This is a genomic window from Enterobacter sp. SST3 (assembly GCF_000286655.1).
Classification (GTDB): Bacteria; Pseudomonadota; Gammaproteobacteria; order Enterobacterales; family Enterobacteriaceae; genus Enterobacter; species Enterobacter roggenkampii.
In genome coordinates this window covers 1-56,494 of record NZ_ALNS01000011.1, presented here as the reverse complement: position 1 = coordinate 56,494, position 56,494 = coordinate 1, and the positions used below count along the sequence as shown (strand labels likewise).

General features: G+C 54.9%; 57 protein-coding genes, 3 tRNA genes and 2 pseudogenes (1 of these 62 cut by a window edge). 33 read left to right on the top strand and 29 right to left on the bottom strand.

The annotated features are described in order from the left end of the window. The 3 genes in view from B498_RS16035 to B498_RS16040 are tightly spaced (at most 1 nt apart) and all read left to right on the top strand, a layout consistent with a single transcriptional unit that may run on beyond the window. A protein-coding gene (locus B498_RS16035) for a hypothetical protein (RefSeq protein ID WP_008500351.1) crosses the window boundary here: on the top strand, window positions 1-181 show its 3' portion. 173 nt of this gene lie to the left of the window's left edge; 181 of the gene's 354 nt are visible here — the last part of the coding sequence; its start codon lies beyond the left edge, outside the window; it ends in the stop codon at window positions 179-181. Continuing rightward, a complete protein-coding gene (locus tag B498_RS0121260; RefSeq protein ID WP_008500350.1) occupies window positions 181-600 on the top strand; it encodes a hypothetical protein in 420 nt (139 codons plus the stop codon). Before B498_RS16035 ends, B498_RS0121260 begins: the two co-directional genes overlap by 1 nt. Before the next feature lies 1 nt (window position 601). Then, window positions 602-1,603, top strand: coding sequence for a tyrosine-type recombinase/integrase (locus B498_RS16040; protein WP_032622779.1), 1,002 nt, complete (start codon window positions 602-604; stop codon window positions 1,601-1,603). Window positions 1,604-1,729: 126 nt separating this feature from the next. On the opposite strand, the gene B498_RS16045 is transcribed toward B498_RS16040, so the two are convergent. The 6 genes from B498_RS16045 to uvrY form a co-directional block, all read right to left on the bottom strand. Further along, window positions 1,730-1,816: transfer RNA gene (locus B498_RS16045), tRNA-Leu, on the bottom strand. 11 nt (window positions 1,817-1,827) lie between these two features. Further along, window positions 1,828-1,901, bottom strand: a tRNA-Cys gene (locus B498_RS16050). Window positions 1,902-1,947: 46 nt separating this feature from the next. Next, window positions 1,948-2,023: transfer RNA gene (locus B498_RS16055), tRNA-Gly, on the bottom strand. 152 nt (window positions 2,024-2,175) lie between these two features. Further along, window positions 2,176-2,724 (bottom strand): CDP-diacylglycerol--glycerol-3-phosphate 3-phosphatidyltransferase, encoded by a 549-nt coding sequence (pgsA, locus tag B498_RS16060; protein ID WP_008500348.1) that lies wholly within the window; start codon window positions 2,722-2,724, stop codon window positions 2,176-2,178. Between the two features lie 56 nt (window positions 2,725-2,780). Further along, window positions 2,781-4,613 (bottom strand): excinuclease ABC subunit UvrC, encoded by a 1,833-nt coding sequence (gene uvrC / locus B498_RS16065; RefSeq protein ID WP_008500347.1) that lies wholly within the window; start codon window positions 4,611-4,613, stop codon window positions 2,781-2,783. Continuing rightward, window positions 4,610-5,266, bottom strand: a complete 657-nt coding sequence (gene uvrY / locus B498_RS16070; protein ID WP_008500346.1) for a UvrY/SirA/GacA family response regulator transcription factor — start codon at window positions 5,264-5,266, stop codon at window positions 4,610-4,612. Before uvrY ends, uvrC begins: the two co-directional genes overlap by 4 nt. A 464-nt stretch (window positions 5,267-5,730) precedes the next feature. On the opposite strand from uvrY, the gene B498_RS16075 reads away from it, so the two are divergent. After that, a complete protein-coding gene (locus B498_RS16075) occupies window positions 5,731-5,955 on the top strand; it encodes a DUF2594 family protein (RefSeq protein ID WP_008500345.1) in 225 nt (74 codons plus the stop codon). Window positions 5,956-6,021: 66 nt separating this feature from the next. On the opposite strand, the gene sdiA is transcribed toward B498_RS16075, so the two are convergent. The 9 genes from sdiA to B498_RS16120 all read right to left on the bottom strand — a co-directional run bounded on the left by sdiA (window position 6,022) and on the right by B498_RS16120 (window position 13,947). Next, on the bottom strand, window positions 6,022-6,744 hold the full coding sequence (gene sdiA, locus B498_RS16080; protein WP_008500344.1) for a transcriptional regulator SdiA: 723 nt from the start codon (window positions 6,742-6,744) through the stop codon (window positions 6,022-6,024). A gap of 221 nt (window positions 6,745-6,965) precedes the next feature. Further along, entirely contained in the window at window positions 6,966-7,718 is a 753-nt protein-coding gene (gene tcyN, locus B498_RS16085) for an L-cystine ABC transporter ATP-binding protein TcyN (protein WP_008500343.1), read from the bottom strand. Beyond that, window positions 7,715-8,383 carry a cystine ABC transporter permease gene (gene tcyL, locus B498_RS16090; protein ID WP_008500342.1) on the bottom strand — a complete coding sequence of 223 codons (669 nt, stop codon included), beginning with the start codon at window positions 8,381-8,383 and terminating at the stop codon, window positions 7,715-7,717. The genes tcyN and tcyL overlap by 4 nt, the downstream gene beginning before the upstream one ends. Before the next feature lie 21 nt (window positions 8,384-8,404). Continuing rightward, complete coding sequence (gene dcyD, locus B498_RS16095; RefSeq protein ID WP_008500341.1) at window positions 8,405-9,391, bottom strand: D-cysteine desulfhydrase; 987 nt, start codon at window positions 9,389-9,391, stop codon at window positions 8,405-8,407. 106 nt (window positions 9,392-9,497) lie between these two features. Further along, a complete protein-coding gene (gene tcyJ / locus B498_RS16100) occupies window positions 9,498-10,298 on the bottom strand; it encodes a cystine ABC transporter substrate-binding protein (protein ID WP_008500340.1) in 801 nt (266 codons plus the stop codon). Window positions 10,299-10,384: 86 nt separating this feature from the next. Beyond that, window positions 10,385-10,936 (bottom strand): flagella biosynthesis regulatory protein FliZ, encoded by a 552-nt coding sequence (fliZ, locus tag B498_RS16105; RefSeq protein ID WP_008500339.1) that lies wholly within the window; start codon window positions 10,934-10,936, stop codon window positions 10,385-10,387. Window positions 10,937-10,990: 54 nt separating this feature from the next. Further along, on the bottom strand, window positions 10,991-11,710 hold the full coding sequence (locus tag B498_RS16110) for an RNA polymerase sigma factor FliA (protein ID WP_008500338.1): 720 nt from the start codon (window positions 11,708-11,710) through the stop codon (window positions 10,991-10,993). Window positions 11,711-11,839: 129 nt separating this feature from the next. Beyond that, window positions 11,840-13,045, bottom strand: a complete 1,206-nt coding sequence (fliB, locus tag B498_RS16115; RefSeq protein ID WP_008500337.1) for a flagellin lysine-N-methylase — start codon at window positions 13,043-13,045, stop codon at window positions 11,840-11,842. A 62-nt stretch (window positions 13,046-13,107) separates the two neighbouring features. Further along, entirely contained in the window at window positions 13,108-13,947 is an 840-nt protein-coding gene (locus B498_RS16120; protein WP_008500336.1) for a flagellin, read from the bottom strand. Window positions 13,948-14,327: 380 nt separating this feature from the next. On the opposite strand from B498_RS16120, the gene fliD reads away from it, so the two are divergent. Genes fliD through amyA form a run of 4 tightly spaced genes read left to right on the top strand, consistent with a single transcriptional unit; the run spans window position 14,328 to window position 18,096 of the window. Next, window positions 14,328-15,752 (top strand): flagellar filament capping protein FliD, encoded by a 1,425-nt coding sequence (gene fliD, locus B498_RS16125; protein WP_008500334.1) that lies wholly within the window; start codon window positions 14,328-14,330, stop codon window positions 15,750-15,752. 20 nt (window positions 15,753-15,772) lie between these two features. Continuing rightward, window positions 15,773-16,177: a flagellar export chaperone FliS gene (gene fliS, locus B498_RS16130; protein ID WP_008500333.1), complete on the top strand. Its 405-nt coding sequence runs from the start codon at window positions 15,773-15,775 to the stop codon at window positions 16,175-16,177. Between the two features lie 5 nt (window positions 16,178-16,182). Beyond that, on the top strand, window positions 16,183-16,557 hold the full coding sequence (fliT, locus tag B498_RS16135) for a flagella biosynthesis regulatory protein FliT (RefSeq protein WP_008500332.1): 375 nt from the start codon (window positions 16,183-16,185) through the stop codon (window positions 16,555-16,557). Between the two features lie 51 nt (window positions 16,558-16,608). Next, window positions 16,609-18,096, top strand: a complete 1,488-nt coding sequence (amyA, locus tag B498_RS16140; RefSeq protein WP_021241382.1) for an alpha-amylase — start codon at window positions 16,609-16,611, stop codon at window positions 18,094-18,096. 93 nt (window positions 18,097-18,189) lie between these two features. On the opposite strand, the gene yedD is transcribed toward amyA, so the two are convergent. After that, on the bottom strand, window positions 18,190-18,603 hold the full coding sequence (yedD, locus tag B498_RS16145; protein ID WP_008500330.1) for a lipoprotein YedD: 414 nt from the start codon (window positions 18,601-18,603) through the stop codon (window positions 18,190-18,192). A 74-nt stretch (window positions 18,604-18,677) separates the two neighbouring features. Next, on the bottom strand, window positions 18,678-18,992 hold the full coding sequence (gene fliE, locus B498_RS16150) for a flagellar hook-basal body complex protein FliE (protein ID WP_008500329.1): 315 nt from the start codon (window positions 18,990-18,992) through the stop codon (window positions 18,678-18,680). A 228-nt stretch (window positions 18,993-19,220) separates the two neighbouring features. Here fliE and fliF point away from each other — a divergent pair, with 228 nt between their 5' ends. The 14 genes and pseudogenes from fliF to rcsA all read left to right on the top strand — a co-directional run bounded on the left by fliF (window position 19,221) and on the right by rcsA (window position 30,755). After that, the gene (fliF, locus tag B498_RS16155; RefSeq protein ID WP_008500328.1) at window positions 19,221-20,900 is read left to right on the top strand and encodes a flagellar basal-body MS-ring/collar protein FliF; all 1,680 of its coding nucleotides are present in this window, start codon (window positions 19,221-19,223) and stop codon (window positions 20,898-20,900) included. Beyond that, complete coding sequence (gene fliG / locus B498_RS16160) at window positions 20,893-21,891, top strand: flagellar motor switch protein FliG (protein ID WP_008500327.1); 999 nt, start codon at window positions 20,893-20,895, stop codon at window positions 21,889-21,891. The genes fliF and fliG overlap by 8 nt, the downstream gene beginning before the upstream one ends. Next, window positions 21,884-22,591, top strand: coding sequence for a flagellar assembly protein FliH (gene fliH / locus B498_RS16165; RefSeq protein ID WP_008500326.1), 708 nt, complete (start codon window positions 21,884-21,886; stop codon window positions 22,589-22,591). Before fliG ends, fliH begins: the two co-directional genes overlap by 8 nt. Next, complete coding sequence (gene fliI / locus B498_RS16170) at window positions 22,591-23,961, top strand: flagellar protein export ATPase FliI (protein ID WP_008500325.1); 1,371 nt, start codon at window positions 22,591-22,593, stop codon at window positions 23,959-23,961. The genes fliH and fliI overlap by 1 nt, the downstream gene beginning before the upstream one ends. 21 nt (window positions 23,962-23,982) lie before the next feature. Further along, the gene (gene fliJ / locus B498_RS16175) at window positions 23,983-24,426 is read left to right on the top strand and encodes a flagellar export protein FliJ (RefSeq protein WP_008500323.1); all 444 of its coding nucleotides are present in this window, start codon (window positions 23,983-23,985) and stop codon (window positions 24,424-24,426) included. Continuing rightward, on the top strand, window positions 24,423-25,655 hold the full coding sequence (gene fliK / locus B498_RS16180; protein ID WP_008500322.1) for a flagellar hook length control protein FliK: 1,233 nt from the start codon (window positions 24,423-24,425) through the stop codon (window positions 25,653-25,655). The genes fliJ and fliK overlap by 4 nt, the downstream gene beginning before the upstream one ends. Window positions 25,656-25,761: 106 nt before the next feature. Then, the gene (fliL, locus tag B498_RS16185) at window positions 25,762-26,232 is read left to right on the top strand and encodes a flagellar basal body-associated protein FliL (protein WP_008500321.1); all 471 of its coding nucleotides are present in this window, start codon (window positions 25,762-25,764) and stop codon (window positions 26,230-26,232) included. A gap of 4 nt (window positions 26,233-26,236) precedes the next feature. Then, window positions 26,237-27,241 (top strand): flagellar motor switch protein FliM, encoded by a 1,005-nt coding sequence (gene fliM / locus B498_RS16190; RefSeq protein ID WP_008500320.1) that lies wholly within the window; start codon window positions 26,237-26,239, stop codon window positions 27,239-27,241. Further along, entirely contained in the window at window positions 27,238-27,651 is a 414-nt protein-coding gene (fliN, locus tag B498_RS16195; protein WP_008500318.1) for a flagellar motor switch protein FliN, read from the top strand. Before fliM ends, fliN begins: the two co-directional genes overlap by 4 nt. Window positions 27,652-27,653: 2 nt before the next feature. Next, complete coding sequence (gene fliO, locus B498_RS16200; RefSeq protein WP_008500317.1) at window positions 27,654-28,028, top strand: flagellar biosynthetic protein FliO; 375 nt, start codon at window positions 27,654-27,656, stop codon at window positions 28,026-28,028. After that, window positions 28,028-28,765, top strand: a complete 738-nt coding sequence (gene fliP / locus B498_RS16205; protein ID WP_008500316.1) for a flagellar type III secretion system pore protein FliP — start codon at window positions 28,028-28,030, stop codon at window positions 28,763-28,765. Before fliO ends, fliP begins: the two co-directional genes overlap by 1 nt. A gap of 9 nt (window positions 28,766-28,774) precedes the next feature. After that, window positions 28,775-29,044, top strand: a complete 270-nt coding sequence (gene fliQ, locus B498_RS16210; RefSeq protein ID WP_008500315.1) for a flagellar biosynthesis protein FliQ — start codon at window positions 28,775-28,777, stop codon at window positions 29,042-29,044. A gap of 7 nt (window positions 29,045-29,051) precedes the next feature. Continuing rightward, window positions 29,052-29,844: pseudogene (gene fliR, locus B498_RS16215) on the top strand (flagellar biosynthetic protein FliR); the annotation flags it as partial. A 287-nt stretch (window positions 29,845-30,131) separates the two neighbouring features. After that, entirely contained in the window at window positions 30,132-30,755 is a 624-nt protein-coding gene (gene rcsA, locus B498_RS16220; protein ID WP_008500313.1) for a transcriptional regulator RcsA, read from the top strand. Between the two features lie 107 nt (window positions 30,756-30,862). Here the strand turns inward: rcsA and dsrB are convergent, their stop codons facing one another. Beyond that, window positions 30,863-31,051: a protein DsrB gene (gene dsrB / locus B498_RS16225; RefSeq protein WP_008500312.1), complete on the bottom strand. Its 189-nt coding sequence runs from the start codon at window positions 31,049-31,051 to the stop codon at window positions 30,863-30,865. 136 nt (window positions 31,052-31,187) lie between these two features. On the opposite strand from dsrB, the gene yodD reads away from it, so the two are divergent. Beyond that, window positions 31,188-31,415, top strand: a complete 228-nt coding sequence (gene yodD / locus B498_RS16230) for a YodD family peroxide/acid resistance protein (protein WP_008500310.1) — start codon at window positions 31,188-31,190, stop codon at window positions 31,413-31,415. 301 nt (window positions 31,416-31,716) lie between these two features. Continuing rightward, a complete protein-coding gene (locus B498_RS16235; RefSeq protein WP_008500309.1) occupies window positions 31,717-32,517 on the top strand; it encodes a mannosyl-3-phosphoglycerate phosphatase-related protein in 801 nt (266 codons plus the stop codon). Here B498_RS16235 and dgcQ read toward each other — a convergent pair. The 3 genes from dgcQ to B498_RS16250 all read right to left on the bottom strand — a co-directional run bounded on the left by dgcQ (window position 32,502) and on the right by B498_RS16250 (window position 35,448). Beyond that, entirely contained in the window at window positions 32,502-34,202 is a 1,701-nt protein-coding gene (dgcQ, locus tag B498_RS16240) for a cellulose biosynthesis regulator diguanylate cyclase DgcQ (RefSeq protein ID WP_008500308.1), read from the bottom strand. The genes B498_RS16235 and dgcQ overlap by 16 nt on opposite strands. 73 nt (window positions 34,203-34,275) lie before the next feature. Next, window positions 34,276-34,458 (bottom strand): YodC family protein, encoded by a 183-nt coding sequence (locus B498_RS16245; RefSeq protein WP_008500307.1) that lies wholly within the window; start codon window positions 34,456-34,458, stop codon window positions 34,276-34,278. Between the two features lie 78 nt (window positions 34,459-34,536). Continuing rightward, window positions 34,537-35,448, bottom strand: a complete 912-nt coding sequence (locus tag B498_RS16250) for a DUF808 domain-containing protein (protein WP_008500306.1) — start codon at window positions 35,446-35,448, stop codon at window positions 34,537-34,539. 178 nt (window positions 35,449-35,626) lie between these two features. Between B498_RS16250 and yedA the strand changes: the two genes are divergently transcribed. Then, on the top strand, window positions 35,627-36,541 hold the full coding sequence (yedA, locus tag B498_RS16255) for a drug/metabolite exporter YedA (RefSeq protein ID WP_008500305.1): 915 nt from the start codon (window positions 35,627-35,629) through the stop codon (window positions 36,539-36,541). On the opposite strand, the gene B498_RS16260 is transcribed toward yedA, so the two are convergent. From B498_RS16260 to B498_RS16270, 3 genes are all read right to left on the bottom strand, one after another. Then, window positions 36,513-37,004, bottom strand: coding sequence for a very short patch repair endonuclease (locus B498_RS16260; protein WP_008500303.1), 492 nt, complete (start codon window positions 37,002-37,004; stop codon window positions 36,513-36,515). The genes yedA and B498_RS16260 overlap by 29 nt on opposite strands. After that, window positions 36,985-38,400, bottom strand: a complete 1,416-nt coding sequence (locus tag B498_RS16265; RefSeq protein WP_008500302.1) for a DNA cytosine methyltransferase — start codon at window positions 38,398-38,400, stop codon at window positions 36,985-36,987. Before B498_RS16265 ends, B498_RS16260 begins: the two co-directional genes overlap by 20 nt. A 61-nt stretch (window positions 38,401-38,461) precedes the next feature. Then, window positions 38,462-39,163 (bottom strand): phosphohydrolase, encoded by a 702-nt coding sequence (locus B498_RS16270; RefSeq protein ID WP_008500301.1) that lies wholly within the window; start codon window positions 39,161-39,163, stop codon window positions 38,462-38,464. Between the two features lie 284 nt (window positions 39,164-39,447). Here B498_RS16270 and ompC point away from each other — a divergent pair, with 284 nt between their 5' ends. Next, window positions 39,448-40,611: a porin OmpC gene (gene ompC, locus B498_RS16275; RefSeq protein ID WP_008500300.1), complete on the top strand. Its 1,164-nt coding sequence runs from the start codon at window positions 39,448-39,450 to the stop codon at window positions 40,609-40,611. Window positions 40,612-40,667: 56 nt separating this feature from the next. On the opposite strand, the gene B498_RS16280 is transcribed toward ompC, so the two are convergent. Then, entirely contained in the window at window positions 40,668-41,531 is an 864-nt protein-coding gene (locus B498_RS16280; RefSeq protein WP_008500299.1) for an N-acetylmuramic acid 6-phosphate etherase, read from the bottom strand. 165 nt (window positions 41,532-41,696) lie between these two features. Here B498_RS16280 and B498_RS16285 point away from each other — a divergent pair, with 165 nt between their 5' ends. Together B498_RS16285 and dcuR are read left to right on the top strand one after the other, a co-directional pair. Then, entirely contained in the window at window positions 41,697-43,313 is a 1,617-nt protein-coding gene (locus tag B498_RS16285; RefSeq protein WP_008500297.1) for a sensor histidine kinase, read from the top strand. Further along, the gene (gene dcuR / locus B498_RS16290) at window positions 43,310-44,029 is read left to right on the top strand and encodes a two-component system response regulator DcuR (RefSeq protein WP_008500296.1); all 720 of its coding nucleotides are present in this window, start codon (window positions 43,310-43,312) and stop codon (window positions 44,027-44,029) included. The genes B498_RS16285 and dcuR overlap by 4 nt, the downstream gene beginning before the upstream one ends. On the opposite strand, the gene B498_RS16295 is transcribed toward dcuR, so the two are convergent. Together B498_RS16295 and B498_RS16300 are read right to left on the bottom strand one after the other, a co-directional pair. Beyond that, window positions 44,010-44,972, bottom strand: coding sequence for an FAD:protein FMN transferase (locus tag B498_RS16295; protein ID WP_008500295.1), 963 nt, complete (start codon window positions 44,970-44,972; stop codon window positions 44,010-44,012). The genes dcuR and B498_RS16295 overlap by 20 nt on opposite strands. Before the next feature lie 94 nt (window positions 44,973-45,066). Further along, window positions 45,067-47,847, bottom strand: a complete 2,781-nt coding sequence (locus tag B498_RS16300; protein WP_008500294.1) for a flavocytochrome c — start codon at window positions 47,845-47,847, stop codon at window positions 45,067-45,069. A 608-nt stretch (window positions 47,848-48,455) separates the two neighbouring features. Here B498_RS16300 and B498_RS16305 point away from each other — a divergent pair. Next, complete coding sequence (locus B498_RS16305) at window positions 48,456-49,964, top strand: anion permease (RefSeq protein WP_008500292.1); 1,509 nt, start codon at window positions 48,456-48,458, stop codon at window positions 49,962-49,964. Window positions 49,965-50,016: 52 nt separating this feature from the next. Then, the gene (gene fumA / locus B498_RS16310; RefSeq protein ID WP_008500291.1) at window positions 50,017-51,666 is read left to right on the top strand and encodes a class I fumarate hydratase FumA; all 1,650 of its coding nucleotides are present in this window, start codon (window positions 50,017-50,019) and stop codon (window positions 51,664-51,666) included. Here fumA and B498_RS16315 read toward each other — a convergent pair. Next, window positions 51,655-52,548, bottom strand: coding sequence for a LysR family transcriptional regulator (locus B498_RS16315; RefSeq protein ID WP_008500290.1), 894 nt, complete (start codon window positions 52,546-52,548; stop codon window positions 51,655-51,657). The two genes, fumA and B498_RS16315, sit on opposite strands and share 12 nt — an antisense overlap. A 106-nt stretch (window positions 52,549-52,654) precedes the next feature. On the opposite strand from B498_RS16315, the gene B498_RS16320 reads away from it, so the two are divergent. From B498_RS16320 to B498_RS16330, 3 genes are all read left to right on the top strand, one after another. Then, window positions 52,655-53,953 carry a serine hydrolase domain-containing protein gene (locus tag B498_RS16320; RefSeq protein WP_008500289.1) on the top strand — a complete coding sequence of 433 codons (1,299 nt, stop codon included), beginning with the start codon at window positions 52,655-52,657 and terminating at the stop codon, window positions 53,951-53,953. Window positions 53,954-54,233: 280 nt separating this feature from the next. Then, window positions 54,234-55,547, top strand: coding sequence for an MFS transporter (locus B498_RS16325; protein WP_008500288.1), 1,314 nt, complete (start codon window positions 54,234-54,236; stop codon window positions 55,545-55,547). Further along, entirely contained in the window at window positions 55,544-56,332 is a 789-nt protein-coding gene (locus tag B498_RS16330) for a substrate-binding domain-containing protein (RefSeq protein ID WP_008500287.1), read from the top strand. The genes B498_RS16325 and B498_RS16330 overlap by 4 nt, the downstream gene beginning before the upstream one ends. On the opposite strand, the pseudogene B498_RS16335 reads toward B498_RS16330, so the two are convergent. Continuing rightward, window positions 56,307-56,494: pseudogene (locus tag B498_RS16335) on the bottom strand (LysR family transcriptional regulator); the annotation flags it as partial. The gene B498_RS16330 and the pseudogene B498_RS16335 overlap by 26 nt on opposite strands.

Below are 56,494 nucleotides of genomic sequence, written 5' to 3'. Positions count from 1 at the left end.
TGGACCAGAAGGTGCCTCCAACGAAGCATACGTCAGCTTTGTGCAAATCGAATCGTTTGAACCACAGTACTCTTTGCTAAATTATGAATACCGATTGATTTGTAAAAATTGCGGGTTTACCAGTCATTACGCGGTTTATCCAGTGTTAAACTGGATAGAGCAAGAAAAAGGAAGCTTCTGATGGCTAACAATGCAGAATCTAGCAACATCTTGAACCTCAAGGATTTTCCACGTGATAAATGGAAAAAAGGAGGCTCAGACGGCAACGATGGGGGTAATGGTATGGACGATCTGAAGAGACGCGTAGAGCGAACTGAAGAAAACATCACTCAGATAAAAATCGACCTAGCCAAGCTCAATGCGCGTGCTGAAGAATTTTCAACAAAAAGTGATGTTCTGGCACTCAAGACGGAGCTGAAAACAGAAATAGCCAGCCTACGGAACGAACAAAAAACCGAAACCGCATCTCTGAAGTCAGAATTACAAAAAGAGCTTATTTCAGTGCATAAAGAGATAGCAAATCAGACTAAATGGATTGCGGCGACCATGATTGGTACAACCGGTATCGCCTTGGCCATTGCCAAATACTTATTCAGTTAATATGACGGTTCGAAAACTTCCCTCTGGCAAATGGCTTTGCCAATGTTTCCCCTATGGGCGCGATGGAAAGCGCATTCGCAAACAGTTCGCCACCAAAGGCGAGGCGCTCTCATTTGAGCGTCGCACTATGAATAGTGCCTCAAGCCAGGCGATAGGCGACAATGCTTTAACGCTAGCGGCATTCGTTGAACGCTGGTACGAAATGCATGGCAAAACGCTCTCTTCTGGCGATGAGCGAAAAGTGAAGCTATTGGCTATCTGTGAGCGCCTCGGTAACCCTCTCGCCTCCCACTTCGATAAAAATACGTTCGCCGTATACCGCGAACGACGATTAAGCGGGGAGTGGAATCAGAAAGGCAAGAAGAAGCTAAGTGAAGCGACAGTAAATCGCGAGCAGTCATACCTGCATGCTGTATTCTCGGAAATGAAACGGCTGGGTGAGTGGGAGGGAGATAACCCGCTTTCAGGTATCAGGCAGTTTAAGGAAGGAGATCAGGAGCTGGCTTTTCTTTACGAGGGGGAGATTGCTCGTCTACTTGAAGCATGTGACCAGTCAGCAAACAAAGATTTGGGAATTATCGTGCGTATTTGCCTGGCCACAGGTGCACGCTGGAGTGAAGCGCAGGATTTAAAACAATCTCAAATTCTTCCCGGACGTCTGACCTTTACACAGACCAAAAGCAAAAAGAACCGAACAGTACCCATTTCGCCGCAGTTACAAGAAATGCTTCCCAAAAAACGCGGTTCACTCTTCTCCCCTGCATATGAGGCTTTCAAATCAGCACTTACACGGGCTGGGATAGAGCTGCCTAAAGGTCAGCGCACCCATGTGCTCAGACATACCTTTGCCAGCCACTTTATGATGCGAGGAGGAAACATTCTGGTATTACAGCAAATTCTCGGGCACAGCACGATCATGATGACTATGAGATACGCTCACTTCGCTCCAAATCATCTTGATGCAGCCGTTGCACTCAACCCCTTTGATAATCGTGCAGAGTAAATTTAAAGGTGTGCTGCCATGCTGCTGCCATTTTGCTGCCACTGCCCCAAATTGAAGACATAAAAAAACCACCTTTCGGTGGTTTATACGACACTGCTTATCATTGATTTTATTCTACTTTTCCCATGGTAGCCGGAGTGGGACTTGAACCCACACAGCGCGAACGCCGAGGGATTTTAAATCCCTTGTGTCTACCGATTCCACCATCCGGCCAGGGAAGAAAGTGGAGGCGCGTTCCGGAGTCGAACCGGACTAGACGGATTTGCAATCCGCTACATAACCGCTTTGCTAACGCGCCGTAAAACTTTTCAAACTGACACCCGCTGTTGCGCATGTCTTTAATCTGGAGCGGGAAACGAGACTCGAACTCGCGACCCCGACCTTGGCAAGGTCGTGCTCTACCAACTGAGCTATTCCCGCATGTCATCAAGTAAATGTCTAACCACTTGATTTCATTATCGTCCGGCTTGCTGTGCCGCCGTTCGATGCGTTGCATTCTACTGATATGACGTTATGAGTCAACGTTATTTTTTGCATCCCCGGATCGTTTGCTGAAAATTACGGCGAAACGATCACTGATCAAGCAAATCTCCGCGCGCAGCGTTCAAATATTGCAGCATTGACCACAGCGTCAGCACTGCCGCCACCCACAGGAGGCCAATCCCCGCCCACTCAACCCAGGCGTTCGGACGCCACAGCATCCAGACCAGCGCCGCCATCTGCGCCGTCGTTTTCACTTTACCAATCCAGGAAACCGCCACGCTGCTGCGTTTCCCCAGTTCCGCCATCCATTCGCGCAGCGCAGAGATAATAATCTCACGGCCGATCATGGTTGCCGCAGGCAGCGTCACCCACCAGGTGTGATAGTGCTCAGCCACCAGCACCATCGCAATCGCGACCATCACTTTATCCGCCACCGGATCGAGGAAGGCGCCGAAACGGGTGCTTTGATTCCAGCGGCGCGCCAGATAGCCATCAAACCAGTCTGTTACCGCTGCAATAAGGAAGATCAATGCGCAGGCAAAGGGTGCCCAGACAACCGGCAGGTAAAACGCCAGCACAAAGAACGGGATGAGTACGACACGAAAAAGAGTGAGCAACGTAGGGATGTTATATTGCATAGTGACGGTAACTATTTGTTGTCAGTAAAATTTAGCTCTATGTTGCTACAGAGCCCTCAATGTTTCAACGAGTAGTAGATCTTTTCTGCCAGCCCTTGCGAAATACCCGGCACTTTTGCAATTTCCTCCATGCTGGCGTTGAGTAATCCTTGCAATCCGCCCATATACTTCAGCAGCATCTGGCGACGTTTTGGCCCCACGCCTTCGATCGTCTCGAGTGAGCTGGTGTTTTTCACCTTCGCCCGTTTTTTGCGGTGACCGCTGATGGCGTGATCGTGCGATTCATCGCGAATATGCTGAATGACGTGCAGCGCCGGAGAGTCCGGCGGCAGGCTGAAGCCCTCACCTTCCGGCTCGAAGAACAGTGTCTCCAGACCGGCCTTACGATCGGCCCCTTTTGCGACGCCCAGCAGCAGCGGATGGTTTTTATCCCAGCTGACATCAAGCGATTCAAATACCGCTTTCGCCTGGCCGAGCTGCCCTTTCCCGCCGTCAATCAGGATCACATCGGGGATCTTGCTCTCTTCTATGGCTTTACCATAGCGACGACGCAGCACCTGATTCATCGCCGCATAGTCATCGCCCGGCGTGATGCCGGTGATGTTATAGCGGCGATACTCGGCGCGCAGCGGACCGTTAGCATCAAACACCACGCAGGACGCGACCGTCTGTTCACCCATCGTATGGCTGATGTCGAAACACTCCATCCGTTTCACTTCCGGCAGCTTCAGCAGCGCCGCCAGGGCCGTTAAACGCTGGTGCACCGTCGACTGCTGCGACAGCTTCGTGCTCAGCGCCGTTGCCGCGTTGGTCCGCGCCAGCTTCAGATAACGCGCGCGATCGCCGCGCGGTTTGGTTTGAACATTGACCCGGCGCCCCGCCAGTTCAGAGAGCGAATCGGCCAGCAGGGTTTTATCGTCAAGATTAAAATCGAGCAGGATTTCAGAAGGCAGCGTGCGCATCTGGCTGCCCTGCAGATAGAACTGGCCGACAAAGGTTTCCACCACTTCACCCAGTTCGGTACCGCCAGGCACTTTCGGGAAATAGCTGCGGCTGCCGAGCACTTTGCCCTGGCGAATAAACAGCACGTGCACGCAGGCCATTCCGGCGTCAAAGGCCACGCCGATGACATCAAGATCGTCACCGGTATTTGAGACAAACTGTTTCTCAGTCACTCTGCGCACCGCCTGGATTTGGTCGCGGATACGCGCGGCCTCTTCGAACTCGAGTGCGGCGCTGGCTTTTTCCATCCGCGCGATCAGCTGCGTTAACACCTGATCGTCCTTGCCTGCTAAGAACAGGCGCACATACTCCACCTGCTGGGCATACTCTTCTTCACTCACCAGCCCGGCCACGCACGGTCCCAGGCAGCGTCCAATCTGGTACTGCAGGCACGGGCGCGAACGGTTACGGTAAACGCTGTTTTCACACTGGCGGATCGGGAAGATTTTTTGCAGCAGCGCCAGCGTTTCTCGCACGGCATAGCCGTTGGGGAACGGCCCGAAATATTCACCCTTCGCATGTTTTGCACCACGGTGCATAGCGAGGCGCGGATGGGTGTCGCCGCTCAGAAAGATAAACGGATAGGATTTATCATCACGCAGCAGGACGTTGTAGCGCGGCTGGTAGAGCTTAATATAGTTGTGCTCAAGCAGCAGCGCTTCTGTCTCTGTATGCGTGACGGTAACATCAATATTCTGAATGAGTGAGACCAGCGCTTCGGTCTTACGGGAGGCCAGGTTACTGCGAAAATAGCTGGAGAGACGTTTTTTAAGATCTTTTGCCTTCCCCACATAGATAACCGTACCGCCAGCGTCATACATGCGATAGACGCCAGGCTGGCTGGTTACGGTTTTCAGAAATGCTTTTGAATCGAACACATCACTCACTGACTTAACAACGTCTCCGCATTACACAAACCATGTCGGATGGCCAGATGCGTCAGTTCGACGTCACCATGAATGTTCAGTTTACTGAACATCCGATAACGATAGCTGTTTACCGTTTTCGGGCTGAGATTCAGCTGTTCCGAGATCTCATTCACCTTCTGACCTTTGGTGATCATCAGCATAATCTGCAATTCACGCTCGGACAAACTGGCAAAGGGTGATTCGGTTTTCTCGGGCTCGATCTGACTCAGCGCCATCTGCTGAGCGATGTCGGACGCAATATAACGCTGTCCGGCAAACACGGAACGGATAGCATTGACGACTTCCTGCGGTGCAGCACCTTTACTCAGGTAACCCGCGGCCCCCGCCTGCATCACTTTCGCGGGCAGTGGATTTTCGGTATGCACAGTCAGCATGATGACTTTGGTGTCTACAAAGGTACGCGCGATTTTGCGTGTTGCTTCAAGACCACCGATACCGGGCATGTTCATATCCATCAGCACCACATCGGCGGAGTGGGTACGGCACCATTTTACCGCATCTTCGCCACAGCATGCCTCACCGGCAACTTTAATACCTTTAATATCTTCAAGAATGCGTCGTATCCCTGCGCGCACCAGTTCGTGGTCATCAACAAGAAGGACGTTGATCAAAGGAAATGTCTCCAGAATAGGGATAACGCTACTGTGTGATAATTTGGTTTATATTAACGGTTTTCCTGACAAGATTAAAACGTTAAAAAACCGGCTATTCGATTTTGCTCTCGTTTTTGGAAATTAGGCTGTACAGGCGGTGGAAAGAGAGCCCGTGCATTCAGGGCTCTTGCAGCTTTTTTTAACCATCTGTATTCAAAAAGTTACAAAAAACGGGCTGGCTTAACCTGCGCAAAAACAGGGTTCAACTTTTTGTAACAATAATTAACGGCAAGCGAACCCGACCTAAACAATTAATAATCATTAGCGGAATGAGTTTACCGGTACGATCTGTTTACGCAATTAAACATCAGCATAAAAGTACGAAAAACAACCGCTGCATTTTTTGCTTCAGCTTGTGGTATACTCCGCCGCCTTGACTTTCGTCGTCGCGCTTTAGCGCCGTTTAATAATGAGGAAAATAAATGAGCACACCTGAATTTGCCACTGCGGAGAATAACCAGGAACTGGCACAGGAAGTAAACTGCCTGAAAGCGCTGCTAACGCTGATGCTGCAGGCGATGGGCCAGGCTGATGCCGGTCGTGTGATCATTAAAATGGAAAAACAAATCGCGGAGATGGAAGACCAGGCTGAATCAGCGGTATTTGCTAACACCGTTAAGCAAATCAAGCAAGCGTACCGTCAGTAACAAAAAACGGCTGGATGCAGTGCATTCAGCCGTTCGCTCGTCTGTCACGCAGAACGTTTTACTGCGTCAAATCAGTCCCGTTGCCGCCGCATAGCACGCGATCTGCGTCTTGTTGGGCGCGTTGAATTTCTTCTGCATATTCTTCTGATGGAAGTTAACGGTATTCTCTGAGATCGAGAGAATGATCGCTATTTCCGCTGACGTCTTCCCTTCCGCAGTCCATTTCAGAATTTCACGCTCGCGCTTGCTGAATTTCATTTCCGGCGGCATGACCATCTCATCGTCAAAACGCATCAGCGAGGTTAAGGCCATTTGCACCAGCATTTGCAACCGCAGCTCTATTTCTTCATGGGCTAATGGCCCTTCCTGTACACGCGTACGAGACACGGACAGGAAACCAAGCGCATGATTTGGCAGCATCAGGCACTGCGTTATTCCCGAGCGTAAACCGTGATCCTGGGCGCTGTGCCATAATTCCTGCGCCTCGGCGAATAATGCATCTGTCCAGGGGAGATGGCCCTGAATGAAATTCTCCGGTTTTAAAACCGGATCAATCGCGAAATAGTTCGCGGATTGATATTGCGCCATCCACAACTTTGGGTAAGTGGTTTGCAGGGAGATTTTAGGGCGGGTAAATGGCACGGGATGGCGCACGCAGAGCGCGTAATAATCGAATTCCAGCGCCTGAGTTTGTCGCTCCAGCTCCTGATATACCTCGGCGGCACAGGTCAATTCCTGAAACCGGAGGGAGCAATCCCGTCGCCAGGTGAAAAAGTCTAAATCCTTCATACTTACTAAATGAAGCCTCTGAACAGATAATCATTATTATGGTGAATATAAGCTAACACATAAAACTTTTTTCTAGCCACAAAATATCGGCAATAGCACAATTAACTTTACTATCGATAAGGTTTATCCGATCTGGATGGAATAAAAAAACAGAAGCCCTCGCGCAGAGGGAGAATAATTTGCTCCAGAGTCAATTTCTGGAGCAAATGCGTGCAAAAATGCTACTGCATAAGGAATTTTTCAAGGAATTGACGGGTTCGCGGCTGTTGAGGGTTAGCGAACAGGCTTTTCGCTGGCCCCTGCTCCACGATCCGTCCCTGATCCATAAAGATGGCTCTGTCAGCGACATCGCGCGCAAAGCTCATTTCATGGGTCACGATCACCATCGTACGTTTCTCCTGTGCCAGCTGGCGAATGGTGTTCAGCACCTCGCCCACCAGTTCCGGATCGAGCGCAGAGGTCGGTTCATCAAACAGGATCACGTCCGGGCGCATCGCCAGCGCGCGCGCAATCGCCACGCGCTGCTGCTGCCCGCCCGACAGGCGACGCGGATAGCTGGTCTCTTTCCCCGCCAGCCCTACTTTGGCGAGCAGTTCGCGAGCCCGCGCCGTCGCTTCTTCTTTTGGCTCACCTTTAACGATCACCGGCCCTTCGATGATGTTCTCCAGCACAGTACGATGCGGGAAAAGGTTGAAGTTCTGGAAAACAAAGCCGACATGCTGGCGCAGTCGGCGAATCAACCCTTTCTGTTGGCTGATGGATTTCCCGGTATCAATCGTGATCTCCCCGACGCGGATGGTACCGCCTTCCGGCTGTTCAAGCAGGTTAATGCTGCGCAGCAGCGTCGTCTTACCCGAACCGCTCGGTCCAATAATCGCCACCACTTCGCCCTGCTCGACTTCCAGATCGATCCCGTGGAGCACCGTTTGACCGTGGAATTTTTTCACCAGGTTTTTGACGTCAATTGCACTCATTTTGGATCACGCTCCTGGCGGTTAAGCTGGTTTTCGAAATAGTTTTGCAGAGCAGACAGCACCGTCGCCATCACCCAGTAAATCAGCGAGGCGGCCAGATACATGGTAAAGACCTCAAGCGTACGGGAGGTAATGAGCTGTGCCTGACGGAAAAGCTCCGGAACCTGAATCGTTGCCGCCAGGGAGGTATCTTTCACCAGGCTGATAAAGCTGTTGCTGAGCGGCGGAAGCGCCACGCGTGCCGCCTGCGGCAGGATGGCCCGGCGCAGCGTCTGCCAGGGCGTCATCCCGATACTGGCCGCCGCTTCCCACTGCCCTTTGTCAATGGAGGAGATGGCCGCACGCAGGGTTTCGGAGGTGTACGCCGCGGTATTGAGCGACAGGCCAATCATCGCCGCCGGAATCGGATCCAGCTCGATTCCGAACTGCGGTAAGCCGTAGTAGATCATAAAGAGCTGGGCAATAAGCGGCGTGCCGCGAAACACGGAGATATAAAAGCGCGCCAGCCAGCGCACCGGCAGGACAGGCGACAAGCGCATTAAGGCCAGTATAAATCCCAGTACCAGCCCAAAGAACATCCCGCCGATACTGAGCTGCAACGTAAATACCGCACCTTTCAGCAGGTACGGCAGAGAATCAATAACCAGTTGAATACTTTCTTGCATTATTATTTTTCGACCTGATTTTTAGACATGAGGATGATAGGCAAACAGCGCAGGCGCTCCGCCGGTATGGACAAATAAAATCGGCCCTTCATCCTTAAAGCGTTTTTGCGCAATGCCGTCGATCAGTCCGGCCATCGCTTTGCCGGTATAGACCGGATCGAGCAGTATGCCCTCGAGGCGCGCCAGCAGTTTCACCGCTTCCATTCCCTCATCGTTCGGCGTGCCGTAACCCGGCGCAAAATAGTCATCCCAGAGCAGAATATCGGCCTTGGCCTTCAGCTCCAGCTGCTCTGCAACCGCCTGCTGTAGCGTAACCACTTTCGGCTTCTGATCCGCCACGCTGCGGGACACCGTCACGCCAATCAGTTCGACCTCCGGAAGCAGTTGCTCCAGCCCCACCGCCAGCCCGGCATGGGTGCCCGCACTGCCGGACGCGACCACGACGGAGGAGAGACTCACCGCACCCTCGCACTGCTGCACGATTTCCAGCGCACTTTCCACGTACCCCAGCGCGCCCAGCGCATTCGAACCGCCGACGGGGATAACGTAGGGGCGAAAACCCTGCGCTTCCAGACGCGTCGCCAGCTCATCGAGCTGGGCGGTCGGGTCGGTCAGCGCGTCAACCATCTCAACCTGCACGTTAAACAGGTCTAACAGCAGGCGGTTACCGTTGGTGAGATAGTTTTCAGCCCGCGTGCCAATCGGGTTTTCCAGCAACGCCACGCAGTGGAGCCCAAGCTTCGCCGCCACGGCCGCCGTCTGGCGAACGTGGTTGGACTGGATGGCCCCGGCAGTGATGAGCGTATCCGCACCTTCGCGCAGGGCGTCCGCCGCCAGAAACTCCAGCTTGCGCAGCTTGTTGCCCCCCATCGCCATGGGCGTCACGTCATCACGCTTAATAAAAATATCGCGCCCTAAATAATCAGAAAATCGCGGGAGATACTCCAGCGGCGTCGGCGCGCCGATGAACTCCAGGCGGGGAAAGCGCGTTAAATTCTGTAGTGACATGGATGCTCCGGTAACTCAGACAAAATGTGATATTTTTCATTATGCACGCAGACGCGTAAGAAATAAAAAAGGCGCTTTTAAAAGCGCCTTTTTTTACGTCAGAAACTTATTTCGTGACGTCTGCCCCGAACCACTTCTCGGAAAGCGCTTTCAGGCTACCGTCTTTTTGCATGTCAGCAATCGCGGAATCAATCGCTTTCACCAGGTCTTCGTTACCTTTACGAACGGCCACGCCGGATTCCTGACGAGAGAACGCATCACCCGCTACCGCCAGGGTGTTGTTGGTTTTCTTCACCAGATCCAGTGCTGCCAGGCGATCAACCAGAATGGCGTCGGTACGGCCCACGCGCAGATCCTGGTATTTCGTCGGGTCATCATCATAGGTGCGGATATCCACGCCCTGAACGTTCTGGCGCAGCCACTCTTCGTAGTTGGTTCCCAGACCGACACCGACTTTCTTCCCTTTCAGGTCCGCAGCCGTTTTGATGGTGCCTTCGTTGCCTTTCTTCACCAGCGCCTGAATACCGGACACGGTATACGGGGTGGAGAAGTCATACTTCTTCTTACGCTCGTCAGAGATGGTGACCTGGTTGATGACCACGTCAATGCGTTTCGAATCCAGCGACGCCAGCATACCGTCCCATTTGGTCGGTTTCAGGGACGCTTTCACGCCGAGGTGTTTCGCCAGCTCTTCAGCAAACTCCACTTCAAAACCGGTCAGCTTGCCGTCATCGCCCTGGAAGCTGAACGGAGGATAGGTTCCTTCCAGCCCGACCAGCAGCGTACCGTGCTCTTTTACTTTATTCAGCAGGTTTTCTGCGGCGAACGTTTTCACGCTCATGCCCGCAACCAGCGCAACGGCCATAACACCCATCAGCGCCTGACGACCCAGAAGTGCAAATTTCATAAATACCCCGATATAGTGGAATTTTTACGTAGTGTAGAGAAATCGCCTGCAACGTCAAAGGCGACTGCGCTACATCTTATTCTTTTTTAATATATATCAGAAGTTGTTCCGGCGTGGGCTTTCTGCTTTATGGCACCCGGCATTTGTACCTTATATTGTGCGTACTTGCGCAGCGCAATCCGGTAGTTGTTGGTGCTGGTCGCAGGCAGCCACGGCTCCAGGTTCTCGTCGAGATAACCGGTTTTGAGCAGATCGCGGGAAATGTTGTTCACGGTCAGATGCTGCCCGAGGCGGCGCAGGCGAACCACGTATTCGCGAACGGTGCCGTGGCTCATCTCCGTTTGTTCAAACAGGAACTGCTTGAAGCCGATAATGTCGAAGAAGTCGCTTTGCTCTTTGCAATGGAGATCGCCACAGAAACGGCAAAGCGCCACCCACTCTTTTTGCTCTTCGAGCCATGCTGCTTCGTCCATCAACGTGTCGAGGCGCGAAATCGCGATCTTATTGACGATTTCGCCGCGGCGAACCAGCGTGATACGATCGAGTAACTTGTTACAGTGGGCGCAATGCGTCTGGCTGTGTTTAAAGTCTTTCAGGTAGCGGCTTAAAGGCCGTCTTTTAGATTGCTGCACCGTCATGATAACTCCTGGTTGTCAATACGTTGTGCGGCATTTTTAAGGTGAATCAATCACCTATAACTTACCCAGCTTGGTTCGTAAGCGTTTAATGGCCTGGCTGTGCAGCTGGCTCACCCGCGACTCTCCCACCTCCAGAACAGCGCCAATCTCTTTGAGGTTAAGCTCTTCCTGGTAATAAAGGGTCAATACCAGCTGTTCGCGTTCAGGCAGAGCTTCAATAGCTTCCATGACGCGCTGGCGTAAATTCCCTTCCATTAAATGGTGTAACGGGTTTTCTTGCTGGTGCTCATCCGTCACCAGCTCGATGCTATCGCCATGCTCTTCTCGCCACTCGTCATAAGAGAAGAGTTGACTATTATTGGTATCGAGCAACATCTGACGATACTCTTCAACAGCAATGCCAAGACGATCCGCCACTTCGGTTTCCGTTGCGTTGCGTCCCAGTTCCTGTTCCAGCTGCCCCATCGCATGCGCCACTTCGCGTGCATTGCGGCGAACACTACGCGGTACCCAGTCACGGCTGCGCAGCTCGTCCAGCATCGCACCACGAATACGCTGAACTGCGTAAGTCGTAAATGCCGTTCCTTGCAGAGCGTCGTATCGGTCAACTGCATTCAATAACCCGATACCGCCCGCCTGTAGCAGATCGTCGAGTTCCACGCTCGCCGGCAAGCGCACCTGGAGGCGCAATGCTTCGTGACGCACCAGCGGGACATAACGCTGCCACAGCGAGTGTTTATCCATTACACCTTCAGCGGTATAGAGTGAATTCACGATAAACAGCCCTGCGTTAGTTGAGTTATCGGCATGATTATCCGATTCTGGAGGGCGTTCAATTGGATGAAAAAGGGGGATAAAGTGAGGTTATTCTGAGGTTGCCCACAACCGGGGCAACTTTTCTGCCTAAATTAACAGTTGCAACAATGAAAGATCGTCGCCCAGTTTGACGCTATCTATATGTTGATGAAAGAGCTTTCCCGCTTCCTGATTATGCTGGCTAAGGGAATGGAAGCTGTAAATAACATCAATGATATTATCTTGTTTAATTTTCCCCGCCACGATAGCCTGACCGGCAAGTAACGTTTTCAGGAAATAGTACTCCGCAACGATTAAATAAAGGTTATTCAACATGCTGCGGCCGTTGTTCTGCGGAAAGGCCTGCTCCCAGAGTTTGTATTTAAAAAAGTTCTTAAATAAATGGTCATTGGTCGCCAGGTAACCGCTTGCCACATCGCGCCAGACGGACTCGATGTTTTCCATGACCTTCTCTGCCGGCACGGTGTCACCCGCAGACTCAAACTGTTGATAAAGCTGGGTAAAATAACGATTTAATACCGCACCGCCGCGGGCTGTCGCTTTCTTCGTAAAATAGCTCTGGATGAGCGAAATTAGCGCGAATTTCAGGCTGTAGTTCTGATTAAACCCGCCAAGCTCCGTCTTGATTTTACCGCTCACCAGCTCGTTAACCAGCGAGAAATAGACCGTTTCGAGCGTGCCGATATTCTCTTCGAGATTATCGAGCTTTTCAGCCACCATGAGGAATTTCACCATGGCGTAAACCTGTTCTTCAACGCTAACACCTTCAACGCTGAATATATTCTGGCAGAAGAGATTGATGACCTTGGCCTTCAAATCAATCATTGGCGCGTTATTGACGTCCTGCTGGACAATAACCGATTCCATCATCGACATAGACTCCCGATCGTTCAACAGAAGTCGGGTCACTTCCGGACACGAGAGATTGAGCGATTTTTCGATTTCATTTTTATAGACCCGGTTTGTCCGCGGGAACGTCGAACAAGTTGGGCTTAAGGCCTGGACACCCATCACGCTGTGAATATTGCAGAGCTTTTCGGTATCCATAAACGGGCAATTTTTGCTTTCCGTATGGAAAATCACTTCGCCCCAGTGGCCATAGTGTTTTTTGGTGACTTTTATCGCCGTTTTCGCCGTCTGACGAATCGCGGCATTTTTACTGTTCAGATAGCGGTTAACGGAGGATTTATCAAATGCGATGGTCCAACCCTGACAACAATGTTCACGGCATTCCCCACCGACACATGAAAAATCTGCGACCAGTTTAGGCTGGGTAATAACGATCTGTTTCACAGGCGGATCCTCAAATAGCAGAGATAAAAAAACCCCGCCGAAGCGGGGTTTCGTGCGTAAAATTAACGCAGCAGAGACAGCATAGTCTGAGGAACCTGATTCGCCTGAGACAGAACTGAAGTACCGGCCTGTTGCAGGATCTGGGAACGAGACATGTTAGAAACTTCTGTTGCGTAGTCAGCATCCTGGATACGAGACTGCGCAGCAGATAAGTTATTCACTGAATTGTTCAGGTTATTAATGGTTGACTCCAGACGGTTTTGAATTGCACCCAGGTTACTACGTGCACCGTCAACTTTTTTCAGAGCATCGTCAACTGCAGTAACAAATGCTTGTGCTTTGGTATTGTCACCCAGGTCAATTGAACCGTCTGATTTCAGCGCAGTGTTCAGATCAGAAGAAGTCGCTTTGATCAGTGCATCTTTAGTAATTTTAATGGTGTCATCTGTTGTTGCACCTGCCCCCACCTGGATGGTGACATCTGCATCATTGAACAGTTTTTTACCGTTGAAGGTTGCAGAGTTAGCCAGACGATCAATTTCTTCCAAGCGCTGGGTTATTTCAGCTTCAATTGAATCAATGTCAGTGGTGTCATTCGTGCCATTCGCGGCCTGGACGCTAAGTTCACGAACACGCTGCAGGTTGGTGTTGATTTCGTTCAGATTGCCTTCAGCAGTCTGAATTAAAGAAATACCGTCGTTTGCATTACGAGATGCCTGGTTCATACCTTTAATTTGGGCATTCATACGGTTCGCGATCGCCTGGCCGGCAGCATCGTCTTTTGCGCTGTTGATACGCAGACCAGAGGACAGACGCTCGATCGCAGTACCCAGGGAAGACTGAGATTTATTCAGGTTGTTCTGAGTAGTGAGAGACAACAGATTAGTATTGATAACTGCCATAATTTTAATTCCTTCCAATTAGTTTCAAGAGTCGGTGCCTCAAGCTCTCGGCGTTGCTCACCGTCAACAAGGTTATCGACGACCTCTGGAAAGACTTTAGAATCAATTTCAAAAAAAAAACATCCATATGATTTTTATAAGAAATAAATCATACATCTCCTATATCTAACAGCTAATTGGATGTTTATTTAACCTATAACCATATCTTTTTTAGTACCACTGGCTTGACATGATTAGCTTACGCCAACGGCAATCCATTCATTTAGCACTCTTCGATGCTGCTATTCGTCGGATACTTTTTTTTATTGACCGGTAAACTTTTGTCTCAAGAGGCCGATAACTGTCGTGAACGATTTCTTCGCATTGAAAAGGATATGAATATGGCGACTATCAGTAACCTCGGCATAGGTTCTGCTGGACTTGGAGATTTATACAATCAGTTAGAAGCGGCTGAGAGAACCAAACTTACTACAATCACAACACAGCAATCGAATTATAATGCACAACTTAGCGCCTACGGAAAATTGCAGAGCGCGATGACATCTCTGCAAACAGCAACTGCAGCACTGGGTAAAACAGCGACCTGGAACTCTACTTCTGTTGGTAGCACCAATACTGCGTTTACTGCAACCACCACTTCCGAAGCATCTACCGGTGCTTTCGTTGTTAATGTTAACAAATTGGCGCGTGCACAGGCTCTTTCTACAGGATCCTATTCGACAAATACCGAGAAATTAGGCGACATAACGGGTACAACCCGTAAGGTCACCGTTACGCAACCAGGGACAAAAGATCCACTTGTAGTCGAACTTTCTGATGCAGATACCTCAATCCAGGGGATTGCAAATGCAATTAATAAAGCCAACGGTAACGTCACGGCGAGCGTGATTAAGGCGAAAGAAGGTGACTACCGCTTAATGTTGACCTCTAAGTCAACCGGCACAGATGGTGAGATGACAATTAGCGTTAACGGTGATGATAAACTGCAAGCAGCGATTGGCTATGACTCGACAAATAAAACCGGCGCCCTGGTTTTGAAAACACCAGCGCAGAATGCTGTAGTTGTAGTTAACGAAATCGAAATTGAGCGTCAGTCCAATACCATTACCGACGCTTTGCCCGGTGTCACATTCGCGCTCAAGGCAGAAAGTAAAGAAGATGAAACTCTTAATATTGACCGAGCCACTGACATCAACCAGAAAGCGATTAGCGACTGGGTTACAGCTTACAACTCACTGCAATCGACGATCACGTCACTGACAAAGTATGTCGCCGTCGACCCAGGTTCAAAATCTCAGTCTAACAGTAACGGAGCTCTTGTTGGTGATGCGAATGTACGTGGAATTCAGTCGCAACTTCGTGGACTTCTGACACAAGTTCAAAGTGGTTCCGTGCAAATCATGGCACAGTTGGGTATTACGCAGGATCCAACTAAAGCCGCAGATGGCAGCACGGGGAACCTGAAAATTGATGCCGAAAAACTTACAAAGGTTTTGACAGATAATCCTGATGCTGTGCAGCAATACTTTATCGGCGATGGAAAAATAACCGGGCTTGCTACACAGATGAGCAAAACGCTGGATGCAATGTTAAGTACAAGTATCGGAAAAGCAGGTGTTATCCAAAACGCTAAAGATGGAATCAATAAAACCCTGAAAAGCCTTGGGGAGCGATATGATTCAATGGAAGCTTCCATTGAAGCGACTATGGCACGTTATAAAGCACAGTTTACGAGCCTTGATGTAATGATGACAAAAATGACAAATACAGCCAATTATCTTACTCAGCAGTTTTCACAGCGTTAGAATGTGTTTCAGGAGTAAATATGTATAACACATCAGGTGTTCAGGCATATCAACAAGTAGGGCTTGAAAGCGCAGTAATGAATGCAAGCCCTCACGAGTTGATAGTCATGTTGTTCGATGGAGCGCTTAGCGCTCTTGTTCGGGCTCGCCTGTTTCTTGAGTCCGGACAAATCGCTCAAAAAGGCGAAACGCTTTCAAAAGCGATTGCGATTATAGATAACGGATTAAAAGCCGGTCTAAACATGGAAGTCGAAAGTGAATTACCAGGCAACCTCGCTGCTTTATATGACTATATGGTTCGACGTTTGTTATATGCAAATTTACGCAACGACATAGACGCAATTGTTGAAGTCGAGGGTTTATTAAACAACATTGCGGATGCGTGGAAGCAAATCGGCCCCAATGCGTCCTCTATTTCAGGATAATTTTGATGAATAATCCCAGCGCAGCGCTTAGCCACTGGCAGGCGTTACATGCTCAGAGCATTGCTATGCTAAATCTCGCACATTCTGGTCAATGGGATGCGCTTATCGAGCAGGAAATGCATTATGTACAACTGGTGGAGAGGATTTCTCAAACACCCATTATGTCATGCCCTCCGGCTCAGGTTGAGCAAGCGCGTGCGCTGCTGGAAATGATCCTTGAAAATGAGAATGCGCTAAAAGCGCTGCTGAAAGTCCGAATGGACGAACTGCGCAATCTGATCGATCAAACCGGCAAACAGCAATCCATCACGTCTACCTATGGAAAGCTGTCAGGGAATATTCTTTACCCAGAAAGTTTTACCCGCGACACACAACTATGATTTCTTCATCCATACTCCAGAAGTCTGCCAATGGCTTCTGGAGCAAGGATGATGAAAAACCCCACCCTGTTACAATGTTTTCACTGGTACTACCCTGCTGGCGGTGAATTGTGGCGAGAGGTCACGGCGTTAGCCCCCAATCTTAACGAAATCGGCATTAACATGATCTGGCTCCCGCCCGCCTATAAAGGCGCGTCAGGCGGGTATTCTGTCGGCTATGACTCCTATGACCTGTTCGATCTGGGCGAGTTTGACCAGAAAGGCAGTATCGCCACGAAATACGGTGACAAAGCGCAGCTGCTGGAAGCCATCGACGCCCTCAAGCGCAACGACATTGCCGTACTGCTGGACGTGGTGGTGAACCACAAAATGGGTGCCGATGAAAAAGAGCCCGTCCGCGTTCAGCGCGTGAACGAGCAGGATCGCACGCAGATCGACGATGAGGTCATCGAGTGTGAAGCCTGGACCCGCTATACCTTCCCTGCCCGCGCCGGGCAATATTCGCAGTTTATCTGGGACTACAAATGCTTCAGCGGCGTCGACCACATTGAAAACCCCGATGAAGACGGCATTTTTAAAATCGTCAACGATTACACCGGCGAAGGCTGGAACGATCAGGTTGATGATGAGATGGGTAACTTCGATTACCTGATGGGCGAAAATATCGACTTTCGCAATCACGCCGTCACCGAGGAGATCAAATACTGGGCCCGCTGGGTCATGGAACAGACGCGCTGCGACGGTTTTCGTCTGGACGCCGTCAAGCATATTCCCGCCTGGTTTTACAAAGAGTGGATTGAGCACGTCCAGGAGGTCGCCGACCAGCCGCTGTTTATCGTGGCGGAATACTGGTCTCACGAGGTGGATAAACTTCAGGCCTATATCGACCAGGTCGAAGGCAAAACCATGCTGTTTGATGCCCCCCTGCAGATGAAATTCCACGAGGCGTCACGTCAGGGCCGGGATTACGACATGAGCCAAATCTTTACCGGCACGCTGGTGGAAGCCGATCCGTTTCATGCGGTCACCCTCGTCGCGAACCATGACACCCAGCCTTTGCAGGCGCTGGAAGCCCCGGTCGAAGCCTGGTTTAAACCGCTGGCGTATGCGCTGATCCTGCTGCGGGAAAATGGCGTGCCGAGCGTCTTTTATCCTGACCTCTTTGGCGCCAGCTATGACGATACGGGTGGAGACGGTGAAACGTACCATATTGATATGCCTGTGATTGAGCAGCTCCACGAGCTGATCCTCGCGCGCCAGCGTTTTGCCCACGGCGTGCAGACGCTCTTTTTTGACCATCCTAACTGCATCGCCTTCAGCCGCAGCGGCACGGAAGACGATCCTGGCTGCGTGGTGGTCATGTCAAACGGGGACGACGGCGAGAAGGTAATTTGCCTGGGGGAAAACTACGGCAACAAAACGTGGCGTGATTTTCTCGGCAATCGCGAAGAAACGGTCACCACGGCGGCGGATGGCGAAGGGACGTTTACCTGCAAAGGCGGAAGCGTGAGCGTGTGGGTAATTGAGGATGCGTTGTAGAAACAATGCCGGGTGGCGGCTTCGCCTTACCCGGCCTACTGGAAGGCACTTTTGTAGGCCGGGTAAGCGTCAGCGCCACCCGGCAACAAACGGCTACGGTAGTTTACTCTCCAGCGGATGCTTGCTCAGGTAATCGGCACACTCAACCGTTGGGCGATCGACCTTCTGCAGCTCCAGCCCGTCGTACTCAAGCGTCGAGCCATCGCGCTCCAGCGGATAGATATCCAGCTTGCGCGTCACGTTGTAATAACTGTCTGAACGCAGCATGATTTTACCCGGCACGGCAATCACGCGCTGCCACTGACGGCAGTCCAGCGTATTGCCCTCTTCCGTCACCACCAGCGTGGCAATCGCTTCGGGGCTGACCATTTTGCTCTGCGGCCCTTTTGACTGCCAGTATCCCGCCAGATGCGCCGGGACAGGATGCTTGATCACCTCTTTATAATTATCGACCTGAACGCACCCGGTCAGTGCCAGCAGCGCGCCAGCAATTGCTATTTTTTTCATCATCTTTCCTGCATTCGAAGAAAAAAATATTGTGGCATTAAAGCGCTGTGGCTGCCAGCGAAGATCGACAGGTCTTAGACCTGCATCCCCATCACTTCCTGATAAGCCGACACCAGCTTGTTACGCACCTGGATCCCCATCTGCAGGGAAACCGAGGCTTTTTGCAAATCGGTCATCACATCATTCAGCGCCACGCCCGGCTCGCCGAGGGTGAACTTTTCTGCCTGCGTACGCGCTGCGGTCTGGGTATCACTGATACGGTCAAGCGCGGCATGCAGTTGCCCTGCAAAGCTGATGCTCGGCTGCTGATCTGCCACATTCTGATTACGGGCCGTCATCGCCGTTGCCTGCAGCTGACTGATTACCCCTTCAATGCCCTGTATAGCCATGACTCTCCCCTGGATGGTTTTTTACGCGGTCAAGACTAACAGCTTGTCAATAAGATAATGGCGGTAAATAGCATGAAAAAACCAGGTTATTTGACGCATAGAAAATCACGAATCATCAAATAATGGCAGGGCCATCAATATGGAACATTTGTCGTGTTTGCCGACCCGGGAGTCAGTTTTGTTTCTCTACACGAATAACGTAAACCACCAGGATTTAAGAGGTGCGCAATGAGTGCAACAGCATCGACAGCGCCGCAGAATAAATCACTCGAGTGGATGAACCGCCTTCGCGCGAATCCTAAAATCCCGTTGATCGTGGCAGGCGCTGCCGCAATTGCGATCCTTGTAGCGATGGTCCTGTGGGCGAAAAGCCCTGATTACCGGACGCTCTACAGTAACCTTTCCGATCAGGATGGCGGCGCCATCGTCACCCAGCTGACCCAGATGAACATCCCTTATCGCTTTGCCGATAATGGCGGTGCGCTGGAGGTCCCGGCAGATAAGGTGCACGAACTGCGTCTGCGTCTGGCCCAGCAGGGGCTGCCAAAGGGCGGCGCGGTAGGCTTTGAGCTGCTGGATCAGGAAAAATTCGGTATCAGCCAGTTCAGCGAGCAGGTGAACTACCAGCGTGCGCTGGAAGGTGAGCTGGCCCGCACCATTGAAACATTAGGCCCGGTGAAGAGCGCCCGCGTGCACCTGGCGATGCCTAAACCTTCCTTATTTGTCCGCGAACAGAAATCGCCTTCGGCTTCCGTGACCGTGAAGCTTGAGCCTGGCCGCGCGCTGGACGAAGGGCAAATCAGCGCGGTGACGCATCTCGTCTCCAGCGCCGTGGCCGGTCTGCCGCCGGGTAACGTGACGCTGGTTGACCAGAGCGGTCACCTGCTGACGCAATCCAATACCGCCGGTCGCGATCTGAATGACGCGCAGCTGAAATATGCCGCCGATGTGGAAAGCCGTCTCCAGCGCCGTATCGAAGCGATCCTGGGTCCGGTGGTGGGCAACAGCAACGTGCACGCGCAGGTCACCGCGCAGATCGACTTCTCGAATAAAGAACAAACAGAAGAGCAGTACAGCCCGAACGGCGATGCGGCGCAGGCGGTTATGCGTTCGCGCCAGATCAACACCAGCGAGCAGATTGGCGGCGCAAACCCAGGCGGCGTGCCGGGCGCGCTGTCTAACCAGCCTGCCCCGGCTAACGCGGCGCCGATCTCTACGCCGCCGGCCAATCAGCAGAATGGCCAGCAGAATAACCAGCAGACCACCTCAACGGCGACGAACAGCGGTCCACGAAACAGCAGCCGTAACGAAACCACGAACTACGAAGTGGATAGGACGATTCGCCACACTAAACTGAACGTGGGCGATATTCAGCGTCTCTCCGTTGCGGTAGTGGTGAACTACAAAACGCTGGCGGATGGCAAACCGTTGCCGTTGACCGCCGAACAGATGAAGCAGATTGAAAACCTGACCCGTGAAGCGATGGGTTACTCCGAGAAGCGCGGCGATACCCTCAACGTGGTGAACTCACCGTTCAACTCGGTGGAAGAGACCGGCGGTGAACTGCCGTTCTGGCAACAGCAGGCGTTTATCGACCAGCTGATGTCCGCTGGACGCTGGCTGCTGGTGCTGATTGTCGCGTGGCTGCTGTGGCGCAAGGGCGTTCGTCCTCAGCTCCAGCGCCGTGCTGAAGCCGAAAAAGCGGCTCGCGAGCAGATGAATGCGCGTCAGGAAACGGAAGAAGCGGTTGAAGTGCGCCTCAGCAAAGATGAACAGATGCAGCAGCGCCGCGCTAACCAGCGCATGGGTGCCGAGGTGATGAGCCAGCGCATTCGCGAAATGTCAGATAACGATCCGCGCGTCGTGGCGCTGGTCATCCGTCAGTGGATGGGTAACGAACATGAGTAATACGCTTACGGGCACCGATAAAAGCGTCATCCTGCTGATGACCATTGGCGAAGATCGCGCGGCAGAGGTGTTTAAACACCTCTCCCAGCGGGAAGTGCAAATTCTCAGTGCGGCGATGGCCAACGTGCGTCAAATCTCCAACAAGCAGCTGACCGAAGTGCTGTCGGAGTTTGAGCAGGAAGCCGAACAGTTTGCCGCGCTCAACGTCAACGCCAACGACTACCTGCGTTCCGTGCTGGTCAAGGCGCTGGGCGAAGAGCGTGCCGCCAGCCTGCTGGAAGACATTCTGGAAACGCGCGATACCGCCAGCGGTATCGAAACGCTTAACTTTATGGAACCGCAGAGTGCCGCGGACCTTATTCGCGACGAGCACCCGCAGATTATCGCCACCATCCTTGTCCACCTCAAACGTGGTCAGGCGGCCGATATTCTGGCGCTGTTCGAAGAGCGTCTGCGTCACGATGTGATGCTGCGTATCGCCACCTTCGGCGGCGTTCAGCCTGCCGCGCTGGCGGAGCTGACCGAGGTGCTGAACAACCTGCTCGACGGCCAGAACCTCAAGCGCAGCAAAATGGGCGGCGTGAGAACGGCGGCAGAAATCATCAACCTGATGAAAACGCAGCAGGAAGAGGCCGTCATTACGGCGGTTCGCGAATTCGACGGCGAGCTGGCACAGAAAATCATCGACGAGATGTTCCTGTTCGAAAACCTCGTCGAAGTGGACGACCGCAGCATCCAGCGCCTGCTCCAGGAAGTGGATTCCGAGTCGCTGCTTATCGCCCTCAAAGGCGCCGAGCAGCCGCTGCGCGAGAAGTTCCTGCGCAACATGTCTCAACGTGCGGCCGATATCCTGCGCGACGACCTTGCCAACCGCGGTCCGGTTCGTCTGTCTCAGGTGGAAAACGAACAGAAAGCCATTCTGCTTATCGTTCGTCGTCTGGCGGAAACCGGCGAGATGGTGATTGGCAGCGGAGACGACACCTATGTCTAATGAGCTGCCGTGGAAGCGCTGGACGCCGGACGATCTGGCCCCTCCCCTCTCCGAGTTCACGCCAGCCGCGATCCCGACCGAGGCGCTTGACCCGGACGTCGAGCAGCCCGAGCTGAGCGAAGAGGAGCAGCAGGCGCAAATGCTGGCTCAGCTGCAAATGCAGGCGCACGAGCAGGGCTACAATGCCGGTCTGAACGAAGGTCGGCAGAAAGGCCACGAGCTGGGGTATCAGGAAGGCCTGGCGAAAGGGTTAGAGCACGGTATCGATCAGGCGCGCCAGCAGCAGGCGCCGATCCATGCCCGCATGCAGCAGCTGGTCAGCGAGTTTCAGCACACGCTGGACGCGCTGGACAGCGTGATTGCCTCGCGACTGATGCAGATGGCGCTGGAAGCCGCGCGTCAGGTGATCGGCCAGACGCCCGTGGTGGATAACACCGCGCTAATCAAACAAATTCAGGGTCTGCTGCAGCAGGAGCCGCTGTTCAGCGGGAAGCCGCAGCTGCGCGTCCACCCGGACGACCTGCAGCGCGTGGAAGAGAGCCTGGGCGCGACGCTAAACCTGCACGGCTGGCGTCTGCGCGGCGACCCGTCGTTACATCACGGCGGCTGCAAAGTTTCTGCCGATGAAGGCGATCTGGATGCCAGCGTCGCCACCCGCTGGCAGGAACTGTGTCGCCTGGCGGCACCGGGAGTCGTCTGATGACCGCACGCCTCACCCGCTGGCTCACCACGCTCGACAACTTTGAGACGAAGATGGCGCAACTGCCCTCTGTTCGTCGTTATGGGCGGCTGACGCGCGCCACCGGTCTGGTCCTGGAGGCCACCGGCCTGCAGCTTCCGCTGGGCGCGACCTGCGTGATTGAGCGTCAGGACGGTCTTGAAACGCGTGAAGTAGAAAGCGAAGTGGTCGGGTTCAACGGCCAGCGCCTGTTCCTGATGCCGCTTGAAGAGGTGGAAGGTATTCTGCCCGGCGCGCGCGTGTATGCCAAAAACACGTCTGGCGATGGGCTGCAAAGCGGGAAACAGCTGCCGCTTGGTCCTGCCCTGCTGGGTCGCGTGCTGGACGGCAGCGGGAAGCCGCTCGACGGGCTTCCCTCCCCGGACACTACCGAAACCGGCGCATTAATTACCCAGCCGTTTAACCCCCTGCAGCGTACCCCTATCGAGCATGTGCTCGACACCGGCGTGCGACCGATTAACGCCCTGCTGACCGTGGGACGCGGGCAACGTATGGGCCTCTTCGCCGGGTCAGGCGTGGGTAAATCCGTCCTGCTTGGCATGATGGCGCGCTACACCCAGGCGGACGTTATCGTCGTGGGCCTGATCGGCGAGCGCGGTCGTGAAGTAAAAGACTTTATTGAAAACATTCTGGGCGCGGAAGGCCGTGCCCGCTCGGTGGTCATTGCCGCACCGGCGGACGTGTCGCCGTTACTGCGTATGCAGGGGGCAGCCTATGCCACCCGCATCGCCGAAGATTTTCGTGACCGCGGCAAGCACGTGCTGCTGATCATGGATTCGCTGACCCGCTACGCGATGGCGCAGCGTGAAATCGCGCTGGCTATCGGTGAGCCACCGGCGACCAAAGGCTACCCGCCTTCGGTCTTCGCCAAACTCCCTGCCCTGGTGGAACGTGCGGGGAACGGCATCAGCGGCGGCGGCTCCATCACTGCGTTCTATACGGTGCTGACCGAAGGCGATGACCAGCAGGATCCGATTGCCGACTCCGCGCGCGCGATCCTTGACGGCCATATCGTGCTGTCGCGTCGTCTGGCCGAAGCCGGACACTATCCGGCGATAGATATTGAAGCCTCTATCAGCCGCGCGATGACCGCGCTGATAACCGAGAAACACTACGCCCGCGTGCGTAACTTTAAACAACTCCTCTCCAGCTTCCAGCGCAACCGCGATCTGGTGAGCGTGGGGGCGTATGCCAAAGGCAGCGACCCGATGCTCGACAAAGCGATTACCCTGTGGCCGCAGCTGGAGGCATTTTTGCAACAAGGCATTTTTGAACGTGCCGACTGGGAAGATTCAATTCAGGCACTGGAGCTGATTTTCCCGCAGGTGTAACACAGGTGGAGGGCGAAGGTCATGGCGCAAAACAGCGCGTTATCAACGCTGAAAGATCTGGCTGAAAAAGAAGTTGATGATGCCGCATTGCAGCTTGGCGCAATGCGACGCGGGTGCCAGCAGGCTCAAGAACAGTTGAAGATGTTAATCGACTATCAGCATGAATATCGCACCAACCTCAATACCGATATGACACAGGGCATTGGAAGCCAGCGCTGGATTAACTATCAGCAGTTTATCCAGACGCTGGAGAAGGCGATAGATCAGCATCGCCAGCAGCTACACCAGTGGACCCAGAAAGTCGATACCGCGCTGAATTTCTGGCGCGAGAAGAAGCAGCGACTGCAGGCCTGGCAGACCTTACAGGACCGACAGATTGCGGCAACGACCCTGGCGGAAAACCGCCTGGATCAGAAAAAAATGGATGAGTTTGCCCAGCGCGCATCAATGAGGAAACCGGAATGATCACACTGCAACAACTGCTGATGAGCGACAGCGACCTGTCAGGCGGTACGCAGACAGGAAAAGGCACCGACGGTGCACAGGACTTTCTCGCGCTGCTCGCGGGCGCCCTGTCGGACGCGACGGGCAAGGGCAACGATGCGCCCCTGACGCTGGCTGACCTGAAAGCCGCCGGCAGCAAGCTGTCCCACGTTGCTCAGGACGCCAAAGGGGATACCACCCTGCAGGCCAAAATTGCCGACCTGCTCTCGCGTCAAACTGCGCTGAATGGCGATGAAACGTCGCCCGTTACGTCGCTTGATACGCTGGTAACCGGGCTGGTGCCGCTGTCAAAGGGTGATGCCCTGAAAACGCTTAATGCGGTCAACAACAAAGATGACGGCAAAAGCGAGCTGAGCGAAGAGGAGCTGGCCGGGTTAAGCGCGCTGATGGCCATGCTGCCGCACCAGCAGACCAGCACCTCACGTGCGGCAGGCAGTGACGGTGTGCCCGCCACCGCAACGCTGAGTTCAGCGGCGCTGACGCAAAACGGCGCGGGCCAGCCGTCCCTGAACGCGCTTCCGGGAAGCCATGATAAAGCCCAGAGTGCTGCGCCTTATCAGAGCCAGGCGAAAAACAGCGACCCGGCCCTGTCGGGTAACGCGCCGGCCACGCCGGCCGTGGCCGCAACGGCAGAGAAGCAGGAGCTTGCCAGTTCCTCCTCCTCAGCCTCACCGACGGCGACCCTGGCACCGATTATGTCCAGCCATGCGACCAGTCAGACGGCCGCCACCGTCGCCACCGCGCCGGTGTTAAGCCAGCCTCTGGGTACGCATGAATGGCAGCAGTCCCTGAGCCAGCACATCACCCTGTTCACTAAACAGGGCCAGCAGACAGCCGAGCTGCGTCTGCACCCGGAAGATCTGGGTCAGGTGCAAATTTCGCTTAAGCTGGATGATAACCAGGCGCAGCTGCAGATGGTTTCTGCGCACAGCCATGTCCGTGCGGCGCTGGAAGCCGCGCTGCCGGTCCTGCGAACCTCACTGGCGGAGAACGGCATTCAGCTTGCGCAAAGCAGCGTCAGCAGCGAGAGCTTTGCCGGGCAGCAGCAGTCCTCATCCCAGCAGCAGCACCAGGCTTCGCGTTCCGGCAACACCGGCGGCTTTAATGACGAGAGCGATGAGTTACTGCCTGTCCCTGCCGCTCTGCAATCCGCCGCGCGCGGTAACAGTGCCGTAGACATCTTCGCCTAAACGCCAGAGGTAGCGTGATTATCCCCGTCTTTTCCACGCTTTGACGACAGCAGGACACGGGATAATCACCTTATTAAGCTGTACCGAAACAGGAAGCTCGTATCAGATGACTGACTCCGCTATCACCAAAAAAAGTAAGCGTTCCATCTGGATCCCGCTGCTGGTGTTGATCACGCTCGCCGCCTGCGCTACCGCGGGCTATAGTTACTGGCGTATGCAGCAGGAACCTTCGACCGCTGCGGCCGAAGCCGAACCTGCACCACCGCCGGCGCCGGTATTTTTCCCTCTGGACACCTTCACCGTGAACCTCGGTGACGCGGATCGTGTGCTGTATGTCGGTATTACGCTGCGCCTGAAGGATGAAGCCACGCGCGCGCGTCTGAATGATTATCTTCCGGAGGTGCGTAGCCGCCTTCTGCTGCTGTTCTCTCGTCAGGACGCTTCGGCGCTGGCCACCGATGTGGGTAAGCAAAAGCTGGTCGACGCCATTAAACAAACGCTGGCGACCCCGCTGGTAAACGGCCAACCTAAGCAGGAAGTCACTGACGTTCTGTATACAGCCTTCATTCTGCGGTAACGACATGGGCGACAGTATTCTTTCTCAGGCAGAAATCGATGCGCTGCTCAACGGCGACAGCGATAAAAGTGATGATCCGCAACCGGGTATTGGCGGCGATAGCGATATTCGTCCCTATGACCCGAATACCCAGCGTCGCGTGGTACGTGAACGTCTGCAGGCGCTGGAGATCATTAACGAACGTTTTGCACGTCAGTTCCGTATGGGGCTGTTTAACCTGCTGCGTCGTAGCCCGGATATTACGGTGGGTGCGATCCGCATTCAGCCGTATCACGAGTTTGCCCGCAACCTGCCGGTGCCAACCAACCTTAACCTGATTCATCTGAAGCCGCTGCGCGGCACCGGTCTGGTGGTGTTTTCGCCAAGCCTGGTGTTCATCGCGGTGGATAACCTGTTCGGCGGCGACGGGCGTTTCCCGACCAAAGTAGAAGGTCGCGAATTCACCCACACCGAACAGCGCGTCATTAACCGCATGCTGAAGCTGGCGCTGGAGTCCTACAGCGACGCGTGGAAAGCGATTAACCCGCTGGAAGTGGAGTACGTCCGTTCTGAGATGCAGGTGAAATTTACCAACATCACCACCTCCCCGAACGATATCGTCGTGAACACGCCGTTCCACGTGGAGATCGGTAACCTGACCGGCGAGTTCAACATCTGCCTGCCGTTCAGCATGATCGAACCGCTGCGCGAGCTGCTGGTTAACCCGCCGCTGGAGAACTCCCGCAACGAAGACCAGAACTGGCGTGAAAACCTGGTCCGCCAGGTCCAGCATTCGCAGCTTGAGCTGGTGGCGAGCTTCGCCGATATCCCGCTGCGGTTATCTCAGATCCTGAAATTACAACCCGGTGATGTTTTGCCGATAGAAAAACCCGACCGCATTATTGCCCATGTGGATGGTGTCCCCGTGCTGACAAGCCAGTACGGCACGATTAACGGTCAGTATGCGTTACGCGTTGAGCACTTGATCAACCCGATTTTGAATTCGCTGAATGAGGAACAGCCCAAATGAGTGACATGAACAATCCGTCCGATGAAAACAGCGGAGCACTGGACGATCTGTGGGCTGACGCGTTAAACGAGCAAAAAGCGACCCCGGCCAAAAGCGCAGCGGATGCCGTATTCCAGCAGCTCGGCGGCGGTGACGTCAGCGGCACGCTGCAGGATATCGACCTGATTATGGATATCCCGGTTAAGCTGACCGTTGAGCTGGGACGCACCCGCATGACCATTAAAGAGCTGCTGCGCCTGACGCAGGGCTCTGTAGTAGCCCTTGACGGTCTGGCCGGCGAGCCGCTGGATATCCTGATCAACGGCTATCTGATTGCTCAGGGTGAAGTGGTGGTGGTGGCCGATAAATACGGCGTACGCATCACCGACATCATTACCCCGTCTGAACGTATGCGTCGTCTGAGCCGTTAAGCATGAAAACCCAGGCAACAGTATCGCAACCTTCTGCCGTTCCCGGCTCGCCTCTGCTCCAGGTGAGCGGGGCGTTGTTCGGTATTATTGCCTTTATTCTTATCGCCGCCTGGCTGGCGAAGCGCTTTGGCCTGGCGGGGAAAACCGCCGGTGCCCGCGGGCTGAAGGTCAGCGCCAGCACCACGCTGGGGCCGCGTGAACGCGTGGTCATCGTCGAGGTGGACGATGCGCGCCTGGTCCTGGGCGTCACGGCGTCAAACATCAGCGTGTTACATAAACTGCCGCCCGCCCCTGCTGTGGTGGACGAGCGTGCAGAGGCCCCTGCGGATTTCCAGTCCGTGATGAACAGTTTGCTTAAGCGTTCCGGGAGATCCTGATGCGCCGTTTGTTATCCCTGACGCTTGCGGGCGTTGGCCTGTTTGCTCCCGCGGTCTATGCGCAACTGCCCGGTCTGGTTTCTACCCCGCTCGCGGGCGGCGGCCAAAGCTGGTCGCTTCCGGTTCAGACGCTGGTGTTCATCACCTCGCTGACGTTTATTCCGGCTATCCTGCTGATGATGACCAGCTTCACCCGCATCATCATCGTTTTTGGTCTGCTGCGAAACGCGCTCGGGACCCCTTCCGCTCCGCCAAACCAGGTTCTGCTCGGGCTGGCGCTGTTTTTGACCTTTTTCATTATGTCGCCGGTGATCGATAAGATTTACACCGACGCCTACCAGCCGTTCAGCGAAGATAAAATCTCCATGCAGGAGGCGCTGGATAAAGGCGCGCAGCCGCTGCGGGAATTTATGCTGCGCCAGACGCGTGAAGCCGATCTGGCCCTCTTTGCCCGCCTGTCCAACACCGGCGAACTGCAGGGACCGGAAGCGGTACCCATGCGTATTCTGCTGCCCGCCTATGTGACCAGCGAGCTGAAAACCGCATTCCAGATTGGCTTTACCATCTTTATTCCGTTCCTGATTATCGACCTGGTGATCGCCAGCGTCCTGATGGCGCTCGGGATGATGATGGTGCCGCCCGCGACCATCGCCCTGCCCTTTAAGATCATGCTCTTTGTGCTGGTCGACGGCTGGCAGCTGCTGGTCAGCTCGCTGGCGCAGAGTTTCTACAGTTAAGGAACGGCAATGACACCCGAATCGGTCATGATGATGGGCACGGAGGCGATGAAAATCGCGATTGCCGTTGCCGCGCCGCTGCTGCTTGTCGCGCTGGTTACCGGTCTGATTATCAGTATTCTCCAGGCCGCCACGCAGATTAACGAAATGACGCTGTCATTCATCCCGAAAATTATCGCCGTGTTCGTGGCTATTATCGTGGCCGGGCCGTGGATGCTGAACCTGCTGCTGGACTATATGCGCAACCTGTTTACCAACCTGCCGTACATCATCGGCTGACCTGACGATGCTGCACTTCACCAGCGACCAGTGGGTTCAGTGGCTCGGCGTCTATTTTTGGCCGATGCTGCGCATCATGGCGCTGATCTCTACCGCCCCCATTCTCAGCGAGAAATCGATCCCTAAGCGTGTCAAAGTGGGGCTGGGCATCATCATCTCCATTATCGTCGCACCGTCTCTTCCGCCGGTGGATATTCCGATCTTCTCGGCGAATGCGGTATGGGTGGCCCTGCAGCAGGTGATGATTGGCGTCGCCGTTGGCTTTACCATGCAGCTTGCCTTTGCCGCGGTGCGTACCGCGGGGGAACTGATTGGCCTGCAGATGGGGCTATCGTTCGCCACGTTTGTTGACCCTGGCAGTCATCTCAACATGCCCGTGCTGGCGCGCATTATCGATCTGCTCGCCATGCTGCTGTTCCTGTCGTTCAACGGCCATCTGTGGCTTATCTCCATGCTGGTGGACACGTTCCATACGCTGCCGATTGGCGAAAATCCGGTGAACAGCAATGCGTTTCTGGCGCTCACCCGCGCGGCGGGGCTGATCTTCCTCAACGGGCTGATGCTGGCGCTGCCGATCATCACCCTGCTGCTGACCGTCAACCTGGCGTTAGGTTTACTCAACCGAATGGCACCGCAGCTTTCGGTGTTTGTCATTGGTTTTCCGCTGACGCTGACGGTCGGAATTTTATTAATGTCATTACTGATGCCACTTATCGCTCCCTTCTGTGAACATTTATTCGGCGAGATATTCAACCTGTTAGCGGATATTGTCAGCGAACTGCCACGTAAATAATAGCCCGCACTGTTGTTACTGTCTTTCTGAGGATATTCCTAAAATAAAACGCGAAAAACATCTTCCAGGATATATCTGACGCGGTTTAATTGTTTCTAACCACCTCACAATACTTAATATTTACTTTACTTTAAGAAGATTCCTGGCAAATTATACGTAACTTTACGGGATAGTGAGTCCGCCTGAAAGTCTTTGTCATGCTCACAGGTTTATTATTTTTTTCCATCCCGTATGGCTGTTTTGAGCTCTCAGGCAGATGGTGAATTATCGTTACGCATTGAGTGAGGGTATGCCATGTCAACGATCATTATGGATTTATGCAGCTACACCCGGCTAGGGTTAACCGGGTACCTGGCAAGCAGAGGGGTAAGAAAGAGAGACATCAACGATGCACACACCGTTGACGAACTCGCAGCCGCTTGTGACGAACTAAAACCAGGCGTGGTGTTTATTAATGAGGACTGTTTCATTCACGATCCAGCCAACAGTCAGCACATTAAGCAAATCATTAATCAGCATCCAAAAACCCTGTTTATTGTTTTTATGGCGATCGCGAATATCCATTTCGATGAGTATTTGTTGGTCCGTAAAAATTTATTGATCAGTTCTAAATCGATTAAACCCGAGTCGCTGGATGACATTTTGGGTGATTATTTGAATAAAGAAGTTAAAAATGTAGGAGCGGTTAACTTACCCACCCTATCATTAAGCAGGACTGAATCAAGTATGCTGCGAATGTGGATGGCGGGACAAGGAACTATTCAGATCTCCGACCAGATGAATATTAAAGCGAAAACCGTTTCATCACACAAAGGAAATATTAAACGGAAAATTAAAACGCATAATAAGCAAGTGATCTACCACGTGGTACGCCTGACCGATAATGTGACGAACGGGATTTTCGTCAACATGCGTTAGTCGCTTAAGAAAAGACCCTGTGCACCCTACCTTTGATCTCTGGCCTGGCCAGAGATTTTTGCTTTTACAGCGGGTGTCGGGCACGCAATGTGCTACCCGACGCCGTGCTAGTCTGCTTTCTCTACAAAAATCCCGTCCGGATGCCCCAGTTCGTTAAAAAACCAAATGCCGAGCGGGTAGTCTTCCAGTGATACCAGGTACATTGTACCTTCGCTAAACTCTTCAATTGCCAGCACCACACCCGGGCGGCGCGGCCCACCGTCCGTTTTAACGGTTACCCGATCGTTGACCTTCATACATTCCTCCTCTGGTTTTGAGCCAGTGTAGAACAAAACGCAAAAACGCACATCGCCGCCCGGCGTGAATGGCGTTTTTATGCACAGGCTATACTTATCCCTAGACACGTTTGCAGGTTGATAGAGGAGTCCCGCAATGAAGACCGATAAAGAGTACAGCGATACCATCAAGCGCGAAGTCGAGGTGGATGTCGATGCCCTGCTGGCCGCCATCAATGAGATCAGTGAGTCAGAAGTCCGCCGCTCGGACGACAATTCGGACCGCGTCATTGTCAACGGAAGGGATTATCACACCTATCGCGAGCTGGCCGAGGCCTTCGAGCTCGATATTCACGACTTTAGCGTGTCGGAAGCCAATCGTTAGGGCGAAAAAAATCCCGGTCATGGGGATGACCGGGATCAAAACTTGCTTATGCAAGAAGCACTTGAAAATTCGTTACACCAGGAAATCTGATGTACATGCCACACTATCCCCAACGAATTTGTCTGACAAGCATATATTCTTAGGATGAATATAATATTTTTAACATAATGCTTTTGGTTATGAGCAATAACATACGCCGAATGCGGGTTTTCCAGGGAATACTCTCATTTCTCCGGTTAACAATCCGGATATTTTTTAGGAATTTTCTTAGAACGAAACGCATCCGTCACCGGGAGTCACTATGCCTTCACTGCGGGATACCTTGCTGATTTTTTCCGACCTGGATGGCTCGTTGCTGGATATTCATACCTATGACTGGCAACCCGCCATGCCCTGGCTGGACAGGCTGCAGGATAACCAGATTCCGATCATTCTCTGCAGCAGCAAAACCGCGGCAGAGATGCTGGATATTCAGCAGGATCTGGGGCTGGAAGGCCTGCCGTTTATTGCCGAGAACGGCGCGGTGATTCAGCCTGACGTGCGCTGGGACACTATCCAGCGTCAGATTACAGGGATGACGCACCGGGATATTCGTCCGCGGATCGAGCAGATTCGCCTGCAGACGGGCTTTAAATTCACCACCTTTGACGATGTGGATGAGCACGTTATTAGCGAGTGGACCGGACTGACGCGCTACCGTTCGATGCTTGCCCGCAAGCACGAAGCCTCCGTCACGCTGATCTGGCGCGATACCGACGAGAACTTGCTTCAGTTTGAAGAGGAACTGGCGCACAGCGGCCTGCAATGCCTGCAGGGGGCGCGCTTCTGGCATATTCTGGACGCTCGCTGCGGTAAAGACGTGGCGGTTAACTGGCTGATTGAACGGTATCGCGAGCAGGAAGACATTGAACCCACCACGCTAGGGCTCGGCGACGGTCCCAACGATGCGCCGCTGCTCGACAGCATGGACTTCGCGGTGGTGATCAAGGGGATTAACCGCCAGGGCATCACGCTACGGGACGATAACCCCGCGCGGGTCTATCACACCCAACAGCCCGGGCCTGCGGGCTGGCAGGAGGGGCTGGATCATTTCCTGTCCTGATCCCGCCACACAACCCGGTTACGCCCGCTCTGCTTGGCCTGATACAGCCGGGCGTCCGCCCCGGACTGCAGCTGTTCAAAATCGTAATTGCACGTTTCATCCGCGCTGCTGACGCCCAGTGACGCGCTGATGCGCAGGGTTGTGCTCTTCTTCACCAGGATCTCCTTACTGTTGATTCGGCAACGAATGCGTTCGGCGACGCCTCTCGCCTCCTCCAGACCAAGACCGGGAAGGACCACACAAAACTCTTCGCCACCGACGCGTCCGGCCACGTCATTCTTGCGTAACGCGCTGGCAATCACGCCTGCCGTATGGGAAAGCACCTTATCACCGGCCTGATGGCCGAAACGGTCGTTGATGTTTTTAAAATAGTCGAGATCGATCTGAATCACCGAGAACGGCAGAGACTGCTGACGACAGGTTTCCGCCAGCAATTTTGCTCGATCGAACAGCGCGCCGCGATTATTCAATCGGGTCAGCGGATCGTGCCAGGCCTGCCACTGTAGCGAGTGCTGAAGCGTATACATGTTACTCACCATCCGACGGATCACCAGCCACGAGATCAACAGCATGGCGGTAAAGAGCGCCCACAGCAGCGCCAGCACAATGCTGATACTGCCGAAGTCGTCCTGCACCCCTTCGTGCAGGGTGTGGATCCGCAGGACGACGCCATCGAAATGATCGAGCCGCTCCCAGGTGATAAACCGGCTCCCGAGGCGGATACCGCCGCCGGTATCATGCTCAATCGCCTGGGCAATCTGCGCCGTTTCGCGTTCGTCAAACTGGTTAACCGGACTTCCCGCGTGGGCCGAGGTGGCAATCATATTAAGCCGGGTATCGTACAGCTGATACTCCCCCTCCGTCCGGTCTTCCGTCGCGTCGGTCAGCAAACGCTGCATCGTGTCTAATGTAAAATCCATCGCCACGACGCCGTACCAGTAATGATCGAAATAGATGGGAACGCTGGCGGTGATCGTGCGTTCATCCCCGGTCCAGGATGAAGGCGTGGAGATAAACCAGCGCACGGCGCGGGCGCGGTTGTTACGCTCTGACTGCTGGGTAAACCAGGACTGCGTGACCAGATTATAATAGCGGGCGGTAATATCACCCGCCCGATCCGGCGTATCCGTGGAAAGGAAAAATCCGGCGCGGGAGACGTAGATCACCCGCGCTTCCGTTTGCGCTCTCGATGACGCCAGCCTGAGCAGATACCCCACTTCGAGCGCGGCAGAAATTTCATGACTGATGCGCTCAGCGTCCCGATTCAGAAGCGTGGTTTTATCCACGAACGCATCCGAGACCCCGTTGATGGGAAGGGTGCGCTTTTTATCAACGGCGAGCTGCCAGGTGGGGAGCATGCGGACGGTGTTAAAGCGTGACACCGCGTCCTGTAGGACATCAAAGGCCAGCGGCGTCTCGATTGCATCATGCATGCCCTGGCGGAATAACAGCATCCTGTCGACGCTGTTCTGTAACTGCCTGTCCAGCGAACTGGCCACCGTATCCAGATGATTGCGCTGGCTGGAGATGTACGCCTCTTCCAGCACCACCACCTCACGCCAGGTCAGGAGCGTGGAAAACACCAGAACGATCAGAAAACAGAGATTAACAATCCGCCCCGGATTGCTACGCTTATGCAGCCATTGCAAAAAAGTTTGTCTTACAACAAAGGTATCGCGCTGCACACACACTCCCTGATTACTGCTCTATACCCGAAACCTGAGATAAAAACGCCCGGCAAAGCCGGGCGTTATGTGATTAAGCCTTGTCCCGTTTGTGCTGCCCGTCCCCCGGCTGAAGCTCATCTTCACGGAATGCTTCCCGCTTGATGCTATAGCCATCGTGCCACCGGCATTCCACCATTCCGCTGGAATACCCGGTGACGATCATACGTGGGCCGCCCTTTTTAGGCTTAACTTCATCACTGACCAAAAAGACCATACCTGCCTCCTGTATCAGGGTGAAACTGTTTCAATTTAGACGAGGAATGGTCTTTTTGCATCCTGCCGACGGTAACAATTAGTGCGACGTGCCGCGAATTTTCTCAACCAGCTTCACCGCCGCAACGACGATAGCGCCAATGATAAAGCCCAGCACCAGGTTCAGCAGCGTGGGCAGAATCGCCGCGATAACGGCCCCCTGCGTGGAGGAGAAATGTTCGATGGCATGGTGCAGCGGCGCAATGCCGTGAACCACAATTCCGCCGCCTACGAGGAACATCGCCAGCGTTCCCACCACCGACAAGCTCTTCATCAGCCAGGGCGCCAGCACCAGCAGGCTTTTGCCGATGCCTCTTGCCACCGCGCTCGACTTTTCTTCCAGCCAGTAGCCAATATCGTCCAGCTTGACGATCAGTCCCACCAGACCGTACACGCCCACGGTGACCAGAATCGCGATGCCGGAGAGGATCAGGACCTGATTCAGGAGCGGCGCGTCAGAGACAATGCCCAGCGTAATCGCGACGATTTCTGCAGACAGAATAAAGTCGGTACGAATGGCGCCTTTGACCTTATCGCGCTCGAAGGTTTTCGGATCCTGCGCGGCCAGCGCTTCAAGACGCTGCTGGCGCACCTCCGGCGTATCGCTCTGCTTGCGCGCGCTAAAGGAGTGCAGCACCTTCTCCACGCCCTCGAAGCAGAGAAATGCCCCACCGATCATCAGTAACGGCGTGATGGCCCAGGGGATAAAGGCGCTGATCAGCAGCGCCAGCGGCACCAGGATCACCTTATTCAGGAAGGAGCCTTTCGCCACGCCCCACACCACCGGCAGTTCACGGTTTGCCCTCACCCCACTCACCTGCTGCGCGTTAAGCGATAAATCATCGCCCAGCACGCCTGCGGTTTTCTTCGCCGCCAGTTTCCCCATCACTGAAATGTCGTCCAGTAGGGTGGCTATATCATCCAGCAATGTTAATAAGCTACTTCCTGCCAAAATCTTAATCCTTCATTTTTTGGTAATTAAGTGAATAGTATGGAGCAAAAGCGCAAACCCGGAAACAGGCACCTTACGTCAACAAAAAATTCACATCAGCTACACAATTAAAGGGCTCGCCAGCGCGATAGTTTTCGCGTTTACTATCAGCGACCTTTTTATTTCGACGTGAGAGATTATGCGTTTCCGGCAATTGCTACCGCTCATCGGGGCACTCTTTTCGCTGTACATCATCTGGGGCTCAACCTACTTTGTCATTCGCATCGGCGTGGAAAGCTGGCCGCCGCTGATGATGGCGGGTATCCGCTTCCTTTCGGCGGGTATCCTGCTGCTGGCCTTCCTGATGCTGCGCGGGCATAAGCTTCCCCCGCTGCGCCCGATGCTGAATGCCGCCCTGATCGGCCTGCTGCTGCTGGCAGTGGGGAACGGGTTTGTGACGATTGCCGAGCACCAGAACGTCCCGTCCGGGATCGCCGCCGTGGTCGTTGCCACCGTACCGCTGTTTACCCTCTGCTTCAGCCGTCTTTTCGGCATCCGCACCCGCAAGCTGGAATGGCTGGGGATTGGGATTGGGCTGGCCGGCATTGTTCTGCTCAACAGCGGCGGCAACCTGAGCGGGAATCCGTGGGGCGCGGTGATTATCCTGATCGGCTCGATGAGCTGGGCGTTCGGCTCCGTCTACGGGTCGCGTATCGAACTGCCGACCGGCATGATGGCCGGTGCGATTGAGATGCTCGCCGCGGGGATTGTCCTGCTTCTGGCCTCCACCCTGACGGGAGAAAAGCTGACCGCGCTGCCGGACCTGTCGGGCTTTCTCGCGGTAGGCTACCTGGCGCTGTTTGGCTCTATCATCGCCATTAACGCCTATATGTTCCTGATCCGCAACGTCTCCCCTGCGGTCGCCACCAGCTACGCCTACGTTAACCCGGTCGTGGCCGTGCTGCTCGGGACAGGCCTGGGAGGAGAAACGCTCTCGCTTGTGGAATGGATTGCTTTAGGGATCATCGTGTTCGCCGTCGTGCTGGTCACGCTGGGCAAATATTTGCTGCCGGCAAAACCGGTGGTCACGCCTTGTGAGGTGGAGAAACCGTAAGCAGGTGAATACCCTGCGTGTCGATCTGCGCGGTCTGGCCGCCGCCGCAGATCCACTCTTCCAGCCGTTCGCGCAGATCGGTATCGTTCAGCTTTAGTCTGCCTCTCAGCGCACACTCCCAGACGATCAGCACCCGCCAGCCCTGCGCAATAAGCATTGAGAGATCCCGTTTGTCACGCTCGACGTTTTTACCAATCTTATCCAGCCAGAAATCGGTGCGCGTCGCGGGGACTTTAAACAGGTAGCAGTCGTGGTGGTGCCAGAAACAGCCGTGGGTAAAGATGATGCACTGCCAGGCGTCGAGGACGAAATCCGGGCGCCCCGCAAGCGCGGGATCCTGCACGCGAAAGTCAAACCCTGCCTGCGTCAGCAGCGCGGCCAGGCGCTTTTCAATGGCGGTGTCACGCGTGCCGATGGCACGCATGTTTTTACTGCGCGTGGCCTTATCGTGAACGTCCGTCATTGACGGCCTCACTCTGGCGTAGCGCCACCGCCTGTCTGATGCGCGGAGCCAGCAGTTTTGCGACAGCCGCAAACGCGGGAACGACGACCGAGTTCCCAAACTGGCGGTACGCCTGGGTGTCTGAAACCGGAATGCGGAAACCGTAGCCTTGCGGCGTTTCAAAGCCCATCAACCGGGCGCATTCCCGCGGCGTTAAGCGCCGTGGGCGATGACGCTGGTTGTGCGGATCGTCGAAATCTTTTTCACCCAGCGCTTTATCCCAGCCTCTGTCGATCAGGATTTCCGCGCCGTCTTTATAGTAGCGAGCAGACAGCGTGCGGGTGACGCTGTGCGGATCGTTCGGGTTGACCATCCCAAAACCGAAGCCGTTGCCTTTCGCCTGATGCTTCTTGGCATAGCGGTAGAGGTATTTCCACAGCACCGGGGTCAGGATAAATTTCGCGTCGACGACCGGTTCCAGCAGGTCGGCCACGGTAGGACGGCGCTCGGGATACAGAGAAGGAATATCCCGCAGGGTGAAATCCCCCTTCAGATTGAGATCGCGGCGGAAGCCCACCAGCACGATACGTTCGCGATGCTGGGGCAGGAAATGTTTCCCATCAATGATTTTAGGATCGTCCGCGCCCATGTCCTCTGAATCGGCCACGTCATAACCCAGCTCATCCAGCGTTTGCATGATAATGCGGAAGGTTTTCCCGCCGTCGTGGCTTTTTAAGTTTTTGACGTTTTCCAGTACAAAAATGGCCGGACGACGGGCGTCAATAATGCGCGCCACGTCAAAAAACAGCGTTCCCTGCGTATCGCAGGCGAAACCGTGGGCGCGTCCGAGGGCATTCTTCTTGGAGACGCCGGCCAGCGAAAAAGGCTGGCACGGGAAGCCGGCCAGCAGCACGTCATGCGCGGGGATCATCTGACGAATATGCTCGGCGGCCTCCTCATCGCTCACGCCGCTTTTATGGCTCAGGGTGACATCGCGAATATCGGCGTTGAAATGATGCTCGTGCGGGTCGCAGTACCAGTTGGCCTTATAGGTCCGCACGGCGTGCTTGTTCCACTCGCTGGTAAATACGCACTGTCCGCCGATAGCTTCAAAACCGTGCCGAATACCGCCGATACCGGCAAACAGATCGATAAACCGGAAGGCATAGTTCGGGTGCGCGGCAGAAGGTCGCGGAAGCAGGTTTTGCAGATAACGAAACTCGCCTTCACTCAGGCGACGCCCTGCTCGCTCGCTGGTCAGCAGACGTTTAAGGATCGCCGGGCTCCAGTGGCTTTCGCCGTGCGCCACCAGCAGACTGGCCAGCGTTTTAGCATCATAGATATCCAACAGCTGGCGCAGTAAGGCCTGCACCGTTGCCGTTGATTTCTCAGCCTGCGCGGGCGCGGGCTCTTTCACTGCTCGATTTTCCTGCATTCTTTTAACCGGAGAGTAAAGACTGGGAACAGATTACCACAGTTCAGTTGCGCAAACTGCGACGGAAGCGGCTCAGCACCTGGCTATCCAGCCCGAGGCAGTCGCCGTGTAATTCGGCGCTGAGTTTCGCCATAAACTGGATCAGGAAATCGGCATTGTGACGTGCCAGTTCGCGGCCCATTTCCGTCTGCATTGTATCAGGCAAACGCAGCAGCTTGGTCTGAAAATGGTCGAGGGCAAATGCCCTATCGTCGAGGGATCGCGCATCGGCAAAGGGATCGTCCGCGTCAAATAGCGGCACGCCCAGCGCGCCCGAGACGGCAAAAACGCGCGCCAGGCCGATAGCACCTAACGCTTCCAGCCGGTCAGCGTCCTGCACTATTTTGGCTTCCATACTCTGCGGCGCGATTTCGGCGCTAAAGCTGTGCGCCTCAATCGCGTGCGCGACGGCGGCAATATGCTCTGGCGGAAAGTCCGGAAAGTCGCGGCGCAGAATGTCGCTCGTCTTACGCGCGGCGAGCCTTGACGACTGCCTGCGTTCGGGATGATTTTTCGGCAGGCTGACAATATCGTGGAAATAGCATGCGGCCAGAATCACCCGCGGCTCGACCGTGTGGTAAACCATGATTTTTTGCGCCGTCATCCAGACCCGTCGAAAATGCGAAATATCATGTGCGGTATCGTCGTTCTGATGATTTTCCTTGAGCCAGCGCTCAAAGCCATGCTGCCACCGGGCCAGTTCCATCGTCATGTCCTGTTGTTAAAAAGAGGATGAATTATAACATAGCCAAATTAAATAAATTAAAAAATAGAAATGCGAAATATTTAATAATAATTACACCTTATAAATTCAATTAATTAATTCACTGGAAAAATAAAGAGATTTATAGAAATAATTTGAAATATTTCATCGAATTTTATTACATTTATTTTTGAAACTAAATCACATCTCCTGGAATAGTATCAACCCTGTAATTACGGAGGGTAATTACATATATTCATATAAATTATCTCTAAAGGGAATATATAATGAAAAGAAAAGTTCTGGCAATTCTTGTACCCGCGTTATTAATGGCAGGCGCAGCAAATGCGGCTGAAATGTACAACAAAGACGGCAATAAAGTTGACCTGTACGGTAAGGTTGATGCGCGTCATACCTTCTCTGACAACCCTGGCGACGACGGCGATGAAACCTATGTACAGATTGGTTTCAAAGGCGAAACCCAGATCACTAACGACCTGACCGGTTACGGCCAGTGGGAATATAAAACCTACGCTAACGATACCGAAGGCGCGGGTGATAAATCCTTTAACCGTCTGGCATACGCTGGCCTGAAATTTGGCGAATACGGTTCATTTGATTATGGCCGTAATTACGGCGTCGTGTACGACGTTGAAGCGTGGACCGATATGCTGCCTGTATTTGGCGGTGATTCCTACACCTGGACTGATAACTTTATGACTGGCCGTGCTAACGGTCTGGCTACCTATCGTAATAGTGATTTCTTCGGTCTGGTTGAGGGTCTGAATATCGCGCTGCAGTATCAGGGCGCAAATGAAGATCAGTTTGCTCAAGAAGACCAGGAAGGCACGAAAAATGGTCATAAAGATGTACGCTTCCAGAACGGTGACGGCTTCGGTATGTCTACCTCCTATGACTTCTCTGGCGATCTCTCCGGTCTGAGCCTGGGGGCGGCGTATTCCTCTTCTGACCGTACTAACAAACAGGAAGCGGCAGGCCAATACAGCGCGCATTATGCGAGCGGTAAAACAGCTGAAGCGTGGACTCTCGGCGCGAAATACGACGCCAATAACGTCTATCTGGCGATGATGTACGCTGAAACCCGCAACATGACGCCTTATGGTGATTATGGTATCGCGGATCAGACTCAGAACTTCGAAGCGGTTGCACAGTACCAGTTCGACTTCGGCCTGCGTCCATCCCTGGCATGGGTTTACTCTAAGGGCAAGGACATGACCTATCCAGGCAACGCCAGTAACCCTCAGGGTCAGCATGGAGACATGGACCTGGTTAACTACATCGACCTGGGTATGACCTACAGCTTCAATAAGAACTTCTCTACCTATGTTGACTACAAAATCAACATGCTGGACAACGATGAAAGCTTCTACGAAGCCAACGGTATTTCCACCGACGACATCGTTGGTGTGGGTATGACCTACCAGTTCTAACCTCTAAAATACCAAAGGCCGCATCTGCGGCCTTTTTTATTTCTTAACGGTACGTATTACGGCGCTTCCTGCAGCGCCACGCGGATAAACCCGTTATTCTGCGCCAGCAGCTCATGAGCTTTCCACGCATCCAGCCCTGTCAGCACCATCAATACCGCTGTTTTACAGTGATGGTTACAGCTCTCCAGCGCCGCTTTTGCCTCCGCCCGGGAGCATCCCCCCGCTTCCATTACAATGGCGATTTGACGTTCGGCCCATTTGGTGTTGCTTGCCTCAAGATCCACCCGCAGGTTGCTGTATACGCGCCCGGTTCGAACGGCCAGCCCGGTAGCGATCATCGAGAGGATCATTTTTTGCGCGATCCCCGCTTTGGTGTTGAGATAGCCGGCCACCACATCGGCACCCAGTTCGGGGGCTATAACCATACTCGCCAGTTGCGCGGCTTCACTTTGCGCATCACCGGTAATCACGGCGACCGGCGAACCCAGCGACCATGCATGCCGCATCGCTCCCCAGACCCACGGCGTTTTTCCGCTGACGGTCACGGCCAGCATCATATCGTGTTCACCAAATTTAATGGCCTGCAGGTCGGAAACGCCGCGCTCGTAGCTCCCTTCCCCCTCTTGTGCCGTTACGGCCATCACAGGGGTTTTGCCCGGCGCATAGTCATCGGCAACCTGTTGCGCGACGCGACCAGACGGCCCCGCCCCGACAATGACCAGGCGACCACCGTGATTGAGGGTCGCGGCAGCGTTATCCACCGCACGGGCAATCGTCTGTAAACAAGGGGTGATAGCAGCAGAAATGAGTGCATCATCCTGGTGAATGACTTTCAGCATGTCCAGCGTGGACAATCTATCGATATTCATCGTGCTGGCGTGCCGTCTTTCCTTGACCGAACCGGTAAGCATAATGCTCATAAACAGCCTCCTTATTATGAGTACCCACACACTATAAAGTGTTTTATATAGATGACATGCGAGGAGGGTCACGAAAAGAGGACCAAATCCACGCTTTTACATGGCTTTAAGAAAAGCGCGTCATCGGCGATAATTACCCTCTTACTTAATCATCGCGGAGTATTGATGAGCGATTTGCAGCCTTTCCTTCCGACGCGCAAGCGCCCCATGAAACTCAATACGCTGGTCACGCTGATGGTGTGCGCGATTATCGGTTCAGTTTTGCTGGTGGTTTTTGCGCTCTATTCGGTGCAGATCACCCGCGCAACGCGCGATGATGTCAAAGACACCGCGCTCGGCATTGCCCGCACCCTCGCCGACAGCCCCGAGATCCAGCGCGGCCTGATGCAGGCACCGCAGGAGAACATTATTCAGCCCATCGCCCAGGCGGTGACGAAGCGAAACGATCTGCTGTTCACCGTGGTCACTGATATGCGCGGGATCCGCTACTCTCACCCGAATGAGGCGCTGCTGGGGCTGCATTTTATCGGTGACGATTTAACCCCCGCGCTGGAAGGCAAAGAGAACGTTTCGGTTAACCGGGGCGCGCTCGCCGAAGCGCTGCGCGTTTTTACGCCCGTCTACGATGCCCAGCACGAGCAGATTGGCGTGGTGGTCGTCGGAATCTCCCTGAATAAGGTTGAAGAGCAGATCGCTCGCGGGCGGCTAAACGCCGTCTGGACCATTTTGTTCAGTATTTTTATGAGTTCTATGGCGATTTGGGGTCTGGTGCGGGTTCTGAAGCGCATTCTGTTCGGGCTCGAACCCTACGAAATCTCCGCCCTGTTCGAACAGCGCCAGGCGATGCTGCAGTCGCTTCGCGAGGGTGTTCTGGCCGTTGATATACACGGGCGCGTGACGATGATTAATCAGACCGCCAGAGAAATATTGCTTCTCCCCGCCGGCAAGCAGACCGAAAACACCAGCGCGCCCCTGCTGGCCAGCCTGCGTGACGTTTCGAAGACGGGCGTCGCACGCCAGGATCAGGAGATCAGCTGCAACGGTCGACTATTGCTGTGCAACATGGTCCCCGTGAAAAGTCAGGATCGGGTGATCGGCGCCATTACCACCTTCCGTGATAAAACGGAAGTCAGCCAGCTGATGCAGCGTCTGGACGGCATGGTTAACTACGTCGATGCCCTGCGCGCCCACACCCACGAGTTTATGAATAAACTGCATGTGATACTCGGCCTGCTGAATATTAAGCGCTACGACAAGCTGGAAGAGTACATTCTCCAGACGGCACATCATTACCAGACGGATATCGGTACGATACAGAGCAAGGTAAAATCCCCGGTGGTTGCCGGGTTCCTGCTGGGTAAAATCAACCGGGCGAAAGAAGCGGGCGTCACCCTGACGCTGGCGGATGAAAGCCAGATACCGGATACCGCAAGTGAAGAGCAGGTCGCGGTGCTGATCACCGCGCTGGGCAACCTCATTGAAAACGCGCTCGACGCGATGGAAGGACAGCAGGAGGGCGAGATCGGCCTGCTGCTGCATTATCAGAATGGCTGGCTCAGCTGTGAAGTCAGCGACGATGGCCCCGGCATTGATCCCACTCAGCTGGAGTCTATTTTTACAAAGGGCTTCTCAACAAAAGGTGAAAACCGCGGCGTTGGGCTGTTCCTTGCTCGCCAGCAGATTCAGAACCTTGGCGGCGATATCTCCGTCGAGTCTGAGCCCGGCGTATTTACCCAATTTTTTGTTCACATCCCCTGGGATAGCGAGAGGAAAATCGCGTGATAAATGTGTTAATTGTCGATGATGACGCCATGGTAGCCGACCTCAACCGTCTGTATGTCAACCGTGTTGAAGGCTTTAGCTGCTGCGGCGTCGCCTCCACGCTAAGCCAGGCCGAGGCCATCATTAATAACCCCAGCCAGCCCGTCGATCTGGTGCTGCTGGATGTCTATATGCAGCAGGATAACGGGCTGGATCTGCTGCCCGTGATTCGCGCATCCGGCCGCCCAATCGACGTGATCATGATCTCCTCGGCCGCCGACGCCGCGACGATCCAGACCTCCATCCATTACGGCGTGGTGGATTATCTGATAAAGCCGTTCCAGTTCCCACGCTTTGAAGAGGCGCTGAACGGCTGGAAGGCAAAGCACAGCCTGATGGGGTCGCACCAGTATTACGAGCAGGCGGACGTCGACCGGCTGATCCACGGCGGGGCGCCGGAACTGGCGGACAGCAAAAAGCTGCCGAAAGGGTTAACGCCGCAAACGCTGCGCACGATTTGCCAGTGGATTGACGCTCACCCCGAGACGGAGTTTTCCACCGACGATCTGGCAAACGCGGTCAATATTTCCCGCGTGTCCTGCCGCAAATACCTGATCTGGCTGGCGCAAATCAATATTCTGTTCACCAGCATTCACTACGGCGCCACCGGGCGTCCGGTGTATCGCTACCGTCTCCAGCCGGAGCAAACGGGCCTGCTCAAGCAATACTGTCAGTAACGCGGTAGGTATCATCCAGCAGGGTAAAGCGGAAGTGGTGTGCTGAAGAGAACACCACTTCTTTTGTTTTGGTCACAAAGATGGCCTCAATGTCGGGGCGCGCACGCAGCGCGGCACAGCCCTTCTCCACGCCCATGCCGTACATCAGCGTGGTCCAGATATCGCCGTCGATGGAATCTTTCGAAATGATGGTCACGCTGTCCAGTTCGTTGTCCAGCGGATATCCGGTGCGCGGATCGAGGATGTGGTGATAGCGTTTGCCGTCTTGTTCAAAATAGCGCTCGTACGTTCCCGACGTGACGACGGACACGTTCTCAACGATCATCGTGCCGATCAGCGCATCTCCGGCGAACGGTTTTTTCAGCCCGACGCTCCAGCCCCCTTCCGGCGAGCCTAACGTCTGAATGTTGCCGCCGAGGTTAATCAGCCCCAGCTCCGCGCCCTCTTTATGCAGGTAATCCCGCACCCGGTCGGCGATATAGCCTTTGGCAATCGCCCCCAGATCGATCTCCATCCCCGCTCTGGTCAGAAACACGCTGCTGCTGGCCTCATCAAGGAGAACATCCTCGGGCCGGGTTATCGCCAGCAGCGACGCGATTTCATCGGCAGGCGGAACGCTGTCCCCCTGAAAGCCAATCTTCCAGCGCTTCACCAGCGGACCGATCGCCAGATTAAAGGCGCTGTCCTTGAGCAAGCTTGCCGCTTTTGCACAGCGGATCAGATCAAACACCGGCCGACTGACGGTGACCGGATGCTGGCCCGCCGCATGGTTAATGTCCATTACCTGCGAGTGCGCGCGGTTAACGGTGAGCAGATCTTCGTACTGTTTGATCAGACGAAACACGCGGGACGCGAGGGCTTCGTCATGGGAGAAGAGTTTCAGGAGGATGGGCGAGCCCATCAGAACGGCGGAGTAGCTGTAAACGCGATGGCTATCAGGCATGGCAGGAGTCCTCAGAAGTAGCCCCGGCAAGCTCCGCGCCGCCGGGGAAAATGCCGGATAGCGCTGTGCGTATCCGGCCTGGGAAGCAGGTGCCTTACATCTTTTTCGAACGCAGAGCCGCCTGATGTCCTGCAAGGGTACCAAAAATGATGATATCTGCCACTGCGTTACCGCCGATACGGTTGCCGCCGTGGATCCCGCCGACCACTTCACCGGCCGCAAACGCACCTGGCAGCACGTTGTGGTTGCTGTCCAGCACGCAGGTTTCGGTGTTGATGGTCACGCCGCCCATGGTGTGGTGCACGCCCGGTGCAATCTGAATGGCGTAGAATGGCCCTTCATTGATTGGCGCACGCAGCGCGGTGGTACGTCCAAAGTCGTCATCGTGCTGTTTTTCAACGAAACCGTTGTAACGTTCCAGGGTCGCCAGAAAAGCGTGGTAATCCATGCCGAGCGCTTCCGCCAGCGCTTTTGGCGAGCTGGCGCTGGTCACGAAGCCTTTAGCGATGTACTCATCCGCGGCTTTGTTTTTGGCGCGAACATGCTCGTCAAAGACGATGTACGCGTATTTCTCCGGCAGGGCGATGATTGACGCCGAGACTTTATCGCGGGTCGACATTTCGTTGTAGAAGCGTTCCCCTTTCTGATTGACCAGAATCGCCCCGCCGCCGCGGATGGATTCGGAAATCAGGTACGAGGTTTTCTGCTCAACGGTTGGGTGGATCTGGATCTCGCCCATATCAACCGTCCCTGCCCCGATACGCTCCAGCAGCGCGATGCCGCCACCGGTCGCCCCTTTGTGGTTGGTGGTAACGAACCCTTCCAGGTCAGGGCGGTATTTCACCACCATCTGGCTGTTAGCGCTGAAGCCGCCGGTAGCGACAATCACGCTTTTCGCTGCCACGGTGAGGGTTTCGTTCTCTTCGGTGGTCAGGCGCACGCCGGTCACTTCGCCGTTTTCGAAGATGATCTCGCTGACGGAGGTATCCAGCATCACCTCGATGTTGCGTTTGTTGACGTTACGCACCAGGCCGCTGATCAGGTAGCCGCCGACCGCTGAGCCGTCTTTTGGACGGTGGGTACGGTCAATGCTCATCCCGCCGGTGGTGGTGATGTCGTTCAGCATGATGCCGCGGGTTGCCAGCCATTCAATCGCCTGCGGCGCGTTCTCAACGAAGCGGTGCAGGAGTTCCGGGTTGTTCTTGTTGCCGCCACCTTTCAGGCTTTCCTGGTAGAACAGCTCTTTGCTGTCCTGAATGCCCTTCACGCGCTGGAAGCGGGTTTCTGCGGCGTTCATCCCGGCAGAGGCTTTAATGGTGTTCCCACCGATGGTTGGCATTTTCTCAACAATCAGCACGCTCGCGCCTTCGTCGTGCGCCTGAATCGCCGCCGCCAGACCGGCGCCGCCGCTGCCGACAACCACCACGTCCACGCTGCGGGTTTCGTTCGGGTCAACGCCCTCTTCCGCGGCCAGCGCTTTGCTGGATTTCAGCATCGCTTTAGAGACCGCTTTCTTCACCGCCTCGCTCTGGCTGGTGGCGCCGGTGATGGCATCCACGTGCGGGGTGTTGGCATCCAGAATGCGGGTGCGGATCTCTTCAAAGCTGGTGACAAACTCAACGTCTTCGCTCGGGCCAGAGGCCAGCTCGATGTCTGCAATGCGGTCAGTTTCCAGACTGACGTTAATCACCAACTCGTTCGCGTCGTCCTGCACCTTCTCAGTAAACATGCCCGGTTTGAATTTCGATTCGCCCATGCTCATGTCGCGGATCATCGCTTCCACCAGCGAGAAGCGCCACAGCGGCTCAGGAATGTTCAGCGCCTCGCGCTGGGTGCTGTCCATAAACAGCTCCAGATTTTCCCCGGCCGCGATGCGGTCGGTCCAGTCCGGGTAAGCGATGGTGGCACGGCCAACGGCAATCAGGTCGTAACCGTGGTCCAGCGCTTCATTGGCATCGGCGGCATTCACCACGCCGCCCACGCCCATCACCGGTACCTGAGCCAGCGTTTCAGAACGCATCGCGCAGTATTTTTCGATCAGCGGCGTCGGGTCCTGGGTGTCAACAATGGAAGGACGCAGGGTCGCGCCGACGGAGAAGTGGAGGTAGTCCACGCCGCGAGCCGCCAGTTTTTCCAGCAGGTACATGGTGTCTTCAAAGCGGATGCCCGGCACTTCAAGCTCTTCAGGAGAGAAGCGGTAGCCAATAATAAAGGCGTCGTCCGCGTACTGGCGCACCATTTTGTGGGTGATATCCATTACTGCCAGCGGGAACTTCGCGCGGTTGTCGCGGCTGCCGCCCCACTCGTCATCGCGCTGGTTAGAGTTTGGCGAATAGAACTGCTGAATCAGATAGGTGTTTGCCCCGTGGATTTCCACGCCGTCGAAGCCGGCCTGGATGGCGCGGCGCACCGCTTCACCAAACTTGCCGATCATGCCTTCCACTTCTTCGCCAGTCAGTGCCACTGGCGTTGCTGCGCCCTCACGCGGCGCGGCAACAGCGCTTGGGCCAACCGGCGTACGGCCACCGATCAGTTTCGGGTCGACCATGCGGCCGCCGTGGTAGATCTGCAGCAGGGCTTTAGATCCTTTGGATTTGATCGCCTCCGCGATTTTCGCCAGCCCGGCAATTTTCTCGTCATTATCAATCCCGATCGCGCCCGGGAAGGCGAGACCGAGATCGTCGACGAAGCAGCACTCCACAATGATGGTGCCGATGCTTCCGGAACGGGCACGATAGTACTCCACCAGTTCGCTCGTGACGGTGCCGTCGTAATAGCCGGTGCAGGTGGTCATAGGGGCCATTAACAAACGGTTTTTCAGTTCAGTGCCATTCGGTAATGTGAAGGGGCTAAGAATACGTTCGTTAGTGCTCATAATTGAAACTCCAAACTTTTTAAAATTAAGAATTCGTTATCGGATTAATTTTTTAGTTCGTCGTTATTTGCCGATGTCATGATATTAATATAATGATTTTTTTAGTTTCTAAAGTTATTACGTTAGTTAAAAAACTATTTAATCCCTGCAATAACACAATTAACACATTGGTGTTAGCGAATGTCATTTAGCCATTCACAATAATTTAAAATTCGTTAAATAATGATTGGTAAAACCACTTCCCCAACTAACTAAAAACACCCAACAAAACAAACATATATAAAATCACAGAAAATAAAAATGTTACAAAAATGATAAAATAAACCAATAAAAAGGGAATACCCACATACGCCAGAGTGGTTATTAATAAAAGCATAAAAATAACGCTGCAATTCTATTTTTTTGATCGCGATCAATAGTTATGGCATCCAAAAGCGCAATATAAAAACATCATCAATTTTTAATTTAGCGCCTCCATAAAAGCGTTAAATTGCTATTACTGAAAATACAAAATCGCACCTTTAATAACTAAAAAAAGCAAAGAAACTTAAGAAAGTGATTTTGTTTTTCATTACGACCGAATCTTTGACAACTTAAGACGTGAAACTATGAATACAAAAACTGCTGTAACGCCCCCTGTGGCGAACCAGGCATCAAATGGAAACGCAAAACGTCTGCTGATGATGGCACTGCCCGTCATCGTCGCCGTACTGCTGCTGTTTGTTCCGGTACCGGAAGGCCTGCCTCCTTACGCGTGGCACTATTTCGCTATCTTCGTTGGTGTGATCGTCGGTTTGATCTTCGAACCGCTGCCGGGCGCGGTGATCGGTCTCACCGGCGTGGTCGCCATTGCGCTGTGCAGCCAGTGGGTGCTGTTTAGCCCTGAACAGCTGGCTGATCCGAAATTCAAGCTGGCGGGCGCCTCCTTTAAATGGGCGGTGAGCGGGTTTGGTAACTCTACCGTCTGGCTGATTTTCGGTGCCTTTATGTTCGCCGCAGGCTATGACAAAACCCGCTTCGGCCGCCGTCTGGCGCTGATTCTGGTGAAATACCTCGGCCGTCGCAGCCTGACGCTCGGTTACGCGATTACGTTTGCTGACCTGCTGCTGGCACCGTTCACCCCGTCCAACACCGCGCGCAGCGGCGGGACCATCTACCCGATCATCGCTAACCTGCCGCCGCTGTACGGTTCAAAACCGAACGACCCAAGCGCGCGTAAGATTGGTTCGTATCTGATGTGGGTGGCGATCACCGCGGCCTGTATCACCAGCTCAATGTTCCTCTCCGCACTTGCGCCGAACCTGCTGGCCCTGGCGCTGGTGAAAAGTACGGTTGGAATCGATATCTCCTGGGGGACCTGGTTCCTCGCCTTCCTGCCGCTGGGTATCCTGCTGATTCTGGCCATGCCGCTGCTGGCCTACTGGTTCTACCCGCCTGAAGTGAAGGTAAACAACGAAGTGCCGCTGTGGGCGACCCGTGAACTGGAAAAACTGGGCAAACTGTCCCGCAATGAAATCCTGCTGCTGGTGTTCGTATGCTGTGCGCTGCTGATGTGGATCTTTGCCGCCGCGTGGATTGAACCGGCTATGGCTGCCCTGCTCATCGTCGGCCTGATGCTGTGGACCGGCGTGCTGGAGTGGAACGACATCACCGGTAATAAAGCCGCGTGGAACACCTTCGTCTGGTTCGCCACCCTGGTGGCGCTGGCAGATGGCCTCTCCTCTACCGGCTTTATCAGCTGGTTAGGTAAAGAAGGCGGTTTGCTGATGAGCGGTATCTCTCCGGGCGTAGCGACCATCGTCCTGCTGCTGGCGTTCTACCTGCTGCACTACCTGTTTGCCAGCACCACCGCGCACACCACGGCGCTGCTGCCAGCGATGCTGACCATCGCCTCCACCATCCCGGGCATGAATATGGAAGTGTTTGTTCTGCTGATGGTGACCTCGCTGGGCGTGATGGGGATCATCACCCCGTACGGCACTGGCCCAAGCCCGATCTACTACGGTAGCGGCTACCTGCCAACCAAAGACTACTGGCGCCTCGGCACCATCTTCGGTGCCATCTTCTTGGCGGCCCTGCTGCTGATTGGCTATCCGTGGATGTCCATGATGTTCTGATTCCTGACCGCCGGACTTCTCCTCCGGCGGTTTTATTTTTTTGGAGCAAGCTATGTCAAACAAACCGTTTTTTTATCAAAACCCCTTCCCACTGGCGCACGACGACACCGAATACTATCTGCTGACCAAAGAGCACGTTTCCGTTGCCGAGTTCGAAGGCCAGGAAGTGCTGAAAGTGGAGCCGGAAGCGCTGACCCTGCTGGCGCAGCAGGCCTTCCACGACGCCGCATTTATGCTGCGTCCTTCCCACCAGAAGCAGGTTGCCGCCATCCTCAACGACCCGGAAGCCAGCCAGAACGACAAGTACGTTGCCCTGCAGTTCCTGCGCAACTCCGAGATCGCGGCCAAGGGCGTGCTGCCCACCTGCCAGGATACCGGCACCGCAATCATCATGGGTAAAAAAGGCCAGCGCGTCTGGACCGGCGGCGGTGACGAAGCGGCCCTGAGCCAGGGCGTGTATAACACCTACATTGAAGACAACCTGCGCTACTCGCAGAATGCGGCGCTGGACATGTACAAAGAGGTGAATACCGGTACCAACCTGCCCGCGCAGATCGATCTCTACAGCGTTGACGGCGATGAATACAAATTCCTGTGCATGGCAAAAGGCGGCGGTTCTGCCAACAAAACCTATCTGTATCAGGAAACCAAAGCGCTGATCACCCCGGCGAAGCTGAAAAACTATCTGGTTGAGAAAATGCGTACCCTGGGGACGGCGGCCTGTCCGCCATACCATATCGCATTCGTGATTGGCGGCACCTCGGCGGAAAGCACGCTGAAAACCGTGAAGCTGGCTTCCACCCGCTACTACGACGCCCTGCCGACGGAAGGCAACGAACACGGCCAGGCGTTCCGCGACGTTCAGCTCGAACAGGAGCTGCTCCAGGAAGCCCAGAACCTCGGCCTGGGCGCGCAGTTCGGCGGGAAATACTTCGCCCACGACATCCGCGTGATCCGCCTGCCGCGCCACGGCGCCTCCTGCCCTATCGGCATGGGGGTTTCCTGCTCCGCGGACCGCAACATCAAAGCGAAAATCAACCGCGACGGGATCTGGATCGAGAAGCTGGAGCACAACCCGGGTCAGTACATTCCGGAGTCACTGCGCCAGCAGGGCGAAGGCGACGTGGTCAGCATCGATCTGAACAAGCCGATGAATGAGATCCTGGCGCAGCTGTCTCAGTATCCGGTCTCTACCCGCCTGTCGCTGAACGGGACGATTATCGTGGCGCGCGACATCGCCCACGCGAAGCTGAAAGAGCTGCTGGATAACGGTGAAGAGCTGCCGCAGTACGTTAAAGATCACCCGATTTACTACGCGGGCCCGGCCAAAACGCCGGAAGGCTACGCGTCTGGCTCCCTCGGCCCAACCACCGCAGGGCGCATGGATTCGTATGTGGACTTGCTGCAGTCCCACGGTGCGAGCATGATCATGCTGGCCAAAGGCAACCGCAGCCAGCAGGTGACGGACGCCTGCCATAAGCACGGCGGTTTCTACCTGGGCAGCATCGGCGGCCCGGCGGCGGTGCTGGCGCAAAACAGCATCAAGAGCCTGGAGTGCGTGGCGTATCCTGAGCTAGGCATGGAAGCTATCTGGAAGATCGAGGTCGAGAACTTCCCGGCGTTTATCCTGGTGGATGACAAAGGCAACGATTTCTTCCAGCAGATCCAGAACCAGCAGTGTAAAGGCTGTTCACAGCGCTGAGTGCTTCCATACGTCCGGCAAGAGCGACAGCGTTTCAGCGATTGTGCTGCGCTTGTCGCTCCCCGGCTTCCAGATGGTGACCATCGTCTGACCAATCCCCTGGCTGCCCACTTCGGTGTGCAGCCTTTTTACGTTTTGCCACTGCCCGGCGTGAAAATGCGTCGGTAAGAATCCCCAGCCGCAGCCGCGCTCCAGCAGACCGCGCAGCATCTCCGGCTCATTGGTAAAGAGGGTATGCCCGGAAATCTGCAGGCGGCGCGCCACCGGCTCGTCCGAGGCGGGGTGCATGACGAGCTGAGGTACCAGGGAGAGATCGAGCAGCGACAGAGGGGAAGCACTGTCCGCAAACAGCCCGCTGGCGGCATAAAAATCCATCTCGATGGCCCCCAGGGCACGCCACTCCATGTCGTTGCCCACGCTGCGGTTGCGCGCCTGGCAGATGGCCAGATCCGCGTCGTTATTCGCCAGCAGCCGTTCCGATTCATCCCGCGAGGCGCAGATAAGGCTGAGGCGGATTTTTCGCACCGCCATTTCAGCAATCACCCCGTGAAGAAAGGCTCTGGGCGTAAAAGGATCGTAGACCAGCGTCAGGTCCTGCGTCGCACCGTGCGGCACCTCTCTGGCAAACGCCTCAAAGGCTTTTACCTGCCGCATCAGGAGGTGCGCCTGGCGCTGAAGCTGTTCCCCTTCGGGCGTGAGCCGCAGGGTGCGGCCGTCGCGAATAAACAGCGCATAGCCTAACCCATCCTCAAGAAAATCAACCAGATCGCGAAGCGTCGTGCGGTCCTTCTTCAGCGCCACCGCGGCTTTACTGAGGCTCCCATTCTCGGCCACGGCGGTAAATGCCTCGAGCTGTGCAAAAGAGTAAATCAGTCCAGCCACGCTACGCTCCCTCTGTTTTTTAGGGGGATTTTCCCCCACTACGCGTTTTTTATTATAGCCCCGGGGTTTTTAAACTGAAGCCGTTCTTAACATGTAAGAGACGGATATGAAAAACAGAAAAGTAAACCATGCCCTGCTGGCGGGCCTTGTCTTCAGCACCCTGATCTCCCCTGCGGCAGTGGCGGCCTGTAAAGGCACCGACCTCAGCGCCTGCCCTGCCCCCTTCGACACCACGCTGCCTGACACCCATAAGATGCTCACCTGGAGTCAGGCCGATCGCGTGGTGGGCTTTCGCAATGACTACCGCAACTACACCGGGGATGTTTTCCGCCACGGTAACGCTGTGCCGCTGGAAATGTCGGACAAGCCGCTCACGGACGCACACTATCAGGTCAACGGCAGGCGCTTCGGCCTTAAGGACTACCTCCAGCGGCAGAACGTCAGCGGCATGCTGGTGCTGAAGGACGGCAAAATCGCCTGGAAGTATCTTGGAGAGGGCAATACCGACTCGACGCTCTGGACCTCGCGCTCGGTTGGGAAATCGGTGGTATCGGCGCTGGTGGGCGTGGCCCTCAAAGAGGGAAAAATTCACTCGCTCGACGATCGGATCACGCGGTATGAACCCGACCTGAAAGGCACCGCGTGGGACGGCGTGACGCTTAAGCAGCTTATCACCCATACCTCCGGCGTGGCCTGGAACGAGGATTACACCAACCCTAAATCCGACTTCGCGCAGCTCACCGAGTGCGAGGCGAAGCCGGGTACCTATGACTGCGTGCGCAAGCTGGTGAAGGGGCTGCGCAGGGCGCACCCGGCCGGAGAGAACTGGTCTTACTCTTCGGGCGGCGCCTGGCTGCTGGGTGACGTGCTGGAGCGGGCCACCGGCATGACGCTCGCAGCCTATCTGGAGAAAAGCATCTGGCAGCCTTACGGCATGGCGAGCGACGGCGTGTGGCATGCCTACAGCAAAGGCCAGCACGACGTCGGCGCGCACGGCTTTAACGCCACGCTGGAGGACTGGGGACGCTTCGGGCAATTTATCCTGAACAACGGTACGTTACCGAACGGTAAGACCATCCTGCCGGAAAACTGGATCCGGCAGTCGTCAGGCTGGACGAAGGCCAAAGGCTCGGTCTCAGACGCCCATCCCGAGGGGCTGTACGGCTACCAGTGGTGGAACAATGAAGTGCCCGCCAACGCCGCGGGCGTAGAGCCGACGGCACAGGATTCGCTGAAAGGTTCGCTCTGGGCGCTGGGCATTTTCGGACAGATGATCGTGGTGAACCCGAAGGAAAATCTGGTCATCGTCCAGTGGTCTACCTGGCCGCAGGCGGAACCGTCCTTCAGCGCCCAGCCGCTGGAAGCCTCTCTGATGTTTAGCGCGATTGCCAGGGCGCTGCGCTAAATGGCCTCCGCCGGGTAATGACGCGGTTACCCGGCTCATTCTGAAACGCGCCTCTGCGCCACATCACAAAATCGCAATATCAGAGACTTACAGAATATTGGTGAATAAAAAGCCAACATTTTGTTAAGTTATTGTTGCCATTAATTGTATTTATTCGCCGGATTATATTCATGCAAGAAATGCATCAGTCGATGCGGCATTTGCGCTTATCTAATTCCTCATCCTGATCCAGTTTTCAGAAACAGACGCGTAAAACGTCAACAATAAACTGGAGATAACCATGTTTTCCTCAACCTCACCTGCAACCGTACGGTCGAAGGCGGGCGCGATACTTCGCGTCACGTCCGGCAACTTTCTTGAGCAATTCGATTTCTTTCTGTTCGGCTTCTATGCCACCTACATCGCCCACACGTTCTTCCCGGCGAGCAGTGAATTTGCGTCGCTGATGATGACCTTTGCCGTCTTCGGCGCGGGCTTTTTGATGCGTCCAATCGGCGCCATTGTGCTGGGGGCTTATATTGACAAGGTTGGCCGCCGCAAAGGGCTAATAGTGACGCTTTCCATTATGGCGGCAGGCACCTTCCTGATCGTGCTGATCCCGTCTTATCAAAGTATTGGTCTCTGGGCGCCGCTGCTGGTGCTGACGGGCCGTCTGCTGCAGGGCTTTTCCGCCGGCGCGGAGCTTGGGGGCGTGTCGGTCTATCTCGCGGAAATCGCCACGCCGGGCCGCAAGGGGTTTTACACCAGCTGGCAGTCCGGTAGCCAGCAGGTCGCCATTATGGTCGCCGCCGCAATGGGCTTTGCGCTGAACGCGGTGCTGGAAGAGAGCGCCATTCGCGAATGGGGCTGGCGCATCCCGTTCCTGTTCGGCTGTTTAATCGTGCCGTTTATCTTTTTCCTGCGCCGCAAGCTGGAGGAGACGGAAGAGTTCAGCGCGCGCCGCCATCATCTGGAGATGCGCCAGGTCTTTAAAACGCTGCTCGCGAACTGGCAGGTGGTGGTCGCGGGCATGCTGATGGTGGCGATGACCACCACGGCCTTTTATCTGATCACCGTTTATGCGCCCACCTTTGGTAAAAAGGTGCTGATGCTGAGCGCGTCAGACAGCCTGCTGGTCACGCTGCTGGTGGCGATCTCTAACTTCATCTGGCTGCCGGTGGGCGGTGCCCTGTCGGACCGTTTTGGCCGCAAGCCGGTGCTGATTGCCATGACCCTGCTGGCGCTGGCGACCAGCTACCCGGCCCTGACGCTGCTGGCGAACGCGCCCAGCTTCTCGATGATGCTGAGCGTGCTGCTGTGGCTCTCCTTCCTCTACGGCCTCTATAACGGCGCGATGATCCCGGCGCTGACGGAAATTATGCCTGCTGAAGTCCGCGTAGCAGGGTTCTCTCTGGCTTACAGCCTGGCAACGGCGGTGTTCGGTGGCTTTACCCCGGTGATGTCCACCGCGCTGATTGAATACACCGGTGACAAAGCCTCGCCGGGCTACTGGATGAGCTTCGCTGCGGTATGTGCCCTGCTGGCAACGCTCTACCTCTACCGCCGTCGCGCGATGTCGCTGCAAAATACCGTCAAGTCACAGGGGGCCGCATGAAACGCACGTCTCGCTATACCGCCAGCGCGCTGGTGCTGATGTTACTGAGCGTCAATGCCTTTGCCCAGGACGTGAAGGTCATGATTTCCGGCGGCTTCAAAGCCGCCCTTGAAAAGCTGGCCCCGGAATATGAACGCCAGACCGGGGATAAACTTGTGGTCATCCCCGGCCCCTCAATGGGCAATACGCCGCAGGCGATCCCAAACCGGCTCGCGCGCGGCGAGAAGGCCGACGTGGTGATTATGGTGGGCGATGCGCTGGAGAAGCTCGAAAAGGCCAGCCAGACCCGGCCGGGTTCGCGAACGGAACTTGCGGACTCTCCCGTCGGCATGGTGGTAAAAAAAGGAGCGGATATACCGGACATCAGCAGCGACGCGAAACTGCGTGAAACGCTGCTGCAGGCCAGCTCCATCGCCTACTCTGACAGCGCCAGCGGCAGGTACGTCAGCCAGGGGCTGTTCAAAAAGCTGGGCATTGAAAAGGAGGTCGCCGATAAAGCGACAATGGTCGAGCGCATTCCGGTCGCCTCAGAAGTGGCTAAAGGAAAATACGCCGTCGGTTTCCAGCAGGTTAGCGAGCTTCTGCCGGTTCAGGGCGTCACCTTTGTCGGGAAAATCCCTGACAATGTGCAATACATCACGCGCTTCGCGGGTGCGGTCACTCGTCACGCTGAACACCCTGACGAGGGGAAAGCGCTGTTGACCTATCTCGCCTCACCGCCCTCACGCGCCGTCATCGAGAAGACGGGGATGATCCCCGTTACGTCCGGCGATACTGCTCGGTGATCTGCTTTTCCAGTTCAGCCGCAATGTAAGACTGGATGCGCCCCCGGCGCCGGATAAGCCCAACGGTGCGTTTCACTTCCGGCGCCACCAGCGGCAGATGCGTCAACAGCGTGTGCTCAGAGGTCGGCATTGACATGGCGGGAACGGCAGCGATGCCAATCC

Bases quoted from the DNA above. Each gene is read 5' to 3' on its own strand.
- tcyJ (WP_008500340.1), bottom strand. From the start codon at position 10,298: ATGAAATTTGCACTTCTGGGTCGTCAGGCGCTGATGGGTGTTATGGCC.
- pgsA (WP_008500348.1), bottom strand. From the start codon at position 2,724: ATGCAATATAACATCCCTACGTTGCTCACTCTTTTTCGTGTCGTACTC.
- B498_RS16260 (WP_008500303.1), bottom strand. From the start codon at position 37,004: ATGACGGACGTTCACGATAAGGCCACGCGCAGTAAAAACATGCGTGCC.
- B498_RS16040 (WP_032622779.1), top strand. From the start codon at position 602: ATGACGGTTCGAAAACTTCCCTCTGGCAAATGGCTTTGCCAATGTTTC.
- yedD (WP_008500330.1), bottom strand. From the start codon at position 18,603: ATGAAAAAAATAGCAATTGCTGGCGCGCTGCTGGCACTGACCGGGTGC.
- sdiA (WP_008500344.1), bottom strand. From the start codon at position 6,744: ATGAAGGATTTAGACTTTTTCACCTGGCGACGGGATTGCTCCCTCCGG.
- fliH (WP_008500326.1), top strand. From the start codon at position 21,884: ATGTCTAATGAGCTGCCGTGGAAGCGCTGGACGCCGGACGATCTGGCC.
- fliM (WP_008500320.1), top strand. From the start codon at position 26,237: ATGGGCGACAGTATTCTTTCTCAGGCAGAAATCGATGCGCTGCTCAAC.
- fliK (WP_008500322.1), top strand. From the start codon at position 24,423: ATGATCACACTGCAACAACTGCTGATGAGCGACAGCGACCTGTCAGGC.
- fliG (WP_008500327.1), top strand. From the start codon at position 20,893: ATGAGTAATACGCTTACGGGCACCGATAAAAGCGTCATCCTGCTGATG.
- fliO (WP_008500317.1), top strand. From the start codon at position 27,654: ATGAAAACCCAGGCAACAGTATCGCAACCTTCTGCCGTTCCCGGCTCG.
- B498_RS16285 (WP_008500297.1), top strand. From the start codon at position 41,697: ATGAGCGATTTGCAGCCTTTCCTTCCGACGCGCAAGCGCCCCATGAAA.
- rcsA (WP_008500313.1), top strand. From the start codon at position 30,132: ATGTCAACGATCATTATGGATTTATGCAGCTACACCCGGCTAGGGTTA.
- tcyN (WP_008500343.1), bottom strand. From the start codon at position 7,718: ATGAGTGCAATTGACGTCAAAAACCTGGTGAAAAAATTCCACGGTCAA.
- B498_RS16280 (WP_008500299.1), bottom strand. From the start codon at position 41,531: ATGAGCATTATGCTTACCGGTTCGGTCAAGGAAAGACGGCACGCCAGC.
- yodD (WP_008500310.1), top strand. From the start codon at position 31,188: ATGAAGACCGATAAAGAGTACAGCGATACCATCAAGCGCGAAGTCGAG.
- fliE (WP_008500329.1), bottom strand. From the start codon at position 18,992: ATGGCTATACAGGGCATTGAAGGGGTAATCAGTCAGCTGCAGGCAACG.
- B498_RS16075 (WP_008500345.1), top strand. From the start codon at position 5,731: ATGAGCACACCTGAATTTGCCACTGCGGAGAATAACCAGGAACTGGCA.
- dcyD (WP_008500341.1), bottom strand. From the start codon at position 9,391: ATGTCACTACAGAATTTAACGCGCTTTCCCCGCCTGGAGTTCATCGGC.
- fumA (WP_008500291.1), top strand. From the start codon at position 50,017: ATGTCAAACAAACCGTTTTTTTATCAAAACCCCTTCCCACTGGCGCAC.
- B498_RS16305 (WP_008500292.1), top strand. From the start codon at position 48,456: ATGAATACAAAAACTGCTGTAACGCCCCCTGTGGCGAACCAGGCATCA.
- B498_RS0121260 (WP_008500350.1), top strand. From the start codon at position 181: ATGGCTAACAATGCAGAATCTAGCAACATCTTGAACCTCAAGGATTTT.
- fliT (WP_008500332.1), top strand. From the start codon at position 16,183: ATGAATAATCCCAGCGCAGCGCTTAGCCACTGGCAGGCGTTACATGCT.
- tcyL (WP_008500342.1), bottom strand. From the start codon at position 8,383: ATGCAAGAAAGTATTCAACTGGTTATTGATTCTCTGCCGTACCTGCTG.
- fliP (WP_008500316.1), top strand. From the start codon at position 28,028: ATGCGCCGTTTGTTATCCCTGACGCTTGCGGGCGTTGGCCTGTTTGCT.
- dsrB (WP_008500312.1), bottom strand. From the start codon at position 31,051: ATGAAGGTCAACGATCGGGTAACCGTTAAAACGGACGGTGGGCCGCGC.
- B498_RS16320 (WP_008500289.1), top strand. From the start codon at position 52,655: ATGAAAAACAGAAAAGTAAACCATGCCCTGCTGGCGGGCCTTGTCTTC.
- B498_RS16235 (WP_008500309.1), top strand. From the start codon at position 31,717: ATGCCTTCACTGCGGGATACCTTGCTGATTTTTTCCGACCTGGATGGC.
- B498_RS16120 (WP_008500336.1), bottom strand. From the start codon at position 13,947: ATGGCAGTTATCAATACTAATCTGTTGTCTCTCACTACTCAGAACAAC.
- fliD (WP_008500334.1), top strand. From the start codon at position 14,328: ATGGCGACTATCAGTAACCTCGGCATAGGTTCTGCTGGACTTGGAGAT.
- fliL (WP_008500321.1), top strand. From the start codon at position 25,762: ATGACTGACTCCGCTATCACCAAAAAAAGTAAGCGTTCCATCTGGATC.
- fliS (WP_008500333.1), top strand. From the start codon at position 15,773: ATGTATAACACATCAGGTGTTCAGGCATATCAACAAGTAGGGCTTGAA.
- fliN (WP_008500318.1), top strand. From the start codon at position 27,238: ATGAGTGACATGAACAATCCGTCCGATGAAAACAGCGGAGCACTGGAC.
- B498_RS16300 (WP_008500294.1), bottom strand. From the start codon at position 47,847: ATGAGCACTAACGAACGTATTCTTAGCCCCTTCACATTACCGAATGGC.
- fliF (WP_008500328.1), top strand. From the start codon at position 19,221: ATGAGTGCAACAGCATCGACAGCGCCGCAGAATAAATCACTCGAGTGG.
- B498_RS16245 (WP_008500307.1), bottom strand. From the start codon at position 34,458: ATGGTCTTTTTGGTCAGTGATGAAGTTAAGCCTAAAAAGGGCGGCCCA.
- B498_RS16270 (WP_008500301.1), bottom strand. From the start codon at position 39,163: ATGGAACTGGCCCGGTGGCAGCATGGCTTTGAGCGCTGGCTCAAGGAA.
- amyA (WP_021241382.1), top strand. From the start codon at position 16,609: ATGAAAAACCCCACCCTGTTACAATGTTTTCACTGGTACTACCCTGCT.
- B498_RS16325 (WP_008500288.1), top strand. From the start codon at position 54,234: ATGTTTTCCTCAACCTCACCTGCAACCGTACGGTCGAAGGCGGGCGCG.
- yedA (WP_008500305.1), top strand. From the start codon at position 35,627: ATGCGTTTCCGGCAATTGCTACCGCTCATCGGGGCACTCTTTTCGCTG.
- fliI (WP_008500325.1), top strand. From the start codon at position 22,591: ATGACCGCACGCCTCACCCGCTGGCTCACCACGCTCGACAACTTTGAG.
- fliQ (WP_008500315.1), top strand. From the start codon at position 28,775: ATGACACCCGAATCGGTCATGATGATGGGCACGGAGGCGATGAAAATC.
- fliJ (WP_008500323.1), top strand. From the start codon at position 23,983: ATGGCGCAAAACAGCGCGTTATCAACGCTGAAAGATCTGGCTGAAAAA.
- B498_RS16330 (WP_008500287.1), top strand. From the start codon at position 55,544: ATGAAACGCACGTCTCGCTATACCGCCAGCGCGCTGGTGCTGATGTTA.
- fliZ (WP_008500339.1), bottom strand. From the start codon at position 10,936: ATGACGGTGCAGCAATCTAAAAGACGGCCTTTAAGCCGCTACCTGAAA.
- ompC (WP_008500300.1), top strand. From the start codon at position 39,448: ATGAAAAGAAAAGTTCTGGCAATTCTTGTACCCGCGTTATTAATGGCA.
- B498_RS16295 (WP_008500295.1), bottom strand. From the start codon at position 44,972: ATGCCTGATAGCCATCGCGTTTACAGCTACTCCGCCGTTCTGATGGGC.